At 70.1% G+C, this 51,256-nt stretch carries 47 protein-coding genes, 1 pseudogene and 1 riboswitch; of the genes and pseudogenes, 21 read left to right on the top strand and 27 right to left on the bottom strand.

The genetic code is table 11. The annotated features are described in order from the left end of the window. Positions 1-548: 548 nt before the first annotated feature. Positions 549-1,889 carry a peptidoglycan DD-metalloendopeptidase family protein gene (locus DXK32_RS21290; RefSeq protein ID WP_114860337.1) on the top strand — a complete coding sequence of 447 codons (1,341 nt, stop codon included), beginning with the start codon at positions 549-551 and terminating at the stop codon, positions 1,887-1,889. 12 nt (positions 1,890-1,901) lie between these two features. Here DXK32_RS21290 and DXK32_RS32745 read toward each other — a convergent pair whose 3' ends face one another. The 5 genes and pseudogenes from DXK32_RS32745 to DXK32_RS21270 all read right to left on the bottom strand — a co-directional run bounded on the left by DXK32_RS32745 (position 1,902) and on the right by DXK32_RS21270 (position 7,249). Then, positions 1,902-2,075 carry a hypothetical protein gene (locus tag DXK32_RS32745; RefSeq protein ID WP_205215787.1) on the bottom strand — a complete coding sequence of 58 codons (174 nt, stop codon included), beginning with the start codon at positions 2,073-2,075 and terminating at the stop codon, positions 1,902-1,904. A 64-nt stretch (positions 2,076-2,139) separates the two neighbouring features. Continuing rightward, positions 2,140-3,132 (bottom strand): GNAT family N-acetyltransferase, encoded by a 993-nt coding sequence (locus DXK32_RS21285; protein WP_114860330.1) that lies wholly within the window; start codon positions 3,130-3,132, stop codon positions 2,140-2,142. A 14-nt stretch (positions 3,133-3,146) separates the two neighbouring features. After that, a complete protein-coding gene (gene motA, locus DXK32_RS21280; RefSeq protein ID WP_035682389.1) occupies positions 3,147-4,007 on the bottom strand; it encodes a flagellar motor stator protein MotA in 861 nt (286 codons plus the stop codon). Positions 4,008-4,286: 279 nt separating this feature from the next. Further along, positions 4,287-6,119, bottom strand: a pseudogene (locus DXK32_RS21275) (phosphoenolpyruvate carboxykinase (GTP)); the annotation flags it as partial. Positions 6,120-6,445: 326 nt separating this feature from the next. Then, on the bottom strand, positions 6,446-7,249 hold the full coding sequence (locus DXK32_RS21270) for a HugZ family protein (protein ID WP_114860328.1): 804 nt from the start codon (positions 7,247-7,249) through the stop codon (positions 6,446-6,448). A 397-nt stretch (positions 7,250-7,646) separates the two neighbouring features. Here DXK32_RS21270 and DXK32_RS21260 point away from each other — a divergent pair, with 397 nt between their 5' ends. The 8 genes from DXK32_RS21260 (at position 7,647) to ptsP (ending at position 14,892) form a co-directional block, all read left to right on the top strand. Next, positions 7,647-8,342: a response regulator transcription factor gene (locus tag DXK32_RS21260; protein WP_109071470.1), complete on the top strand. Its 696-nt coding sequence runs from the start codon at positions 7,647-7,649 to the stop codon at positions 8,340-8,342. Continuing rightward, entirely contained in the window at positions 8,314-10,074 is a 1,761-nt protein-coding gene (locus DXK32_RS21255) for a stimulus-sensing domain-containing protein (protein WP_114860327.1), read from the top strand. The genes DXK32_RS21260 and DXK32_RS21255 overlap by 29 nt, the downstream gene beginning before the upstream one ends. A 166-nt stretch (positions 10,075-10,240) precedes the next feature. Beyond that, complete coding sequence (locus DXK32_RS21250) at positions 10,241-10,726, top strand: hypothetical protein (RefSeq protein WP_114860326.1); 486 nt, start codon at positions 10,241-10,243, stop codon at positions 10,724-10,726. A 130-nt stretch (positions 10,727-10,856) separates the two neighbouring features. After that, a complete protein-coding gene (locus DXK32_RS21245; protein ID WP_114860325.1) occupies positions 10,857-11,348 on the top strand; it encodes an HPr kinase/phosphorylase in 492 nt (163 codons plus the stop codon). Continuing rightward, positions 11,345-12,280, top strand: coding sequence for an RNase adapter RapZ (gene rapZ, locus DXK32_RS21240; RefSeq protein ID WP_114860324.1), 936 nt, complete (start codon positions 11,345-11,347; stop codon positions 12,278-12,280). The genes DXK32_RS21245 and rapZ overlap by 4 nt, the downstream gene beginning before the upstream one ends. A gap of 102 nt (positions 12,281-12,382) precedes the next feature. Continuing rightward, complete coding sequence (locus tag DXK32_RS21235; protein ID WP_114860323.1) at positions 12,383-12,784, top strand: PTS sugar transporter subunit IIA; 402 nt, start codon at positions 12,383-12,385, stop codon at positions 12,782-12,784. 4 nt (positions 12,785-12,788) lie between these two features. Beyond that, on the top strand, positions 12,789-13,130 hold the full coding sequence (locus tag DXK32_RS21230) for an HPr family phosphocarrier protein (RefSeq protein ID WP_114860322.1): 342 nt from the start codon (positions 12,789-12,791) through the stop codon (positions 13,128-13,130). Next, on the top strand, positions 13,120-14,892 hold the full coding sequence (gene ptsP, locus DXK32_RS21225) for a phosphoenolpyruvate--protein phosphotransferase (RefSeq protein ID WP_114860321.1): 1,773 nt from the start codon (positions 13,120-13,122) through the stop codon (positions 14,890-14,892). The genes DXK32_RS21230 and ptsP overlap by 11 nt, the downstream gene beginning before the upstream one ends. A gap of 63 nt (positions 14,893-14,955) precedes the next feature. Here ptsP and DXK32_RS21220 read toward each other — a convergent pair whose 3' ends face one another. Together DXK32_RS21220 and DXK32_RS21215 are read right to left on the bottom strand one after the other, a co-directional pair. Next, positions 14,956-15,861 carry an MBL fold metallo-hydrolase gene (locus DXK32_RS21220; RefSeq protein ID WP_114860320.1) on the bottom strand — a complete coding sequence of 302 codons (906 nt, stop codon included), beginning with the start codon at positions 15,859-15,861 and terminating at the stop codon, positions 14,956-14,958. Positions 15,862-15,964: 103 nt separating this feature from the next. After that, positions 15,965-16,606 (bottom strand): DsbA family protein, encoded by a 642-nt coding sequence (locus DXK32_RS21215; protein ID WP_114860319.1) that lies wholly within the window; start codon positions 16,604-16,606, stop codon positions 15,965-15,967. A gap of 117 nt (positions 16,607-16,723) precedes the next feature. On the opposite strand from DXK32_RS21215, the gene DXK32_RS21210 reads away from it, so the two are divergent. Continuing rightward, entirely contained in the window at positions 16,724-17,683 is a 960-nt protein-coding gene (locus DXK32_RS21210) for a LysR family transcriptional regulator (RefSeq protein ID WP_114860318.1), read from the top strand. Between the two features lie 41 nt (positions 17,684-17,724). Here DXK32_RS21210 and DXK32_RS21205 read toward each other — a convergent pair whose 3' ends face one another. After that, positions 17,725-18,771, bottom strand: coding sequence for a TerC family protein (locus DXK32_RS21205; RefSeq protein ID WP_114860317.1), 1,047 nt, complete (start codon positions 18,769-18,771; stop codon positions 17,725-17,727). A gap of 657 nt (positions 18,772-19,428) precedes the next feature. Here DXK32_RS21205 and DXK32_RS21200 point away from each other — a divergent pair. From DXK32_RS21200 to DXK32_RS21175, 6 genes are all read left to right on the top strand, one after another. Further along, entirely contained in the window at positions 19,429-19,887 is a 459-nt protein-coding gene (locus DXK32_RS21200; RefSeq protein ID WP_114860316.1) for a hypothetical protein, read from the top strand. Positions 19,888-19,941: 54 nt separating this feature from the next. Further along, positions 19,942-20,161: riboswitch (cobalamin riboswitch) on the top strand. 116 nt (positions 20,162-20,277) lie between these two features. Further along, positions 20,278-22,203, top strand: a complete 1,926-nt coding sequence (locus DXK32_RS21195; protein WP_114860315.1) for a TonB-dependent receptor plug domain-containing protein — start codon at positions 20,278-20,280, stop codon at positions 22,201-22,203. Further along, positions 22,200-23,060 carry an ABC transporter substrate-binding protein gene (locus DXK32_RS21190; RefSeq protein ID WP_114860314.1) on the top strand — a complete coding sequence of 287 codons (861 nt, stop codon included), beginning with the start codon at positions 22,200-22,202 and terminating at the stop codon, positions 23,058-23,060. The genes DXK32_RS21195 and DXK32_RS21190 overlap by 4 nt, the downstream gene beginning before the upstream one ends. After that, a complete protein-coding gene (locus tag DXK32_RS21185) occupies positions 23,057-24,076 on the top strand; it encodes a FecCD family ABC transporter permease (protein WP_114860313.1) in 1,020 nt (339 codons plus the stop codon). The genes DXK32_RS21190 and DXK32_RS21185 overlap by 4 nt, the downstream gene beginning before the upstream one ends. Then, the gene (locus DXK32_RS21180) at positions 24,076-24,879 is read left to right on the top strand and encodes an ABC transporter ATP-binding protein (RefSeq protein ID WP_114860312.1); all 804 of its coding nucleotides are present in this window, start codon (positions 24,076-24,078) and stop codon (positions 24,877-24,879) included. Before DXK32_RS21185 ends, DXK32_RS21180 begins: the two co-directional genes overlap by 1 nt. Beyond that, a complete protein-coding gene (locus tag DXK32_RS21175) occupies positions 24,876-25,589 on the top strand; it encodes a DUF6925 family protein (protein WP_114860311.1) in 714 nt (237 codons plus the stop codon). The genes DXK32_RS21180 and DXK32_RS21175 overlap by 4 nt, the downstream gene beginning before the upstream one ends. 79 nt (positions 25,590-25,668) lie before the next feature. Here the strand turns inward: DXK32_RS21175 and DXK32_RS21170 are convergent, their stop codons facing one another. The 11 genes from DXK32_RS21170 to DXK32_RS21120 form a co-directional block, all read right to left on the bottom strand. Further along, complete coding sequence (locus DXK32_RS21170; protein WP_114860310.1) at positions 25,669-27,774, bottom strand: heavy metal translocating P-type ATPase; 2,106 nt, start codon at positions 27,772-27,774, stop codon at positions 25,669-25,671. Further along, positions 27,771-28,133: a YtxH domain-containing protein gene (locus DXK32_RS21165; protein WP_114860309.1), complete on the bottom strand. Its 363-nt coding sequence runs from the start codon at positions 28,131-28,133 to the stop codon at positions 27,771-27,773. The genes DXK32_RS21170 and DXK32_RS21165 overlap by 4 nt, the downstream gene beginning before the upstream one ends. Next, positions 28,126-28,470: a hypothetical protein gene (locus tag DXK32_RS21160; RefSeq protein ID WP_114860308.1), complete on the bottom strand. Its 345-nt coding sequence runs from the start codon at positions 28,468-28,470 to the stop codon at positions 28,126-28,128. The genes DXK32_RS21165 and DXK32_RS21160 overlap by 8 nt, the downstream gene beginning before the upstream one ends. Further along, the gene (locus DXK32_RS21155) at positions 28,467-28,832 is read right to left on the bottom strand and encodes a hypothetical protein (RefSeq protein ID WP_114860307.1); all 366 of its coding nucleotides are present in this window, start codon (positions 28,830-28,832) and stop codon (positions 28,467-28,469) included. The genes DXK32_RS21160 and DXK32_RS21155 overlap by 4 nt, the downstream gene beginning before the upstream one ends. Beyond that, positions 28,829-29,170 carry a cation transporter gene (locus tag DXK32_RS21150; RefSeq protein ID WP_114860336.1) on the bottom strand — a complete coding sequence of 114 codons (342 nt, stop codon included), beginning with the start codon at positions 29,168-29,170 and terminating at the stop codon, positions 28,829-28,831. Before DXK32_RS21150 ends, DXK32_RS21155 begins: the two co-directional genes overlap by 4 nt. Positions 29,171-29,187: 17 nt before the next feature. After that, on the bottom strand, positions 29,188-29,667 hold the full coding sequence (locus DXK32_RS21145) for a hypothetical protein (protein WP_114860306.1): 480 nt from the start codon (positions 29,665-29,667) through the stop codon (positions 29,188-29,190). A gap of 188 nt (positions 29,668-29,855) precedes the next feature. Further along, entirely contained in the window at positions 29,856-31,055 is a 1,200-nt protein-coding gene (locus DXK32_RS21140) for a sensor histidine kinase (RefSeq protein ID WP_162801292.1), read from the bottom strand. Further along, positions 31,052-34,105: an ATP-binding protein gene (locus DXK32_RS21135; RefSeq protein WP_247877267.1), complete on the bottom strand. Its 3,054-nt coding sequence runs from the start codon at positions 34,103-34,105 to the stop codon at positions 31,052-31,054. Before DXK32_RS21135 ends, DXK32_RS21140 begins: the two co-directional genes overlap by 4 nt. Further along, complete coding sequence (locus DXK32_RS21130; protein ID WP_114860303.1) at positions 34,105-35,616, bottom strand: bifunctional metallophosphatase/5'-nucleotidase; 1,512 nt, start codon at positions 35,614-35,616, stop codon at positions 34,105-34,107. Before DXK32_RS21130 ends, DXK32_RS21135 begins: the two co-directional genes overlap by 1 nt. A gap of 146 nt (positions 35,617-35,762) precedes the next feature. Beyond that, the gene (locus tag DXK32_RS21125; protein ID WP_114860302.1) at positions 35,763-36,089 is read right to left on the bottom strand and encodes a DUF2218 domain-containing protein; all 327 of its coding nucleotides are present in this window, start codon (positions 36,087-36,089) and stop codon (positions 35,763-35,765) included. A gap of 55 nt (positions 36,090-36,144) precedes the next feature. After that, complete coding sequence (locus tag DXK32_RS21120) at positions 36,145-36,774, bottom strand: PadR family transcriptional regulator (RefSeq protein WP_247877266.1); 630 nt, start codon at positions 36,772-36,774, stop codon at positions 36,145-36,147. Positions 36,775-37,015: 241 nt separating this feature from the next. Here DXK32_RS21120 and DXK32_RS21115 point away from each other — a divergent pair, with 241 nt between their 5' ends. The 4 genes from DXK32_RS21115 to DXK32_RS21100 are packed head-to-tail and all read left to right on the top strand — an operon-like array spanning position 37,016 to position 40,654. Next, entirely contained in the window at positions 37,016-37,945 is a 930-nt protein-coding gene (locus DXK32_RS21115; RefSeq protein ID WP_114860301.1) for a siderophore ABC transporter substrate-binding protein, read from the top strand. Positions 37,946-37,948: 3 nt separating this feature from the next. Then, positions 37,949-38,926: an ABC transporter permease gene (locus DXK32_RS21110; protein ID WP_205215785.1), complete on the top strand. Its 978-nt coding sequence runs from the start codon at positions 37,949-37,951 to the stop codon at positions 38,924-38,926. After that, complete coding sequence (locus tag DXK32_RS21105; protein ID WP_114860300.1) at positions 38,916-39,899, top strand: iron chelate uptake ABC transporter family permease subunit; 984 nt, start codon at positions 38,916-38,918, stop codon at positions 39,897-39,899. Before DXK32_RS21110 ends, DXK32_RS21105 begins: the two co-directional genes overlap by 11 nt. Then, positions 39,896-40,654 carry an iron ABC transporter ATP-binding protein gene (locus tag DXK32_RS21100; RefSeq protein WP_114860299.1) on the top strand — a complete coding sequence of 253 codons (759 nt, stop codon included), beginning with the start codon at positions 39,896-39,898 and terminating at the stop codon, positions 40,652-40,654. Before DXK32_RS21105 ends, DXK32_RS21100 begins: the two co-directional genes overlap by 4 nt. Positions 40,655-40,660: 6 nt before the next feature. Here DXK32_RS21100 and DXK32_RS21095 read toward each other — a convergent pair whose 3' ends face one another. From DXK32_RS21095 to DXK32_RS21060, 8 genes are all read right to left on the bottom strand, one after another. Continuing rightward, entirely contained in the window at positions 40,661-41,749 is a 1,089-nt protein-coding gene (locus DXK32_RS21095; RefSeq protein WP_114860298.1) for an alpha-hydroxy acid oxidase, read from the bottom strand. Between the two features lie 140 nt (positions 41,750-41,889). After that, a complete protein-coding gene (locus DXK32_RS21090; RefSeq protein WP_247877265.1) occupies positions 41,890-42,561 on the bottom strand; it encodes a tetratricopeptide repeat protein in 672 nt (223 codons plus the stop codon). Next, on the bottom strand, positions 42,561-43,247 hold the full coding sequence (locus DXK32_RS21085; RefSeq protein WP_114860297.1) for a Fe2+-dependent dioxygenase: 687 nt from the start codon (positions 43,245-43,247) through the stop codon (positions 42,561-42,563). Before DXK32_RS21085 ends, DXK32_RS21090 begins: the two co-directional genes overlap by 1 nt. A gap of 204 nt (positions 43,248-43,451) precedes the next feature. Further along, positions 43,452-45,755, bottom strand: a complete 2,304-nt coding sequence (locus tag DXK32_RS21080; RefSeq protein ID WP_114860296.1) for a TonB-dependent receptor — start codon at positions 45,753-45,755, stop codon at positions 43,452-43,454. Between the two features lie 370 nt (positions 45,756-46,125). Next, on the bottom strand, positions 46,126-47,673 hold the full coding sequence (locus DXK32_RS21075) for a glycosyl transferase family protein (protein ID WP_114860295.1): 1,548 nt from the start codon (positions 47,671-47,673) through the stop codon (positions 46,126-46,128). 119 nt (positions 47,674-47,792) lie between these two features. Next, positions 47,793-48,164 (bottom strand): hypothetical protein, encoded by a 372-nt coding sequence (locus tag DXK32_RS21070; RefSeq protein WP_114860294.1) that lies wholly within the window; start codon positions 48,162-48,164, stop codon positions 47,793-47,795. Between the two features lie 21 nt (positions 48,165-48,185). Then, positions 48,186-48,776, bottom strand: coding sequence for a hypothetical protein (locus DXK32_RS21065; RefSeq protein ID WP_247877264.1), 591 nt, complete (start codon positions 48,774-48,776; stop codon positions 48,186-48,188). Positions 48,777-48,829: 53 nt separating this feature from the next. Next, positions 48,830-49,588: a phosphatase PAP2 family protein gene (locus DXK32_RS21060; protein ID WP_205215784.1), complete on the bottom strand. Its 759-nt coding sequence runs from the start codon at positions 49,586-49,588 to the stop codon at positions 48,830-48,832. A gap of 219 nt (positions 49,589-49,807) precedes the next feature. Between DXK32_RS21060 and ahcY the strand changes: the two genes are divergently transcribed. Further along, positions 49,808-51,127, top strand: coding sequence for an adenosylhomocysteinase (ahcY, locus tag DXK32_RS21055; RefSeq protein ID WP_114860293.1), 1,320 nt, complete (start codon positions 49,808-49,810; stop codon positions 51,125-51,127). The last annotated feature ends 129 nt before the right edge of the window (positions 51,128-51,256 follow it).

Below are 51,256 nucleotides of genomic sequence, written 5' to 3'. Positions count from 1 at the left end.
CGGTATCAACGATATCCAAGATCCCGCGGCCCTCAGGAGAACCGCAACACCCCGCACCCAACCCCATCAAGGAGTGGGCCGCCAGGGCCGAAACCGATGAACCAGAAATCCGGAGACGAAGCAAACAGCGCCGAGTGCTTGGCGCCGTTTTGTGGATCGTCATCCGCTTTTTGATCCGTCGCTGCCGCGTTTGTCAGCGGCGGTGCGTCGGTGGAGCGGTTTATAAGCGCACCCCATCGAACGACGCAAGCCCTTTTTGCATTTCCATGAAAAATTCTTCACGGAGCGACTTATCACCGTAGACCAAGCTGGAATCGGTGTATGTCCGTCCCTCCCCGGATCGAGCGTCCCGCCATGACGGTGCGCAGGGCCGGGGAAAAGGACGGCCCTGCGCACGCACAACCAATTGACGCAGATACCCCTATCGGGTTGACAGTGACAAAAAGGGTGCGCATGGTCGCCTATAGAAGGTGGTAGCTCCCTGGGCGGCCGAACAGCCCGCCACCACGACGGTCCGAAACGTGTGAGGAAGCAATAGGAGGATGACGGTGCGTTCGAGGCTCGGTGGCCTTCCCACGCTCGCCCTGGTTGCCGCTGGTCTGGCAGGGCTCCTCTCCTACACGGTCGCACCGCCTGCCTATGCGGCGGGCGGGCGCACGGCCCCGCCGGAGCGGGTCGCCAAGGAACCTGCAAAAGAAGCCAGTGACGACGACGAGCGACCCTCGTCCGCGCACCGTCACATCCTGTCCGTCGGGCGCGGCGATACGCTGATGGACATGCTGACCGGGGCCGACGTCCCGGCGGACGAGGCGACCAACGCGATCGCGGCGCTGCGCAAGATCTACGACCCGCGCAAGCTGCAGGTCGGCCAGCAGGTCACTGTCCTGTTCGAGCCGCGCCGCGGCGGCACCAAGCAATTCGTTGGGCTGGAATTCCTTCCGGACGTGGTGCGCTCCGTCTCGGTGTCCCGCAAGGGTGACGCCGGATTCACGTCGAGCGAATCGGAGAAGACCGTCACCCGCCAGCCGATCGCCGCGCAGACGGTGATCCGGTCGAGCCTGTTCGAAGCGGGCAACGCCGCCGGCGTGCCGGTGTCGGTGATGATGGCGCTGATCCGCGACTATTCCTATGACGTGGACTTCCAGCGCGACCTCCAGCCGGGCGACCAATTCGAGGTCCTGTATGAGCGGCTGGTCACCGCCGACGGCAAGAACGCCGGCGAAGGCGACGTGCTCTACGCCGCGCTGGTGCTGAGCGGCAAGGAATACCCGATCTACCGGCACAAGAGCCGGGACGGCCGCATCGACTACTACAACCGCGACGGCGAGAGCATCCGCCGCGCCCTGCTGCGCACGCCGATCGACGGGGCGCGGATCACCTCGGGCTTCGGCATGCGCCACCACCCGATCCTCGGCTTCAGCAAGATGCACAAGGGCATGGATTTCGGCGCGCCGACCGGCACGCCGATCTACGCCGCGGGCGGCGGCGTGGTCGAGGAGGTCGGGCCGAACGGCGCCTACGGCAACTACATCCGCATCCGCCACAACACCCAGATCGCCACGGCCTACGCCCATCTGAGCCGGATCGCCAAAAGCACACGCCGCGGCGCCCGCGTCGACCAGGGCGACGTCATCGGCTATGTCGGCACCACCGGCCGGTCCACCGGCCCGCACCTGCACTACGAGGTGCTGAAGGGCGGCCAGCAGATCAACCCGAAGAGCATCGACCTGCCCACCGGCGACAAGCTGGAGGGCCGCGAACTACAAGCCTTCGAACAGACGGTGCGGTCGCTGGAGAAAACCTTCGAGCAAGCGCGCAGCGGCCTGCAGCTCGCCCGCACCCCGGGCCCGCACGAGGACAAGGGTTGCACCAAGGCGACCACCTGCTGAGGCGGCGCCCTCCTACTCCTGATGAAGAAAGCGGCGGATGGCGCTGGCGAGGATCTGGGCGCCCTTCTCCTCATCGTCCGCCATCTTGCGCAGACGGTCGCGCATCGCCTGAACCTGCGGCTTCATCTGGGTCGCCTTGGCGATGGCCAGTTGCGCCTCTTCCGGTTTCATGTCGTCGTCGGCCATGGCGTGCTCCTTCTGCTCGCAACCAGGATGAGACAGTCGGCGCCGTCTTTCAACGGTCCGCTCACTAACGAAACAGGCCGGCGCTCTCCACCGCCTGGCCGCCGGTCCCCAGCTTGAACTCCGTGACGCCCGGCGCGCTGTCCGGGTTGATGCCGCCGAGGTCGAGCCAGCCCACGCCGCGCGCCTTCAGCGCCAGGGCCGCCCGCCACAGAACCAGCCGAATCGCGCCGCTCTTGCGCCCCGACTCGCTGGACCAGCCGATCTGATAGGTGGCCGAGCCGCCATGGATGTAGAAGAGCGCGCTCGCCGCCGGAGCGGCGGCCTTCGAACGATCCTCTAGGGCGGCGGCCATAAGCACCCCGTCGCCCTTCCCGCCGCCTTTCAGCAACCCGTTGCGGATGCGCACGGCCAGCGCGCCGGTCATCGGGCGGAACTGCTTGCTCAGGGCCTGCTCATGCTCCTGCTTCATCAGCCAGGGCAGGTTCTTGGCCTCCCAGTCCAGATCGATCACCAGACCGGCCTTCTCCGCGCCCTTCAGCCGCTGCCGCCAGTCGCGGGCCATCGCCGCGCGCAACGCCTCCTCGCCGAGCGACAGGTCGAGCCAGACCGTGCGGTAGCCGGGGCCGAAGCGGCGGAAGCCGCAGCGGCTCAGCATGGCCTCGGCCTCCGGGCCGGCGGCCAGTTCGGGAAGCAGGCTGGCGCGGTTCAGCGGGTTGTCGGGGCAGGCCCGGCGCAGCAGCCGGAAGACCGCTTCCTGGGTCGCCAGCTCCGGCTCGACCCCGTCGAGCCACAGCGGGCCGCGGTGGATCTGGCGCTGATGGAACAGGCGCAGCGCGCGCCGCTCCAGAAGTTGCACGATCCCGATGGGCGCACCGTCCCGCCGGATCAGGCCGAGCCGCGGCACGAAGCCGTGGGTGCGTCCCATGGCGCCGGCGTAGGCGAAGCACTGCGGCAGGGTGGAGCGGGGAACGCGGGCGAAGAGCGCCGCCCATTCGCCCACCGTCCCCTCGTTCCACAGGATGGTGACGGCGCCTTCGGAGCTGCTTGGAGACGGCATGGGCAGGTCCGACGTCAGGCGGGCGGCAGGGCCGAGGTGGCCTCTTCCAACTGCGCGAAGCTCGGCCGGTATTCCGGCTCCAGCACGTTTCGCGAATATTCCACCGAGATGGCCGGGGCGTAGCCGGACAAATGGGCGATCAGGCCGATCTTCATCGCCTGATAGTATTTCCCTTCGGCGTGGTAGATGTTTTTCAGGCCGCTGGCGATCGGCGCCAGGAAGCCGTAGGCGACGAGAATGCCGGTGAAGGTGCCGACCAGCGCGCCGCCGATCAGCTTGCCCAGAACCTCCGGCGGTTCCGTGATCGATCCCATGGTGTGAATCACGCCCAGCACCGCCGCCACGATGCCCAGCGCCGGCACGGCGTCGGCCACCGCCTGGATGGCGTCGGCGATCCGCTGGTGCTCGTGATGCATGGTCTCGATGTCCTCGTCCATCAGGTCGACCAGCTCGTGCGGGTTGTCGGCCCCGAGTGACATCAGGCGCAGATAGGTACAGAGGAAGGATATGGCGTGATGGTCGCCGTAGAATTTTGGAAACTGCTGGAAGAGTGGTGAGTCCTCGGGTTTCTCGATGTGCTGTTCGAGGGCGAGCAGCCCCTTGGTCTTCGCGATCTTGAAGACCTGATACATCATGGTGAGAAGTTCGAGGAAATCGTCTTTCTTGTATTTTGGCCCTTTGAAGAGGTGGCCGAGTTCCTTGCCTGTGTGTGTGACCACCGCTTTTGGGTTGCCGATCAGGAACGCGCCGGCGGCCGAGCCCAGGATGATCATGAACTCGAAGGGCATCCACAGCACGCCCAGGTGGCCGCCACCCAGGACGTAGCCCCCGAAGACGCTGAACACCACGACGCCGAAGCCGATCATCACGAACATGTCTTCCGTCCTCCAGCGTCATTTTCCGTGCCTTGGCCGGTCCGCTCCGCGGAAAGCCGGTCAGGCGGGGGTGCTTGCGTTCTGCCGGCCCAGTGACGCAGCAATCCCTTGAGTTTTTGTAAATCACCCGGCGTCGGACGCGATCCTAGCCGTGACAAAGGATCGTGTCACGAAAGGAGTACCCGAAAAGCACCCCGCCACAGCCACTCACGGAAACGAAAAGGGACCGCCCGTGGGCGGTCCCTCTTCACACGCTCGGACGAACCGGCGCCGGCCCGATCAGCCGATCCGCCAGGTGTCCGGAGCCTCCTCCAGACGCTTGAGGAGCGCCACGCGCTGCTGCTCGATCTCATCCGGCAGGTGGCTGCCGAAGCGGTTGAACAGCTCCTCCTGGTCCTTGGCCTCGGCCTCGGCTTCCTTCCGGTCGATGTCCATGATCTTGCGGAACTTGTCTTCGGCGAAGTCCAGGCCGGCCCAGTTCAGGTCCTGGTAGCGCGGCATGTAGCCGAACGGGCTCTCCGCCGCGTCCACCGCCCGGCCGCGCACGCGGTCGACGATCCAGCGCAGGACGCGCATGTTGTCGCCGAAGCCCGGCCAGACGAACTTGCCGTTCTCGTCCTTGCGGAACCAGTTGACGCGGTAGATGCGCGGCAGGTTCTCCACCTTGCCTTCCATCGCCAGCCAATGGTTCCAGTAGTCGGCCATGTTGTAGCCGCAGAAGGGCAGCATGGCGAAGGGGTCGCGGCGGATGGCGGCCTGGCCCACGGCGGCGGCGGTCGCCTCCGAGCCCATGGTCGCCGCCCAGTAGACGCCCTCGCGCCAGTTGTAGGCCTCGAACACCAGCGGGAAGGTCTTGGACAGGCGGCCGCCGAAGATGAAGGCGGAGATCGGAACGCCCGCCGGGTCCTCCCAGGCCGGATCGATCGACGGGCACTGCGCCGCCGGGGCGGTGAAGCGCGAGTTCGGGTGCGCGGCGGGACGGCCCGACGCCGGGGTCCAGTCGTTGCCCTGCCAGTCGATGAGGTGGGCCGGCGTCTCGTCGGTCAGCCCCTCCCACCACACGTCGCCGTCGTCGGTCAGCGCGACGTTGGTGAAGATGACGTTGGCGTTCAGCGTCTTCAGGGCGTTCGGGTTCGACTTGATGCTGGTGCCCGGCGCCACGCCGAAGAAACCGGCCTCCGGGTTGATGGCGCGCAGCGTGCCGTCCGGCTGCGGCTTCACCCAGGCGATGTCGTCACCGATGGTGCGGACCTTCCAACCTTCGAACTGGGCCGGGGGAACCAGCATGGCGAAGTTGGTCTTGCCGCAGGCCGACGGGAAGGCGGCGGCGACGTAGGTCTTCTCGCCCTCCGGGCTTTCCACGCCGAGGATCAGCATGTGCTCGGCCAGCCAGCCCTGCTCGCGGCCCATCGAGGAGGCGATGCGCAGCGCGAAGCACTTCTTGCCGAGCAGGGCGTTGCCGCCGTAGCCCGAGCCGAAGGAGACGATCGAGTGATCGGCCGGGAAATGGACGATGTACTTGTGATCGGCGTTGCACGGCCACGCCACGTCCGGCTGGCCGGGTTCCAGCGGCGCGCCGATGGAGTGCAGGCAGGGCACGAAGTCGCCGTCGCCCAGGATGTCCAGCACCTTCTGGCCCATGCGGGTCATCATGCGCATGTTCACCGCGACGTACGGGCTGTCGGAGATCTGCACGCCGATGTGGGCGATGTCGGAGCCCAGCGGCCCCATGCTGAAGGGCACCACATACATGGTGCGGCCCCGCATGCAGCCCTCGAACAGGCCGTCCAGCTTCGCCTTCATCTCCGCCGGGGCGACCCAGTTGTTGGTCGGGCCGGCATCCTCCTTGCGCTCGGAGCAGATGAAGGTCCGGTCCTCGACGCGGGCGACGTCGCCCGGATCGGAACGGCAGAGGTAGGAGTTCGGGCGCTTGGCCTCGTTCAGCTTGATGAAGGTGCCCGACTCCACCATCTCGGCGCACAGGCGGTCGTATTCCTCCTGCGATCCGTCACACCAGTGCACCCGCTCGGGCTTGCACTTGTTCGCGATCTCCTCGACCCAGGCCAGGAGCTTCTTGTTCCGCGTGCGCGTTGTTCCGGTCATCCTTTGCCTCTCAACTCGTCTCCGGGTTCGCCGCCCCCTTGGAAGTCGGGGACTGGCGCCCGGAGGTCCGGACGGCTGGCCTTTTCGGCCCTTATCGAAGCCGTCCTCGTTCGGTGGCGGTGTCGTTCCGCCGGCTCAAACCACCGCAGCCCGGCCCGCAGGCCGGACGGCGGTCATCCCGACGCGCCCCCCGGGCGCGCCCGATGTCCTGATTGGCAACAGAGGGGTGGCCCCAGGGCCACAAACCCAAAACGGCAACGGGTCGGTCCGTTATGGTCCACTGACGTTTTCTCCTGGTTGCTCTTTTTCGCGCGCCACTTGCCGCGGCGTCGTGGTCAGCCGTCACGATCCTTCGATTCCACCGGCGAATCCACCGGGTCATCCGCTGGGTCATCCGCCGCGCCGGGCGCACTGCCGGACGCGCTCTGGCGGGCCTGCCGGGCGAGCCCGGCGAGAGTGACCCTAGCGTCTTCGGGGTTTTCCACGCTGTGATCGAAATCAACCCGCGCCATTTCGCCGCTGCGGCGCAGGTCGCAACCGTCGGGGTCGATCCCGGTCATCGTCCACGGTTCGGCGCCATCGGCGGTTCGTCCGGCGAGAACCCTGGCGTAGAGGCGCAAGGCGTCGGCGTGGTCGGCGTTCATGTGGGCCAGGATGGCGCCCTCGGCCTCTGCCAGCGCCGCGGGGACGCCGGGCAGCAGCAGGTCGGCGCGGTCGAGCCAGCGCACCCGGCCGAAGCCGGCCACCAGATGGGCGCGCTCCACCGACACGGCGTAGACGCTGAAATCGGCGAAACCGGCGTAGAGCGCGGCGCCGGGATGGCGCGCCAGGAAGCGGGCGCGGTGGCGCGGCTCCTCCGAGCGCTCGGCCCGCCCGAGAACGGACAGCCGCGGCCCGGACAGCGGTTCCGCCAGCCCCGCCGTTCCGTCGAACAGCAGGCCGACGCGCGGGTCCCGCGCGATGTTCTTCGTGTGGTCGGCAAGGGTGGAGAGCAGGAGAAGAGGCGTGCCGTCGAGGTCGAAGGCCACCTGGACCAGCGAGGGATAGGGCCACCCACCCCGGCCAGTCTGCTGGTCGCCGGCCTGACCGTCGTCCCCGCGCAGGACGGTGGACAGCGCCGCGAGCCCGGCACCACGCATCAGGCGCCTTGCGGCGCCTCCCGTTCGGCCGCCAACGTCCGATGACGCCGCGGCGCCCGGCCCCGCTGGGGTCGGACGGATGGGGGACTCGTCGGAACTCATGCCCTGAAACGAATGCGTTCTCCCGCGCAGCACCGTTTCCCCGGCGCCGCATTGGTGCCATATTGGCCCAGACAAATAGCTTGGGAAAAGCGAAAAGTTGGCTTTTCATGCCTTTGCGCCGCCTCATGGGCATCGTGGAGCATAAGAAAAGCCCGCATTTCGAAATAAGACGAAACCATTCTTCCGTAGTAAGCGACCGTGACGGGCCGGTCATCCGCTGGAATTGGCCGCGGACGCCGGCCGCCGATACCCTCGGTTGCCGAAAGCGGGGCGTGCGATTGGGAACGCGAACGACATGTCTCACACCGTAGCGTTGGTGGACGACGACCGGAACATCCTGACCTCCGTTGCCATGGCGCTGGAAGCGGAGGGGTTCGAGGTGCGCACCTACACCGACGGCGCCGAAGCGCTGCGCGGCCTGACCCAGCGCCCACCCGATCTCGCCGTGCTGGACATCAAGATGCCGCGCATGGACGGGATGGAGCTGTTGCAGCGCCTGCGCCAGACCAGCCACCTGCCGGTCATCTTCCTGACCAGCAAGGACGACGAGGTGGACGAGCTGATGGGTCTGCGCATGGGCGCCGACGACTACATCAAGAAGCCCTTCTCGCAGCGCCTGCTGGTCGAGCGCATCCGCACCCTGCTGCGGCGCGAGGCGGCGACCCGCGACAAGACCGCGCCGGAACCCGGCGCGCTGCTCACCCGCGGCCCGCTGGTCATGGACGGCGCCCGCCATTCCTGCACCTGGAAGGGCCAGCCGATCGACCTGACGGTGACGGAGTTCCTGCTGGTCAAGGCGCTGGCCCAGCGACCCGGCCACGTGAAGAGCCGCGACCAGCTCATGGACGCCGCCTATGGCGAGAACGTCTATGTCGACGACCGCACCATCGACAGCCACATCAAACGGCTCCGCAAGAAGTTCAAGGCCATTGATTCCGACTTTGCGCAGATCGAAACGCTCTATGGCGTCGGTTACCGATACCGGGAGTGAGGTCCGCGCGCCGGACCACGCCCCTTCCCCACCCGTCAAGCCCGGCGCCGCGCCGCGCGCCGCGTCCCGGCGCCGGGTGCGCGGCGTGCCCTCGCCGCTGACCCTGCGGATTCTCGCCGTCAACGTGCTGGCGCTGCTGCTTCTGGTCGGCGCCCTGCTCTATCTCGGCCGCTACCAGGACCGGCTGGTCCAGGCGGAGCTGGACGCTCTGGAGACGGAGGCCCGCATCTTCGCATCGGCGCTCGGCGAGGGGGCCGTGCAGCGGGCCGCCGAGGAGCCGGAGCAGGGCCAGGAAAGCTACGAGCTATCGCCGGAGCTGGGGCGCCAGATGATCCGCCGGCTGGCCCTGGCGACGGAGACGCACACCCGGCTCTACGGCCCGGACGGGCGGCTGCTCTCGGACAGCCGCGTGCTGACCGGCTCCCCCGGCAAGATCGAGATCCAGGAGCTGCCGCTGCCGCCCGCCGGCGACCCGGCGTCCCGCGCGGTCAACGAGTTCTACGCCCGCTTCATCGACGTGGTGCCGAGCCGGGAGAACCTGCCGCTCTACCGCGAGCCGCCGGGCCACGCCGCCGAATCGGCCGCCCCGCCGCCCAACGTGGAGCGCGCGCTGGCCGGCGAGAACAGCGCGACGGTGTGGCGGCTGGCCTCGCCCATCGCCCGCTCCAACCTGCTGCTGACGGTCGCCGTCCCGGTCCAGCGCTACAAGGAGGTGCTGGGGGCGGTGCTGCTGTCGCGCAGCGGCACGGTGATCGACGAGGCCATCCGCTCGGTGCGCACCGACATCCTGCGCGTCTTCGCGGTGGCGCTTCTGGTCACGGTCCTGCTGTCGCTCTATCTGGCCGGCACCATCGCCCGGCCCATCCGCAAGCTGGCCCAGGCCGCCGACCGGCTGCGCACCGGCCATGGGCGCCACACCGAGATTCCCGACTTCACCCGCCGCGGCGACGAGATCGGGGAGCTGTCCGGCGTGCTGCGCGACATGACGGCGGCGCTGTGGGCGCGCATGGACGCCATCGAACGCTTCGCCGCCGACGTCGCCCACGAGATCAAGAATCCGCTGACCTCGCTGCGCAGCGCGGTGGAGACGGTCAGCCGCATCCAGGACCCGGCCCGCCGCGACAAGCTGATGGCGATCATCGCCGACGACGTGCAGCGGCTGGACCGGCTGATCAGCGACATCTCCAACGCCTCGCGCCTGGACGCCGAGCTGTCGCGCGCCGCGCTGGAGCCGGTGGACATCGGCGCCATGCTCCGCACGCTCGCCGACATCCACCGCACCACCGTCGAGGAGGACGAGGAGGACGGCGGCGGAACGGACGCCCCGCCGAGCGTCGTCATCGAGCCGCCGCGGGGCGGGTCGCTGACCGTCAAGGGGCTGGAGGGGCGGCTGACCCAGGTCTTCCAGAACCTGATCGCCAACGCCCTGTCCTTCTCGCCGCCCGGCGGGCAGGTCCGGCTGGCCGCCCGGCGCACCCCGGACGGCGCGGTCGAGGTGACGGTCAGCGACGACGGCCCCGGCATCCCGGAGGGCAAGGAGGAGGCGATCTTCGAGCGCTTCTACACCGAGCGGCCGGCCGGCGAGAAGTTCGGCACCCATTCCGGGCTCGGCCTGTCGATCTCCAAGCAGATCGTGGAGGCCCACGGCGGCGCCATCCGGGCCGACAACCGTCTCGGCCCGGACGGGGAGACGGTCGGCGCCGTCTTCACCGTGCGTCTGCCCCGCCTGTGACGGGTGTCCAGGACGGATTTCCACATGGTGGATGCGGCATAGTTGCAATTTGAGAAAAGACGTATGGACAAAGTCGTGGGTGCGGCGGATGCTCGATTCCGGTCATTCCCGCGCCTGCGACGGCTGGCCTGTCGACAACCGGACGTCACCAACCGGAAGAGGGGCCATGCCAGACGCCACGTCAGACGCAAAGTCAGACGCCAAGTCCGACCTCAAGCCGACCGCCCCCCGCCAGACCGACGAAGCCGCCCCGGCTTCGCTTCCCCCGGCACCGGTCAACGTCATCGATTTCCGCCGCTACCGGCTGGCCCGCCTGATCCGCGAGGCCAGCGACCAGCAGGGCGAGCTGGCCCGGATGATGCGGGAGTCGGCCGACGAGCGGACGCAACTGGCGCAGGCGCTCCAGGGCGCCCAGCGGCATCTGGCGACCATCGCCGACAGCTACAGCCATCTGCTGACCCGGCTGGCGCGCGAGAAGGATTTCCGCACCGCCTGCCAGGAGGCCGCGGAGCTGGAGGATCTGGACGAGATGATCCGGCGGCGCGACGCCCTGACCAGCGAGTTGCTGGACATCCGCCGCGCGGCCCGTCCCGGCGGTCCGTGCCTCGGTCCGGGCCTGGGCCTGACCGCGGGGTGCGACCGGCCGAATTGAGGGAGGCGGGGGCGCGGGCGGTGGGCCATGGCCGTCGCGTCGGCGCTTTCGAGGCGGACCGGGCGGGAAAAGGATGCATTTTCGGCATCCCATTGACAGAACCGGCGGCACGCCTCACCTTCGCGGGATCATGGCAACGATTCACGGCACCTGCGTCCTGGTCGGCCCATGGGATGGCGGGCAGAAAAAGGGCGGCAACCGGGGCGAAGCGCCCGTCGGCGTGCTGCTGCGGGGGCCGTCGGGCAGCGGCAAGTCCGATCTCGCCCTGAGGATGATCGACGCGGGGGCGCTGTTGGTTGCCGACGACCGTGTGGAGCTGCGCGTGGATGACGGCAGGGTGATGGCGACGGCGCCGGCGGCGCTGGCCGGACTGCTGGAGGTGCGGGGCGTCGGCATCATGCCCGTCCCCGCCGCCACCCAGGCGGAAATCGCCCTGGTCGTCGATCTCGTGCCGCGCGACGCCGTGGAGCGCCTGCCCGAAGAGGACACCATCGACCTTCTCGACCGCGCCGTGCCACGCCTCGCCCTCTGCCCCTTCGACGCCTCGGCACCGGCCAAGCTGAAACTGGCCGCCGCCGCCGCGCGGAGCGGTTCGCTGGGAAAGGTACCGAACCTGCCATGACCGACCGTCCGACCGTGCAAGACCAGCCGACGAACCAGCCCGCGGGCCAACCCGCCAGCCAGGGCGGACAGCTCGTGCTCGTCACCGGCATGTCCGGGGCCGGCATGTCCGTCGCCCTGAAGGCGCTGGAGGATCTGGGCTACGAGGCGGTGGACAACCTGCGCCTCTCGCTGGTCCCGGCGCTTCTGGAGCAGGCCGACCCGCGCCGTCGCCCGCTGGCCCTGGTCATCGACAGCCGCACCCGCGACTTCTCCGCCCACGCCATGCTGGAGGAGGTCGAGGCGCTGAAGGCCCATGCGGAGCTGAAGGTGCGGCTGGTCTTCCTCGACTGCGGGGACGAGACGTTGCAGCGCCGCTTCACCGAGACGCGCCGCCGCCACCCGCTGGCCATCGACCGCCCGGTGCCCGACGGCATCCAGCTGGAACGCGCCATGCTGCTGCCGCTCAAGCGGCAGGCCGACGTGACCATCGACACCACGCAACTGTCGATCCACGACCTGCGCCGCATCCTGGCCGGCAATTTCCAGATCGGCACCCAGGCGGCGCTCCAGGTCTTCGTCACCTCCTTTTCCTTCCGGATGGGGTTGCCTCGCGAGGCGGACCTCGTGTTCGACGTACGCTTCCTGACGAATCCCCATTATGATCCGGAACTGCGACCGCTGACCGGCCTGGACCCCCGCGTGGCGGCGCGGGTGGAGGACGACCCGGATTTCGCCGAATTCTTCCGTCATCTGACGGACCTGTTGCAGCCGCTTCTGCCGCGCTACAACCAGGAGGGCAAGAGCTACCTGACCATCGCGGTCGGCTGCACCGGCGGCAAGCACCGCTCCGTGTTCGTCGCGGAACGGCTGGCCGCGTGGCTGGGCGGGCTGGGGTTGAAGGTCGGGGTCAGCCACCGGGAGCTGGAACGCCAGGCCCCGCGGGCCGGCTGACAGCCGAAGGGATGGGGTGAATCGATCCGGATAAGGGATCGTTCATAAGTGCCGCAATAAGAATGTGGCTTCGGGGGAGGCTCCAGAATTGAAGGATGTCCCATGATCGGTATGGTTCTGGTAACCCACGGGCGCCTCGCGGCGGAGTTCATTGCCGCGCTGGAGCATGTGGTGGGTGAGCAGCAGCAGGTGCGGGCCGTGTGCATCGGCCCAGACGACGACATGGAGCAGCGCCGTCAGGACATTCTGAACTCCGTGGCCGACGTGGACGACGGGTCCGGCGTCGTCGTGCTGACCGACATGTTCGGCGGAACCCCGTCCAACCTCGCCATCTCCATCATGGACAAGGCAAAGGTCGAGGTGATCGCCGGGGTGAACCTGCCGATGCTGATCAAGCTGGCCAGCGTGCGCCGCCAGGAAACCCTGACCCACGCGGTGACCGCCGCGCGCGAGGCCGGTCAGAAATACATCAACGTCGCATCCTCGCTGCTGTCGGACGGGTGACCCGATGAGTTCTCCAGACGAGAAGGCGCCCGCGCAAGGCGCCCCTGGCATCGACGGACCGGCTCCGGAGAGGAATCCCGAAATCTGCCAGACCGTCACCATCAGCAACCAGCGCGGCCTGCACGCCCGCGCGGCGGCGAAGTTCGTCAAGCTGGTCGCCACCTTCGATGCCGAAATCGAGGTGCGGCGCGGCGAGACGCAGGTGTCGGGCGAATCCATCATGGGCCTGATGATGCTGGCCGCCGGCCCCGGCACCTCGGTGGAGCTGTACGCCTACGGCCGCGAGGCCGAGGAGGCCATGACCGCCCTCGTGGATCTGATCACCCGCAAGTTCGATGAAGACTGACGTTCCGGCCGCCGGCCAGGGGCGGTCGTTGCGCGGGCTGGGCGTTTCGCCCGGCATTGCCATCGGCCCGGCCCACGTGGTGGAGAGCGGCGCCGTCCGCGTTCCCGAATACACGCTCGCCGCCGACCAGGTGGAGGCCGAGGCCGCGCGTTTCGCCGACGCCTGCGGCAAGGCACGCCGCCAGATCCGCAAGCTGAAGGCCAAGGCGCTGACGCTGCCCGGTTCCGCGTCGGAGGAGATCGGCTTCCTTCTCGACGCCCATCTGGCGATGGTCACCAACTCGCGCCTGACGCGCGGCGTCGAGCGCCGCATCCAGCAGGAGCTGGTCAACGCCGAGGCCGCGGTCCAGGCGGAAATCGCCACCATCGCCCAGACCTTCGCGAGCATGGAGGACAGCTACCTCGCCGGCCGCATCGCCGACGTGCGCGAGGTGGGACGGCGGCTGATCCGCAACCTGATGCGGCACGAGTATCAGGCCTTCTCCATGCTGAATCCCGGCGCGGTGATCCTGGCCGAGGAGCTGACCCCGGCGGACACCGCCCTGCTCGACCCGCGCCGCGTCGCCGGCTTCGCCACCGTGCTCGGCGGCGCCGAGGGGCACACCGCCATCATGGCGCGCTCGCTGGGCATTCCGGCGGTGCTGGGCGTCGGCGGGCTGCTGGCCGGGCTGAAGAACGGGATCACGGTCATCGTGGACGGGGTGCAGGGGCGCGTCATCATCGACCCCAGCCCCGAGGTGCTGGAGGACTACCGGCAACGCCGCGCCGAGCGCGAGCGCGAGCGCGAGCAGTTGAAGGGCCTGCGCAAGCTGCCGGCGGTCACCCGCGACAACACCGCGGTGACGCTCCAGGCCAACCTGGAACTGCCGCGCGACCTCGACCACGCGCTGGAGAACGGGGCGCAGGGGATCGGGCTGCTGCGCACCGAGTTCCTGTTCATGAACCGCGACCAGCTCCCGGACGAGGACGAGCAGTACACCGTCCTGCGCTCCATCGTGGAAGGCATGGGCGGCCGCACCGTCACCGCCCGCACCATGGATGTCGGCGGGGAGAAGCTGGCCGGCTGGATGGCCGGCCGCTACGGCGAGCCGGCGAACCCGGCGCTCGGCCTGCGCGCCGTCCGGCTGGGCCTGCGCGAGCCGAAGCTGCTGGAGACGCAACTCGCCGCCATGCTGCGGGCCGGCGTCCACGGGCCGCTGCGCATCCTGCTGCCGATGATCTGCTCGGTCGCCGAGGTGCAGCGCGTGCGCGAGATGATGGGACAGGTGGCCCGCCGCCTGCGCCGCCGCGGCGTGCCCATCGCCGACCCGCTGCCGCCGGTGGGCGTGATGGTGGAGGTGCCGGGCGCGGCGCTGTCCGCCGACGCGCTGGCCTACGCCGCCGACTTCTTCTCCATCGGCACCAACGACCTGACCCAGTACACGCTGGCCATCGACCGCGGCGACGAGCAGGTCGCCTCGCTCTACGACCCGCTGCACCCGGCGGTGCTGCGCCTGATCCAGTTCACCATCGAGGCGGCGCTGCGCGCCCGCATTCCGGTGTCGATCTGCGGCGAGATCGCCGGCGATTCGCGCTACACGGCGCTTCTGCTCGGGCTCGGCGTGCGCGACCTGTCGATGGTGCCGCCGGCCATCCCCTTGGTGAAGCGGCGCATCCGCAAGCTCGACCTTCAGGAGGCGACCCGCCGCGCCCGCGTCATCATGGACCAGAGCGACAGCGGGCGCATCGCCGCCCTGCTCGACGACTTCAACGCCGTGGGCTGAGACGGACGGCCGAGGTTGACGGGTCCGAGGTGGCCGGCCGTCACGACGGCCGCCTCGGACCCGTCAACCCCATTTCATCTCGCCCTTGGCGACCTTGGCCCCGATGTCGAGCGCGACGCCCATGCCGAGGCCGGGGAAACGCGCCTCCATGGCCGCCTTCAGCGCCGCGGAATCGGCGGCCTTCGGCAGTTCCTCCTCGAAGGCGAGCAGATACCGCTTGGTGAAGGCGATGCCGGAGGAGTCGGTGGCGGCGTCCGGCGCCATGTGGCCGGGAACCACGATCGCCGGCTGCCGCGCCGCCATCCGGTCGAGGTTGGCGATCCAGGCCGCGCGGCTTTCCGCCGTCGGCGTGTCGGCGGTCCAGACATGGACGCCGGAGAACACCAGGACCCCGCCGACCACCGCGCCCAGCGACGGCACCCACAGGTAGCGCCGGTTGGCCAGCCCGTCGGCGGAGACGATCTCGACGCTCTGGCCGTCCACCGTCAGCGCCGGGCCGTCGAACACGTCCGGCAGGATGATGTCGGCCAGCGCCTGCGGCCCGTTCTCCTTCAGCCGCGGCCCCCAGACCTCCAGCTTCTTGGCGACGTTGCCCTTGATCGCCGCGATGGTCGCCGAGGCGGCGATCACCTTGGTATCGGGGAACGTCTCGCGCAGCGGCTTCAGGCTGAAATAATAGTCGGGATCGGACTGGCTGATGTAGATGGCCGTCAGCCGTTTTCCGCTCGCCCGGACGGTCTCGACCATGGCCCGCCCGTCCGCATAAGTGAAGCCGCCGTCGATCAGCAGCGCCTCCGACGGGCCGGTGAGGAGCAGCGGCGCCCGGAAGAAGCCGTTCGGCCCCGCCGGGACATGTTGCCAGTTCAGCGCGCCGCCACCGGCCGCGGCCGCGGCCGCGGCCGCGGGGGCGGCGAGCGTGGCCGCGCCAAGCGCCAGGGTGGTCGTCACGAAGGTCCGTCTGGTCAGCATGGGGATCGTTCCTCAGTGTTGGTGTGCAGGCATGGGCGTTCCCTCGCAGCGGGCCCATGGCCCGCCGCCGAACGGGACGTCGTGGAAAAGGACAGGCCGCTCGTCAGGCCGAGGCCGCGGCCTTGAGCGTACGGATGAGAAGCCCGGTGTCGCCGAACAGGGCATCCGAGCGGATGGACCGCCAACGTTCCCCGTTGCCGGCCAGCAGCGCGGGCACGCCGCGCAGCCCAAAACGCTGCATGTCGGCAGTGGCCGCCGCGATCCGCGCGCGGCAGGCCCCCGCCAGCGCCGTGCCCTGCCCGGCGAGCAACTCGGCGGCCTCTGCCAGCCCCTCGGAGGCGAGGATGGCGCCCACCGCCTCGACGTCGGACGTGTCGACGCCGTCGACATAGCGGGCGCGCTGGATGGCCTTGAGCGCGTCGATCTCGCGCTGCGGCTCGATCATCCGCACGGCGGTCAGCGCCAGCGTGGACGGACCGGAGTCGAACCGCGCGGCGCCGTCCAGCACGCGGGCGCGATAAGCCTCGGTGAAGGGAAGGCCGGTCAGCGCGGCGATCCGCTGGTCGTTGGCCCAGGCGTAGGCGGCGAAGCCGGGGTCCATGGCCCGCGCGCCGTCGCCGGCGAACAGGCCGGTCGGCATCAGGGTCAGGTCAATGCCGGGATCGGCGCGCAGCCGATCGAGCATCGGCGCGGCGCCATAGCACCAGCCGCAGAGCGGATCGAACAGATAGCGGACCTCGACCATCGCAACCCTCCGGAATCAGCGTCGGCTTCCGTTGTACAAAAACGCGATTGATCGAAAAACAGCGACAAACGATAAAGACCGTGCGTTTTCAGCAAACAATCGTGACCGCATCCGACCATGGCCGAACCCATCAATCTGAACCGGCTGGCCTATTTCGCCGCCGTCGTGGACACGGGATCCTTCACCCGCGCCGCCGAACGGCTGGGCGTGAGCAAAACCGTGGTCAGCCAGCAGGTAGCCCGGCTCGAAGCGGATGTCGGGGTGGGCCTGCTGACGCGCACCACCCGCAGCGTGCAGTTGACCGAAGCCGGCCGGGCTCTTCACACCCGCTGTCTGGCGATCCTGAAAGAGGCGGACGAAGCCTTCGCCGAACTGTCCGACGCGGCGCTGGAACCGCGCGGGACCCTGAGGATCACCGCGCCGAACGACTTCGGCTCCTTCATTGTGGCGCCGGTGGCCGCCGCCTTCACCCGCCGCCATCCGAAATGCCGCGTCGAACTGGTGATCACCGACGCGAAGCTCGATCTGATCGGCCAGCAGTTCGATCTGGCCATCCGCGTCGGCTGGCTCGACGATACCAGCGCTTTGGCGCGCCGCATCGACACGTTCCGGCAGCTCGCCGTCGCTGATCCGGCCCTTGCGGACCGGCATCCGTCCGCCGCTCCCGACGATCTCCTGGCTTGGCCGTTCATCGCCAACCTGTCGCTCAAGGACCCCGGCCTGTGGACGTTCCGGCGCGGCGAGGAGGAGCGGACCCTGCGGGTTCAGCCGACCGTGAGCGTCAATGCCACGCCGGCAGCTCTGGCCGCGGTGCAGGCGGGCGGCGGCTTTGCCGTCCTGCCCGAATTCCTGGTGGCCGAGGAGATCGCGGCGGGCCGCTTGATTCCGCTTCTGCCGGGCTGGAGCCTGCCGTCGGGGGGCATCCACGCCGTGTATCCGGCCACCCGGTTCCGCCCGCTGAAGGTCAAAGCCTTCGTCGACATGCTGAGCGACAAGCGCAACTGGCCGAGTCGCCAATCCATCGCGGCGCGGCGTCCGGCGGACCGACCGGAACCGGCCTCGTCCTCGACGGAATGAGCCCGATCCACCGGACCGGGCTCATCCTCACGCAGAGCGTTTTACTGACCCTTGCCGTCCGAGGGCACCGCGGCCGCATCGCCGGAGGAGGCCGCGGTGGAAGCGCCGGCACCCTTGGCCGGGCTGCCGGGCACCCACCAGCGGCGGGCCTCGCCGTCCGCGGCTTCCGGAGCCGCATCGGCGCGGGTCTTCAGCATCGAGAAGACGATGGAACCGCCGACCAGGACGGCCGTGATGCCCAGCGCCACCGCCGTCGGCATCTTGTAGATGTCGATCATCAGCATCTTGGCGCCGACCACCACCAGAACCAGCGACAGGCCGTATTTCAGGTAATGGAAGCGGTGGATGATCGAGGCCAGCGCGAAGTAGAGGGCGCGCAGACCCAGGATGGCGAAGACGTTGGAGGTCCAGACGATGAACGGGTCGGTGGTCACCGAGAAGACCGCCGGGATGGAGTCCACGGCGAAGACCAGATCGGTGAACTCGATCAGGATCAGCACAAGGAACAGCGGCGTCATCATCCGCACGCCATCGCGCATCACGAAGAACTTCTGCCCCTCGTAGCCGTCGGTCATGCGGAAGCGGGAGCGGACGAACTTGACGATCCGGTTGTTCTCCATGTCCGGCTCGTCGTCCACCGACATCAGCATCTTGATGCCGCTGAAGATCAGGAAGGCGCCGAAGATGTAGATGATCCAGTGGAATTCCTGGATCAGCGCCGTGCCCGCCACGATCAGCACGCCGCGCATCACCAGCGCGCCCAGGATGCCCCAGAACAGCACCCGGTGCTGGTACTGCGGCGGCACCGCGAAATGCGTGAAGATCAGCGCGATGACAAAGATGTTGTCGACGCTCAGGCTGTATTCGATCAGGTAGCCGGTCAGGAACTCCAGCCCCTTCTGCGAGCCTTGAAAATGAAAGACGCCAGCCGCGAAAATCATCGCCAGCGTGGAATAGGCCGCGCAGCGCAACAGCGCCTCGCGGCCGGAGATCACATGGGATTTCTTGGAGAATAGGCCAAGATCAAAGGCCAGAAGCACGCCGACGAAAGCGGCGAAGCCGGCCCACATTAAAACGATCTGATCCATGGAACTGTCCCTTGCTTCATGCACTCCGCTCCCGCAAGCGGAGACGTCGATCGTCACATGAGCAGTCCGACATCACCGAGGCGCCACGGCGGGACGCATCGGCCAGAGGGGCCCGGACTGGAAACGCGGCCGCGGGTTTGCGGCCAACGCAAAGACGCGCGCGGCGGCACAGCCGCGGCGCGTCGGAACACCCGCCCCCATCCTTCGTCGTGGAGGCGTGGCGGTCGGTCAGGATGTTGGTTCGCTGCGGTCCATGCCGGTATCTCCCAAAGGCCCGTCGGGGACCGTCGTCCGGCGGTGGACCTTGTAGAGAGCGGGACCCAGGGGGAAAAACAGGGCCAGCTTCCGCAAGGCCGCGCCAAGGCGACGGCTCTATGGGAAGTCCGACATCACAGCGCCGGGCGACGCTGCCAGAGGGGCCCGGACCTCACCCGTCATGTAGTCAGGCCCCCGCGCGGCGACAAGAGGGGGGCGCGTCCTTTCCGGACCATGATCGGCGCGATGATCGCAAGCAATCGCGCCAACCAGTTGATCGCCCCTGGGTTGCCAGCGCTCCAGCTGCGAGCCGCCTTTGCGAATTCCGCATCGCCCATGGATGATTCCGCACCGGTGGGTTGTTCGTAGCGATTGACGGTAATTCACGGCAGGACACCCACAATGATGCGGCGTTCCATTTTGCTCGGCTGCCTTCTGGCGGCCGGATTGGCCGGTTGCGGCCCGCGTTTCGAGACAGTCGCAAGCTATTTTCCACCCGTCAGCGAGGCGGGAAAGCTCTGTGTCGCCCAGTGTAAGCAGGCGCAGACAATCTGCCAATCCGCAAAGGAGCTGGCCGTTCAGACCTGCCGGGCCGAGGCAACGACCCGCGCCCAGGGCGAATATCAGGCCTATCTCCGTTCCTTGCCCAAGGATGCGGACAAGAAGAAGATCAAGACGTTCAGCGATTTCGACCGGAACCCCAGCTGCTACAGCGAGCTCACCTGCTCCTCCGATTACAACGATTGCTACAAATCCTGCGGCGGCCGGATCGAAGCGCAGACCTATTGCGTCGGTAATTGCAAGGAGATGGTGCCGCCCATGCCGGATGGGTCCGCGGTCGGGCCGAGAACCACGCTCTGACACCGGTCGGGCGAGGACGGGCGGATTGCGGCTTGACCGCAGCCGTTCCGCCCGCGTAGCTTCGCACCCGACGGTTGCCCGAAAGGGCTGAAAATGGGAACACGGTGCGGACCCCGCGGCGATTGACCGTGCGAAGGGTTCTACGCCGGGGCTGCCCCCGCAACTGTAAGCGGCGAGTCGTCCATCGGAATGCCACTGGGATCGCGATCCTGGGAAGGCGATGGGCCGACGATAACCCGCGAGCCAGGAGACCTGCCGTCAGTCGTGGTCACACGCGAACACGTTCGGGCGGGGTGCACCGAAGGTCGTCGAACCGGGAGTCCGTTCGCGGAACGTCCGGTGGGGCTTCGTTCGCGGTGACGTGCCACCGGCGTCCCGCCCGAGGTCTCAATGAGTGTCCGCGTTCCCCGCCTTCACCGGACGGCGTCCTTCGCCGCCCTTCTGGGAAGCCTTGCCCTTCCCGTGTCGGCCCTCCCCACGTCGGCCTTCGCCGACACCACCATCACGACGCTTCCGCCGGTCTCGGTGACCGCCAACCGCGTCCCCACCGCCGCCGAGGAAACCGGCAGCGCCCTGACCGTCATCACCCGCGAGGAACTGGAGCAGCGCCAGACCCAGCTGCTGTCCGACGCGCTCCGCACGGTGCCCGGCGTCGCGGTCAACCGCACCGGCCCGATGGGCACCCTGACCCAGCTCCGCATCCGCGGGTCGGAGGGCAACCAGACGCTGGTCCTGATCGACGGGATTGAGGTCAACGACCCGGCGTCCGGCTCCGAGTACGATTTCGCCAACCTGCTGGCCGGCGACGTGGAGCGCGTCGAGGTGCTGCGCGGCCCGCAGAGCGCGCTTTACGGCTCCGACGCGGTCGGCGGCGTCGTCAACATCGTGACCCGCCGCGGCGCCGGCGCCCCCCGGTTCCACGCCGCCGTCGAGGGCGGGTCCTTCGGCACCGCCGCCGGGCGGGCCTCCTTCGGCACCGGGACCGACCGTTACGACCTGTTCCTCAGCGGCCAGGGCGTCACCAGCGACGGGGTGTCGGTCGCCGACAAGCGGCTCGGCAACCCGGAGAAGGACGGCTACCGCAACGGCACGCTGACCGGAAACGCCGCCGTCCGCCCGACCGAGCGCAGCGAGATCGCGGTGACCGGCCGCTACACCCGCTTCCGCACCGACACCGACGGCTTCGTCGGCGGGCGCGGCGCCGTCGATGACGGGACCAGCACCGCCGGGGAGCAGTATTTCGGGCGCCTCCAGGGCAAGATCACCCTTCTCGACGGACAGTGGGAGCACATCGCCGGCCTGACCCATGGCCGCCAGCAGCGCGACTACCGCGACACCGCCAAGACGGTGACCAGCCGCTACGACGGGCGCAAGACCAAGGCCGACTACCAGACCAACCTGACGCTGAAGAGCGGTCCCGCCGACCATGTGCTGACCGCCGCCGTGGAGCATGAGGAGGACAAGGCGATCAGCCGCAGCGCCTTCTCCAACTTCGACCGCTCCATCGGTTCCACCGGGCTGGTGGGTCAGTACAAGCTGGGGCTGTTCGACCGGCTGACCCTGACCGGCAGCGTCCGCCACGACGCGAACGACCTGTTCCGCGACGCCACCACATGGCGCACCACGGCGGCCTACCTCATCGAAGAGAGCGGGACGAAGCTGCGCGCCTCCTACGGCACCGGCGTCAAGAATCCGACCCTGTTCGAGCTGTACGGCTACACCGCCACCTACGCCGGCAACCCGAACCTGAAGCCGGAACGGGCGCGCGGCTGGGACGCCGGCTTCGATCAGGCGCTGTGGGGCACGCGGGCCTTCGTGGACGGCACATGGTTCGACCAGCGCATCCGCGACCTCATCACCGGCACCGGGCGGACCTCCGTCAACATGCCGGGCGAGTCCCACATCCGCGGCTTCGAGCTTGGCCTGTCGGTGGAGCCCATCGACCGGCTGACCGTCCGCGGCTCCTACACCTGGACCGACGGCGAGGATTCCACGGGGGCGGAGCTGGTGCGCCGGCCCAAGCAGCTCGCCAGCCTGACCGCCAATTACCGCTTCCTGGAGGACCGGGCGAACGCCAACCTCGGCGTCGTCTACAACGGGCGGTCCAGCGACTGGGCCTACGACCCCTTCTACAACCGGCAGGTCGTGAATCTCGCCCCTTACACGCTGGTCAACATGGCCGGGTCCTACGCGCTGTCCGAGGGGGTCGAACTCTTCGGGCGCGTGGAAAACCTGTTCGACCGCCGGTACCAGGAGGTTTGGACCTACGGCGCGCCGGGCCGGGCCGGGTATCTCGGGCTGCGGCTGTCGCTGTGAGGCCCACCTGTCTCGGGCTGGCTGCCGCCCTCCTGCTGATCGCGGGGGGGCCGGCGGCGGCGTGGGAGGCGCCGCCCGCCACGCCCCCCGGCAAACCGCAGCGCATCGTCTCCCTGAATCTCTGCGCCGACGAGCTGCTGTTGCGGCTCGTCGGGCCGGAGCGCCTCGCCGCGGTGACGTGGCTGGCGCGCGATCCCCGCGCTTCCACCGTCGCGGCGCCGGCGGCGCGGGTGCCGATCAATTACGGGACGGCGGAGGAGATCCTGCCGCTCAACCCCGACCTGATCGTCGCCGGGCGCTACACCACGCGGGTCGCGGTCGGGCTGCTGACGCGGCTGGACGCGCCGCTGCTGGAGCTGGACGTCCCGCAGAGCGTGGCGGGGGTGGCGGAGCAGATCCGCGGCCTCGCCCGCGCCGTCGGCGAGCCGGACCGGGGGGAGGAACTGGTCGCCGACCTGCTCTCCCGCCTCGACGCCCTGCCCCCTGCGGCGCCGGGTCCGCGCCCGACCGCGGTGGTGCTGCGCCCCAACGGTTTCGTCGCCGGGTCCGGGTCGCTGGTCGACGACCTCCTGAGCCGCGCCGGTTTGGAGAACATGGCCGACCGCCTGCCGCTGGGCAGCCAGGGCGCCCTGCCGCTGGAGGCCATCATTCTGGGCGGCGCGGACCTGCTGATCGTCGACGCCGCACCCGACGCGCCGCCGTCGCTGGCCGGCGCCCTGCTGCTGCATCCGGCCCTGAAGGCCTTAAAACGTCAGGTCCGCACCGTGTCGCTGCCCTCCCGCCTGTGGACCTGCCCCGGCCCGCAGATCGCCGAGGCCGCGGAACGGCTGGCCGCCGCGCGGGAGGCCGCGCCATGACGGCTGCCGCGACTTGGGAGTCCCGCATTCCCTACTCCGCCCTGGTCGCCGGGCTGACCCTTCTGGCGCTGGCGCTCTGCGCGGTGTCGGCGGCGGTCGGCTATGTGCCGTTCGACCTGGGCGCCGCCCTGTCCGATTGGCTCGCCGGGCGCCCCACCCTGGGCGCGCTGGTGCTGGCCGAGCTGCGCCTGCCGCGCGCCCTGCTCGGCCTGCTGGTCGGCTTCAGCCTGGGGCTGACCGGGGCGGCGATGCAGGGCTGGCTGCGCAACCCGCTGGCCGAGCCGGGGCTGGTCGGCGTGTCGAGCGCCGCGGCGCTGGGCGCGGTGATCGTCTTCTACAGCGGCCTGTCCGCCGCGCTGTCGCTGGCCCTGCCGCTGGGCGGCATGGCCGGGGCCGCCGTTGCGGCGGTGCTGCTGAACCTGATGGCGGCGCGGGGGGCCGGAACGGCCACGCTGGTCATCGGCGGCATCGCCATCAACAGCCTCGCCGGGTCGCTGACCGCGCTGGCCCTCAACCTCGCCCCCAACCCCTACGCGGCGCTGGAGATCGTGTTCTGGCTGATGGGGTCGCTGGCCGACCGCGGCACCGACCAGCTCTGGCTCGTCCTGCCGCCGATGCTGGCGGGCTGGGCGCTCTGCCTGTCCGGCGCCCGCGCGCTCGACGCGCTGACCCTGGGGGAGGACGCGGCGCGCAGCCTGGGCTTCGACCTCACCGGGCTGCGCGTCCGGCTGATCGCCGGGGCGGCGCTGGCGGTGGGCAGCGCGGTGTCGGTCACCGGCGCCGTGGGGTTCGTCGGGCTGGTGGCGCCGCACCTGATGCGCCCGCTGGCCGGGGCGCGGCCCGGACGGCTGCTGCTGCTGGCGGGCCTCGCCGGAGCGTGCCTGACCCTGACCGCCGACATCGCCGTCCGGCTGCTGCCGACGCGGCCGGAACTGAAGCTGGGGGTGGTCACCGCCCTGATCGGGGCGCCCTTCCTGATCGTCCTGATCGCCCGGCTGCGGCGGGAGGAGGCGTGATGCGCATCGAAACCCACGCCCTGTCTGCCAAAGCCGGCGGGCGCACCATCCTGACGGGTATCAATCTCACCATCGAGCCCGGCGCCTTCACCGGGCTGATCGGCCCGAACGGCGCCGGCAAGACCACCCTGCTGCGCCTCCTCGCCGGCCTCGCCGAGCCGGCGGCGGGCCGCGTCACCTTCGACGGACAAACCGCCGCGCAGACCGGGCGGCGGGCGCTCGCCCGCGCCGTCGCCTACCTGCCGCAGAGCGGCCCGGTGCATTGGCCGTTGCGCGCCGAGGCGCTGGTGATGCTGGGCCGCCTGCCCCACCGCGGCCCGCTCGGCGGGATCACCGCGGCGGACCGCGCGGCGGTGGAGCGGGCGCTCGCCACCGCCGACGCCGCCCATCTGCGCGGGCGGATCGTCGGCACCCTGTCGGGGGGCGAGCGGATGCGCGTCCTGCTCGCCCGCGCCCTGGCGACCGAGGCGCCCGTCCTGCTGGCCGACGAGCCGGTCGCCGCGCTCGACCCCGGCCACCAGCTCGCCTGCATGGCGCTGCTGCGCGACACCGCCCGCCGGGGCAGCGGCGTGGTGGCGGTGCTGCACGACCTGACCCTGGCCGCCCGCTTCTGCGACCGGCTGATCCTGCTGTCGGACGGCGGTGTGCTGGCCGACGGGCCGCCCGGCCAAGTGCTGACTGATGAGAATCTGCGCGCCGCCTACGGCATCGCCGTCCACCGCGGCGCGGCCGGCGGCGAGCCCTTCCTGCTTCCCTGGCACGCCCTGCCATCCCCGAGTTCCGACACGGAGACCATCCGATGAGCGACCTGACGTCCCTGCTGCGCGACGCGCTGAACGACCCGGCCACCGGCTGGAGCCTCGGCGCCTTCGGCGCCATCGCGGAGTTCATCCGCGACCCGGACGAACCCGTCACCCTGCGCGACGACGGCGCGGAGCTGGAGGCGCGGACCGCCCGCGGCGGGTTGCGCCTGCGCCCCACGCCGGCCATCCGCCCGGTGCCTTACCGGACGCGCAGCGGCGCCCTCGCCGTTGCCCTCTGCCTGCCCCGCCACGTCGGCGCCATGAACCGCCGCCGCGTGGTGACCGAGCTGGGTCCCGACCGCGAGGCCATCGCCGGGGCGGACCGCGACGCCCTGTTGTTCGACCTCGGGCTCGGCGTCTTCCAGACCGACGTCTGCGTGCGCAGCGCCGACCCCGCCACCATCGCCCGCCTGCGCGCGGTGGTCGGGACGGAACTTCTGGCGCCGGGCAACCCCTTGCCGCCCGACCTGCCGGCGCTCAGCCCCGACCGCGTCTTCATCGGCCCCTTCGGCCGGATCGAGGTCAGCCAGCCGATCCCGCCGCCCGACGGCCGCAGCCCGGAGGGTCCGCACACCCATGTCCTGCCGAAGCTGCTGGCCCACAACCGGACCCACGCGGCGACCGTGCCGATTCCGGACGGCTGGGTGCCCAGCCTGTACCTGTCGCCGCCGGCGGAGTCCTTCGCCGCGTGGGAAGGGTTGGGGCACTGAGGCCCTGCCCCCCTCCCAACCTCCCCCCGCTCTCGCAGGGGGAGGAGCCGATTCCCTCCCCTGCGGCAGCGGGGGAGGGTCAGGGTGGGGGCAATGCCGCCGCCGGCGCGCGGCGCAGCGCGTTCAACAAAATCCCGATCGTCGTCCCGTTGTGCAGCACCGCGGTGCCCACCGGGGACAGCAGCCCCAGCGCGGCGGCGCCGAGGATCGCGCTGTTCAGCCCGACGGTCAGGCGGTAGTTGCGGGCGATCAGCGCCATGGCGGCATTCGCCGTCTCCTTGGCGTCGGCCACCCGCTCGATCCGGTCCTCCAGAAGCGCCACGTCGGCGGTCAGCCGCGCGATGTCGGCCCCCTTCTGCATGGCGATGCCGACATGGGCGCCGGCCAGCGCCGGAGCGTCGTTGATGCCGTCGCCGACGAAGGCGATGCGCGCGCCGTCGCGGCTGAGATCCTCGATGATGCGGGCCTTGTCGGTGGGCAGCAGGTCGGCGTGGAAGCCGTCGAGACGCAGTTCCGCGGCCAGCTCGGCGGCGCGGTCGTGGTGGTCGCCGGTCAGCATCAGCACCCGCGTCACCCCGGCCCGCCGCAGCCGCGCGATGGTCGCCGCACTGGCCGCGCGCAGGCTGTCCTTCAGCGCCAGCACGCCGGCCAGCACCCCGCCGAAGCCGATGAACAGCAGCGTCTTGCCGTCGCGGTGCAGCGCGTCGATGGCCGCGCGGTGGGCCGTGGTGTCGATGCCCTCGTCGTCCTCGATGAAGTGGCGGGAACCGACGACGATGCGCTTGCCGTCGATCACGCTGGCCACCCCGTGGGCGACGATGAACTTCACCTCCTGATGGTCGAAGTGGCGGTTGTGCGTCTCCTTGGCGGCGTTGACCACGGCCATCGCCAGCGGGTGGAAGTAATGCTCCTCCACCGAGGCGGCGAGGCAGATCAGGTCGTCGGGGCTGAAGGTCGGGTCGAAAGCGATGGAGTCCGTCACCTGAAGGTCGCCGGTGGTCAGCGTGCCGGTCTTGTCGAAGATGACCGTGTCGGCCTGGGCCAGCCGTTCCAGCGCGTTGGCGCCCTTGATCAGGATGCCCGCCTGCCCCGCCCCATACATGGCCGACTTGAAGGCCACCGGGGTCGCCAGCTTCAGCGCGCAGGAATAGTCGGCCTGGAGCACCGAGGCGGCGCTGCGCCAGTCGCCGGTCATCAGGAAGGAGCCGCCGGCCAGCTTCAGCACCGTGGGCACCAGCCGGTCGGCCAGCCGCGCCGCGTCGAGCTGCGCCTCGCTCTTGGCGGTCAGCGACTGTTCGACGTAATCGGCGATGCGGGCGGCGGCGGTGTGGCTGCCGACATGCTCGGCGTAGACGACCAGCCGTCCCTCCTCCATCAGCGTGCCGGAGAGGACGGCGGAGCCGCGCTGCTTGACCACCGGGGCGCTCTCGCCGGTCATGGCGGCCTCGTTGACGGTCGCCTCCCCGCCCAGCACCGTGCCGTCCACCGGGATCACCGTCCCGGCGCCGATGACCACGCTGTCGCCGACCAGGACGGTGTCGGCGGGCACCTGGATCTCGACCCCGTCGCGCAGCAGCCACACCTGATCGCTCGACGGGCGCAGCAGCCGCTTCAGCAGCGCGTCCGACCGGCGGGCGATGGACTCCTCCATGTATTCGCCAAGCGCCAGCATGAAGACGGTGGTGTTGGCCGCGGTGACGTCCCGCCGCGCCAGGGAGATCGCCACCGCCGCCGCTTCCAGCACGTGCGAGTTGACGCCCTCCCGCCCGTAGATGGCCACGCCCTCGCGCAGCATCGGCAGGGCGACGGCCAGCGACAGCGGCAGGCGCAGCGGCATGGGCAACAGGAAGCCACCGGCCAGCGTGGCGAGGCTGCGGACCAGCGTCGCGCCGTGATTCTCCCCGCCCTCCGCCATCGGCGCCGACGGCGCCGGTTCGGGAATCGGCAGGGCGGCCAGCGCGCGGCACAGCGCCGGGACGTCGGTCACCGCCGGATCGTAGCGGACGGCCAGCGACCGTGCGGCGCGGCTCGCCCGCACCGACGTCACTCCGGGGACCGCTTCCACCACCCGGTGCAGGGTCGCCTCGTCGGTTGGAGTGCTGGGACGGCAGGCGTAGCGCAGCCGGACGCGCCCTGGAACCCGATGGACCGGCTCCAGCCGCAGGAACCAGGGCGGGCCGCTCATAACGGTCCGGCCTGTTCCGCCTCCAGCTCGGCCTGGAGGTCGGCCATCTGCTCCTTCATCTCGGCGAGGCCGCCGGCGAGGTTGCCGTAGAGCTTCAGGCCGGACTTCACGATCTTGCCGCGCAGCTCCTCGTCGGACAGCACATAGGCCGCCGCCGCCCCGACCAGCAGCCCGACCAGGAACTGCTCGGACCGGCGCGACGGCAGAAGGCCGGTCAGCCCGCCGAGAAGCCCCTGCCCCCGCGCCGCGTTGGCCCCCATGCCACCTCCGATGGGCGTGCCGCCGGCCGCCATGGCGGCTTCGTACCGGCGCTGCTGCTTCTTCAGCTTCTTGAGCGCCTTCTTGATCTTCTTAGCCATGGGGGTCCTCGTTTTTCGGCCGTTCTTGCGGCGGTTCGTCCGCCGGATTCAGCAGATGTTCGATCATGACCACGCCCGCCGCCCCGGCGGCGACCGCCAGGGCGAGGCGCGCGTAGTCGCGGGTGCGCAGGGCGTCGGCGGCGACGCTGGCGGCGGCCAGCGCCGCACCGCCCTGCAGGCCGTGGCGCAGGATGGTGCGCGGCGCGGGGGGTTCGGCGCCCGTCACCCAGCGGTTCTGGACGGCGGTCAGCAGGCCGGTCGCCACCATGCCGCGCGTGAAGTCGGCGGCCAGCGTGCCGGAGCCCCGCGCCTTGCCGCGCCGTTTCCCGCGTTTCACGCGGCCCCCGACGGGCTGGCGGGCGGCGTCTCGTCCTTTGCCGGCTCCGCCGCATCATCCTTTGGCGGCTCCGCTTCGGCGAGCGCCGCCTCAGCAGGGGCTTCCTCCGCCGGCGTGGCGAGGCGGGAGCGCAGACCGGCGGAGGTCCGTTCGATGGCCAGCAAGCCGCTGACCGCGGCCTCGCGCACCGCGGTCTGGGCCTTGCCGGCGCCCTCGCGGGCGGCGGCCTTCACATCGGCAGCCTTGAGGTCGGCAGCCTTGAGGTCGGCGATCATCGGATCGGCCTTGGCCTTTTTCACCATCCGGACGCCGATGGCCCCGGCGATCACGCCGGACGCGAATGTCAGAAGCGGCAGCATCATGGTCTCCTTTCCGGCGCACCGCCCGCGAGGCCGGCGGTGGCGATTCGCAGCAGCGTCCCGGCCGCCGCGCTGGCTTCCCCGCGCAGCAGATCCGGCCACGCCGAGGGCGGGATCACCGTGGGGTCGTATTCGATGGTGCAGGAGCGGGCGAGCGGATTCAGCGCGACGGAGCGGATGCCCTCCGCCCCGGTCAGCGCCCGGTGAAGCGCTTTGGCGTCGTCCACCAGCGTCGCCAGACCGCGCTCCGCGGCGCCGTCGAGCTTCAGTCGCACCCGGCCCGGAATGTGGTGCGCGATGGTCAGGGCGGCGGCCAGCCGGCTCAGAAATTCGTCGGGCATGCTCGCGTCGTGGTCGGTCATTGGAAGAGGCGTTTGCGCTGCACGGTCATGTGGACGAGCATGAAGGCGACGAACAGCGTGCCGAAACCGGCATGAACGCGCTTGCCCACCCCCAGCGCCGCCAGGGTCGCCGCCATGCTGCCCATCATTCCGATCTTGGCCGCGCGGTTGATCCGCCATTTCCGCTCGGGCGCGGCCGGCTTGACCTCCGCGGCGGAAACGGGATCGTCCGGCACCGGGGAAGCCGCCGCGGGATGCAGGACCGCCGACAGCAGCGCCTCCACCTGGGACCGGGCGTCATCCGGCGTCACCGCGGCGGGGTCGTAGCTCAGCAGGACGCTGCCCACCGCCGGGTTGCTGCCGCTCACCCGGATGGCGTCCAAAGCCTCCAGCCGGCCCAGCGCCTCCTGGAAGCGGTCCGTCCGGCGCAGCAGCGGGTGGCGCACGCGGATGCGCCCGGGCACCGCCGATGCGATGGGTGAGGTCCGTCCGGTCATTGCCCGCTCTCCTGCGTCAGCCGCGATCCGCCCACGCGGCCAAGGGTCTTCATGGTTGCGCAGAATATCCATAATTTCACAATGGCGAAACATGTCCGCGGCGTCTCGCGCAGGCGCCGGACGCAAGGCCGCGTTGCGGAAAAACCGCGTCCTCACCCAGGAAGTGTGGGGAACGGGGCGGGGTTCGCCTACAAATCCGGCGGGGTGCGGGCCGGCAGATGCAGGGTCGCCAGGGTGCCGCCGCCGCAGCGCGAGGCGATGGTGAAGGACCCGCCCAGCCGGTCCGACGCCAGATTGTCCACGATGTTCAGGCCCAGCCCGACCGAGCCGGTGCCGCGGCGGGTGGTGAAGAAGGGCTCCAGGATGCGCCCGGCGGTCCCCTCTGCGATGCCGGCGCCGTCGTCGGCGACGGAGAGCAGGACCGTGTCCGGCCCCGACGCCGCGGCCGCCACCGTCACCAGCCCGTGCCGCCCCGCCGGAAAGGCGTGCTCCAGCGCGTTGCGGACGAGCTGCTCCAGGACTGCCGACAGGATCGCCGGGTTGCTGACCATGCGCAGGTCGGCGGGGCAGTCCACGGCCATGCGGTGCCCCGGCGGCTCCCACTGCGGGCGCAGGCTCTCCGTCACCTGCTCCAGGAAGGGGCGCAGCGCGATGCTCTGGCGCAGCCCGCCATGATCCGCCGCCACCCCCTTGAAGCAGCGCACGATCTCCCCGGCGCGGGCGATGGTGCTCGACAGCAGGGCGGCCAGTTCGCCCGCGCTCGCCAGGAAGCGCTCCAGCTCGGCGCGGCGGAGCTGGTTGGCGGACAGCCGCTCCGTCATCGCGGCGACCCGGTCGCCGAGGTGGGACGCGCTGCCCAGCGCCACGCCGATGGGCGTGTTGATCTCGTGGGCCACGCCGGCGACCATCTGGCGCAGCGCCGCCATCTTCTCGCGCTGGGCCTGGGCCAGCTTGCGCGTGCGCTCGCGGACCAGCGCCTCCAGATGCTCGTTCTCGTCCTTCAGGCTGCGGTTGGCCCGGCGCAGCGACAGGTGGGTGGCGACGCGGGCGCGCACGATGGCCGGGCTGAAGGGCTTGGTCACGTAATCGACCGCCCCGGTCTCCAGCCCGAAGGCCTCCTCCTCCGGGCTGGACAGCGAGGTGATGAAGATCACCGGGACGTCGGCGGTGGCCGGGTCGGTCTTCAGCAGCCGGCACACCGCGTAGCCGTCCAGCCCCGGCATCATCACGTCGAGCAGCACCAGCTCCGGCGGGTCGGCGGAGGCCAGCTCCAGCGCGCGGCGGCCGGAGGTCGCGAAACGCACCTCGTGCCGGTCCTCCAGCACGCTGGCGAGCGCCCGGATGTTGGCCGTGTCGTCATCGACGATCAGTATGTGACCACCGCTCACGGCGTCGTCTCCCGGTCCCGTTCCCTGGCCCATGCGGCGGTGAGCCGTTCCAGCGCCGCGCGGGCCGCGGCGAAATCCAACGCTTCCACGGCCCGCCCCACCTTGTCCACCGCCTCGTCATGGCCACTCCGGGCCAGCAGGCCACGCAAGGCGTCGAAACGGGCCGCCGCCGACAGGCTGCCGCTGCGCAACGCCTCGTCCAGCAACCGCAACGCCTCGTCCAACAGGTCCGGGTCGAGGAGAGGAACCGCCGGAAGGTCCGGCGCGACCTCCACGGGCACCTCCACGCTGCGCAGCGTTTCCGCCGAGGCCAGCGCGGGACCGAGGGCGGCGGACAGGTCGGCCACGAGCCCCGGCACCGCGTCCCACCGCTCCCCGCCCGCCGCCCGCTCCAGCGCGGCGGCGGCGGCACTGGCGGCCATCGCGCCGACCGTTCCGGCGCTGCCGCGCAGCCCATGGGCGTAACGCTCCAGCGCCGGGCCGTCTCCCGCGCGGCGCAGATGCTCCAGCCGGACCGGCGCGTCGCCGTAGCGGTCGAGAAAGTCCAGGATCGCCCGGCGCAGCGTGCCCGCCCGCCCGTTCATCCGCGCCAGCGCCGGGGCGAGGTCGAACCCCTCCAGCCCGACGGGAAGCCCGTCATCCACCGCCGCGCCCTTGATCTCCACGCCCTTCGCAACCGGCGAGGCCTCCCGCCGCCCGAACGGCCTCAGCCGGCGGTTCAGCACGGCGACGAGGCGGTGCGGTTCCACCGGCTTGGCGATGTGGTCGTCCATGCCCGCCTCCAGGCAGCGCCGCCGCTCCTCCTCCAGGGCGTGGGCGGTCATGGCGATGATCGGCAGGCGGTCGGGACCCGCATGACGGCGGATCGCCCGCGCCACCGCGTAGCCGTCCATGTCCGGCATCTGAACGTCGGTCAGCAGCGCGGCGTAGCCCGCCCCCGGCTCCAGCGCCAGCCGCACCGCCTCTCCGCCGCTTCCGACCGCGGTGACGGCCAGCCCGGCGTCCTCCAGCAACTCGCGCGCGACCATGCGGTTCACGGCGTTGTCGTCGGCGACCAGCACGCGCAGGCCGCGCAGCGGCTCGTCCACCTGCAAGCCCGCAAGCTCCGGATCGGCCAAGGCGGCGGGCAGCGCCGTCGCGGCGCCGTCCTGCACGCCGACCGTGACCGTGAAGCGGAAGGTGCTGCCCAGACCGGGGGCGCTGTCCACAACGATGCCGCCGCCCATCATGACGGCCAGCCGTCGGCTGATCGCCAGCCCCAGCCCGGTCCCGCCGTAGCGCCGGGTGGTCGAGCTGTCGGCCTGGGCGAAGGGCTGGAACAGGCGGGCCACCTGCTCCGCCGTCATGCCGATGCCGGTGTCGCGCACGGCGAAGCGCAACTCGGTCTCCCCATTCTCCGCCCCTCGCTCCGCGGCGCTCACGCCGAGAACCACGCTGCCGCTCTCGGTGAACTTCACCGCGTTGTTGACGAGGTTGAGGAGCACCTGCCCCAGCCGCAGCGGGTCGCCCAGCAGGGCGGTGGGCACGTCCGGGGCGATCTCCAGCCGCAAGGCCAGCCCCTTCTCCTCGGCGGAGAGGGCGGCGGTGCCGGCCACCATGTCGAGCACGGCGGACAGGTCGAAGGGCACGCGCTCCAGAGTCAGCATGCCGGCCTCGATCTTCGAGACGTCGAGGATGTCGTTGATGATCCCCAGCAGCGCCGTGGCCGAGGCGCGGATGCGGGTCAGGTAGCCGCGCTGGCGCGGCGGCGGCCCGGCACGCAGGGCGAGGTGGCTGAGGCCGAGGATGGCGTTCATCGGCGTGCGGATCTCGTGGCTCATGTTCGCCAGGAAATCGCCCTTGGCGCGCGACGCCTCCTCGGCGCGGCGGCGGGCCTCCTCCACCTGCTGCTGGCGGCGCGCGATCTCGTCGAGGAAGTGGCGGATCGAACGGGAGATGGTGGCGATCTCGTCGGTGCCGCCGTCGGGCAGCGGCGTCTCCCTCCCCTCCACCCGGTCGAGCACCGCGTCGTTCAGCCGGACCAGACGCAGGGTCAGGAAGCGGCGCAGATACAGATACACGCCGAGCGCCACCAGGAAGCCCAGCGCGCCCAGCCCGACCAGGATGCGGTTCTGCGTCGCCGCCAGTTCGGACAGGCCGTCCGCCTCGTCCGCCGCCGCCGCGTTGATCCGTTCGAACAGCGCGTGGGCGATCTTCACGACCTCCTCGACCATCACCAGCACTTGGTTGGTCAGCGCCTTGCTGCGGGCGATGGCCGCCTGCCGCTCCATCAGACTGGGCAGCAGGCCGGTGGGGCCGAGCAGCGCCACCTCCAGCCGCCGGTGCAGGGCGGCGAAGCGCTCCGCCTGCTCCGGCGGCAGCCCGGCGTGAAGCGCCGGCAGGGCCGACAACGCCGCCGCCGCGTCCCGCTGGGCGCGGGCGATCTCGCGCTGGAAGCGGCTGTTGCCGGCGTGGGTGCTCTCGTTCAGCACGCGGTTGACGGTGTTGGTCCAGGCGGTCAGCGGCCCCAGCCGGTCCGCCGGCAGGGTCGGCAGCACGGCGGCAACCAGCGCGCCGGCCTCCGCCGACAGGCGGCGGGTCTCGTCCAGCGCGTCGTCGCTGCGCGCCGCGGCGTCGATGCGCTCGGCGACCAGCCGGTCGAGGTCCGCCAGCGTCGGGACGAGGGTCCCCAGGACGCCGGCCAGCGTGGCGCCGCCCTCGATGTCGGACAGGGCCTGGGCCGACCGGGTGACCGCCGTCAGGTTGGCGGTCAGCTCGGCCAGGGTGACCCGCCGCTCGGGGTGGCTGGTCGCCCCGCCCAGCCGGGTCGCCTGCGACAACACCTGCTGCAGGCCGCCGTTCAGCACCGCCCCGGTGGTGATGCGCGGCAGCGCCCCGTTGGACAGGTCCGACAGGGCGTGGCGGAACTGCGCGAGGTCGTAGAGCGCCGCACCCGACACGCCCAGCAGCACCCCCACCATCACCAGCAGGCCCAGCCCGACGCGCCGCCCGACGCCGCCCCGGAAGGGCGCGCGCGGGATCGGCGCGGTCGGGGCTGGCTCCGTCGTCATCAACGCTCGGTGATGCGGCCGTCGATGCGGGGCGACACCGTCCCGCGGTCGGACAGGTGCTGGGCCATGATCTCCCACAGCAGCTTGCCGCCGCTCCCGGGGGAGGCGCCGGGCGACTTGAGCATGCCGTAGCCGTCGCCGCCCTGGGCCAGATAGTTGGGCAGGGCCACCGAATAGCGGGCGTCCGGGTCGAGCGGCTTGCCGCCCACCGTGACGGAGACGACGCGGCTGCCCGCCGGCTGCTTCAGGTCGTAGACCACCGCCATGTTGGACGGGTGGAGGAAGCTGCCCTTCTGGTTGTCCACCCCGGCGGCGCTGACCTCCAGAGCCTCGCGCAGCGCCTTGCCGGGCAGGGTCACGGCGATGATGGTGTCGCGGAAGGGCAGTTCGCGCTGGATGTCGCGGCGGGTCAGCACGGTCCCCGCCTCGTACTGGCGGTTGCCGCGGATGTTGCCGCCGTTGATGAAGGCGACGTCGGTGTTGAAATGGCCGCGCATGGCGTCGGCGATCAGCGAGGCGAAGGCGTTCTCGCCGGTGCGCACCGCGGCGCGGCGGGTGTCGAGCGCGGTCGCCGTCGTCCCGATGTTGATGTCCAGCAACTCCGACAGCCGGGCCAGATAGACGCCGACCCGCTTTTCCATCGCCGGGTCCGCCGGCAGCCCGGCGAGCGGCACGATGTCGGCGCCGGCCAGCGCGGGCGGCGCCTTGCCGTCGCCGTCCAGCCGCAGGACGAAGGCCGATCCCTTCACGTTGACGTGGACGCCGAAGAGCTTGCCCTTATCGGTCTCCAGCACATCCTTGCCGGTGGCGGAGAGCTGGAGCAGCGCGTCGATGGCGGGTTCACCGCGCAACGCGTCCACGGCCTCCGGGGCGTTGTCCAGAATGGCGACCACATAGTTCGCTCCCTGGGCGCGCAGGGCGCGGGCCTCCGCCGCGATGGTGGCCGGCGGGCGCACCTCAATGTCCGGCACGATGTACTGCACCGTCAGTTCCGGCGAGATCGCCGAGACCACGCCGATCCTGCCCACCGGCGTGTCGAGCAGCGCCGACGGCTCCAGCCCCTCCATCACCTTGCCGGTGTTGCGGTCGATGGTGGTGGCGCTGACGAAGGGAAAGCGCGCCTCGTAGCTGCGCAGGGTCAGCTCGTCCTTGCCGAATCCGAGGTCGCGCTTGGTCACCGCCATCATGTCGGGCTGAAGCTCGTTCAGCAGGTCGATCATGTGGGCGCCGCGGTCGAAGGTGGACAGGACGCCCGCGGTCAGCGACGCACCGCCGTGCAGGAACAGCGTGTTGCCCTCCGCCCGCTTGGTGCGCAGCAGCGTGGCGAGGTTGGCAAGGCCGCCCTCGCCCTCCACCGGCTCGATGTCGGCCATCGTCGAGGTGAAGACGATCGACAGTTCCGCCGCCGACGCGGCCGGCGCGACGGCGCCGAGCGCCGCGACGGCGCAGGCGGCCAGGACGGCCCGCCAGCCGGAAAAACGCCCCACCCCACCACTGCCGCGCTTCGGCATGGTTGCCCCCTCCTGCCATCCCTGTTTCTTCAGGATGGTTCTTCCCGTATTCCGGCGGGGGAGTTCAAGGCATATCCATGCAGGCCGCTCAACATTGCGGTGACAAAAAATCTCCTGTTGCAACAAGGGACAAAGGAACAACCGGATCAGGCCGCCCCGTCCTGCCAGGGATAGGCCAGCGGCACCTCGCGGAAGGCGAAGCGGTCGAGATGGCGTTCCAGCGCGCCCTTGAGCGCGGCCAGATGCTCGGCGGAGCTGGCGTCCAGCCGACAGTCCAGCCCGTCCGGCCGGGCCTGGAGCGTCAGGGTGGCGTCGCCCGGCCAATCGGCGCCGCGGGCGTTGTGCGGGAAGACGACGCTCCCCGCCTCCGGCGTGTACTCCACCGTCAGATTGTGCGCCCAGTGCTTGCAGAGCTGCTGGAGGTAGCGGCTGCCGTTCGGGGTCGGGACGCGGACGCTGCTGGCGTGTCTCATGACGATCCTTCTGTGCGGTGATGGTGTTTTCAGGCCGGTGATTCAGGCCGGTGATTCAGGGAAGCCGTTCGATGCGCTGGGCCGCCTCGTCGAGGATCGAGACCGCGGCGTGCACCGTGTCCGCGTCAACGCCCTCGCGCCCCAGCCGGTGCATCAGCACGGCCTTGAGATTCTCCATGGCGCGGCGGATCGGAGCGCCGTCGGTGTGGGCCCGCCGGGTGGCCAGGGCGGCGAGGCGGGCGAACAGCGCCTCGACGGTGGCCGCGTCCTGGGCGAGCTGGGCGGTGCCCTCCGGGGTCACGGCGAAGGGCTTGCGCGCGCCCTCGGCGTCGGCCTTGGCGATGTGGCCCATCTCCTCCAGCAGCGACAGCGTCGGGTAGATCACGCCGGGGCTGGGCACGTAGCCGCCGCCGGTCAGCTCCTCGACGGCGCGGATCAGGTCATAGCCGTGCCGCGGCTCGTCGGCGATCAGCCGCAGCAGGACCAGCCGCAGTTCCGACGCCTCGAAGACGCCGCGCCGGCCGCCGCGCCCACCGCGCCGCTCGTGATGCTCATGGCCCCAGCCGCCCTCCGCGGCGTGACGCCCGCCGCCATGACGGGGACCGCCTCCGTGGGGGCCATCGCCGTGCGGGCCGGGGTGATGGCGGCGCATCCGGCCGCAGAAGGGATTCGGGAAAAATTTCATGACGGGTGCTCCCCTGTATCTCGATAGGTCAAAGATATATCGTGACATGTCGCGATACAAGTCCCCAAGACGCTTATTTCCTCTCCCCGGACGGAAGAGGGACCGCAGCCGTCCTCAGCCACGCCCAGCCAACATACTGCGAATGCGAGGAATTCGCATTGACGTTCCGCAGGAATCCGGACCACAGTGCGCCCGCCCTTCCGGCATAGGCCGTCCCGGCAAAGTTGAAGGAGAGTCAAGGATGAAGCTGACCCGTCGCCACGCCCTCGCCATGACCGCCGCCATGGTCGGCCTCGCCGCCCTGGCTCCCGTCCCGGGTCACGCCCAGGACATGACGGTGCGGCACGCGCAGGGCGAGACGCGGCTTCCCGCCAAGCTCGACCCCGTCCTGGTCTTCGACATGACCTCGCTGGACACGCTGGACGCGCTGGGCGTGGCGATCGCCGGGGTGCCCACGGGGCTGAAGCCGCCGCACCTCGCCAAGTATGACGGGCCGTCCTACGCGAAGATCGGCACGCTGTTCGAGCCCGACTACGAGGCGGTGAACGCCGCCGAGCCCGGCCTGATCATCGCCGGCGGCCGCTCCGCCCCGAAATACGCCGAGCTGTCGCGCATCGCGCCGACGCTCGACATGACGACCGACCAGACCGACTTCCTGAACAGCGCCATCGCCAACGCCGAGACGCTGGGCCGCATCTTCGGCAAGACCGCCGAGGTCAAGCGGAGGCTGGACCGGCTGCGCGCCTCCATCGCCGAGTTGAAAACGGTGGCGGGCAACGCCGGCAAGGGCCTGCTGGTGCTGACCACCGGCGGCAAGATGAGCGCCTACGGACCGGGATCGCGCTTCGGCATCCTGCACTCGGAGTTCGGCATCCAGCCAGCCGCACCCGACCTGAAGGTCGCCAACCATGGGCAGGCCATCTCCTTCGAATTCATCCTGGAAACCAACCCGGACTGGCTGTTCGTGATCGACCGCGACGCCGCCATCGGGCAGGACGGCACCCCGGCCCGGCAGTTCCTCGACAACGACATCGTCCGCCGCACCATCGCCTGGCGGAAGAACCAGGTCGTCTATCTGAACGGCGGCAACTGGTACCTCGTCGGCGGCGGGCTGCAGGCGCTCCAGCAGGACGTGGACCACCTCCTCGCGGCGCTGTCCCGAAAGTCCTGACCCGTGAAGACCCTGCCAATCGCCACGCTGCCGCTGGCGACCGTGGGCATCGGCCTGCTGGCCGTGTGGAGCCTGTTCGTCGGCGTCAGCGACGTGAGCTTGGCGACGTTGTTCGGTGGCGGGGCCGCGGACCAGGCCACCCAGGTGCTGCTGGTCAGCCGCCTGCCCCGGACGCTGGCGCTGATCCTGGCCGGCGCCGCCATGGCGGTGTCGGGCCTGCTCCTCCAGATGCTGGTGCGCAACCGCTTCGTCGAGCCCTCCACCGCCGGCACCGCGGAATCGGCCATCTTCGGCATGATGATGGTCTCGCTGCTGGCGCCGGAGATGCCGGTGTTCGGGCGCATGGCCGTCGCCAGCCTGTGCGCGCTGGCCGGGACGGGTCTGTTCCTGGCGATCCTGCGGCAGGTGCCGCTGCGCTCGCCGCTGGTGGTGCCGCTGGTCGGCATCATGCTGGGCGGGGTCATCACGGCGATGACCGAATTCATCGCCTACCGCCAGGACCTGATCCAGTCGGTGCGCGGCTGGGAGACCGGGGACTTCTCCGCCATCCTGCTCGGCCGCTACGAGCTGCTGTGGCTGAGCGCCGCCCTGACCGGCGTCGCCTATCTGGCGGCGGACCGCTTCACCGTCGCCGGGATGGGGCGGGACGTCGCCACCAACCTGGGCATCGACCACCGCAAGGTGATGGCGCTGGGGCTGGTCATCGTGTCGATGACCACCGCGGCGGTGATCGCCACCTGCGGCATGATCCCTTTCCTCGGGCTGATCGTTCCCAACGTCGTCAGTCTCGTCCGCGGCGACAACATGCGCGGGTCCCTGCCCTGGGTCGCGCTGATGGGGGCCGGGCTGGTGCTGGCCTGCGACATCGCCGGGCGGCTGGTGATCCACCCCTACGAGATCCCGATCGGGACGATGATGGGAGTGATCGGCAGCGCCCTGTTCCTCTATCTCCTGCTGCGGAGGAACGGCCATGCCGGCTGACCGCCGCATCCTCTCGCCGACGATCGTGCTGGGCGGCCTGTCGGCGCTGACCCTGCTGGCGATCGCGCTGTTCATGACTTTGGGCGCGCGCGGCAAGTGGGACTTCATCCTGGCCTTCCGCGGCACCAAGATCGCCGCCATGGTGCTGGTCGGCTACGCCGTCGCCGTGTCGACCGTCCTGTTCCAGACGATCACCAACAACCGCATCCTCACCCCCTCGGTGATGGGATTCGACCATCTCTACCGGATGATCCAGACGCTGCTGGTCTTCCAGTTCGGCAGCGGTCTGGTGGCGTCGCTCGACCCGCGGCTGCGCTTCGGGGTGGAGGTGGCGTCGATGGTCGTCTTCTCCGGCCTGCTCTACTGGTGGCTGTTCAACGGCGCGGGGCGGGGCGACAACCGGCGCAGCCTACATCTGCTGCTCCTCGTCGGCATCGTCTTCGGCGTGCTGTTCCGCAGCCTGACCAGCTTCCTTCAGCGCATCATCGACCCCAACGAGTTCCTGACGGTGCAGGACCGGCTGTTCGCCAACTTCAACCGGGTGGACGTCGAGCTGCTGACGGTGTCGGCGCTGGTCGTTCTGGCGGTGTCGCTGGTCGGCTGGCGGTGGCGGCGCACCTTCGACGTGCTGGCGCTGGGGCGCGACGCCGCGATCAACCTCGGCGTGGAGCACCGGCGCGCGGTGATGGCGGTGCTGGTGATGGTGTCCATCCTGGTGTCGGTGTCCACGGCGCTGGTCGGGCCGATCACCTTCTTCGGGCTGCTGGTCGCCAACCTCGCCTATCTGGTGGTCCGCTCGCACCGGCACGCGCTGATCCTGCCGGCCGCGGTGCTGCTCGCCGTGCTGACGCTGGTCGCCGGCCAGCTCGTGCTGGAGCGGGTGTTCGGCTACAACGCCGCGCTCAGCATCGTCATCGAGTTCGTGGGCGGTCTCGCCTTCCTGTTCATCCTGGTGCGGGGGTCGGCCCGATGATCGACGTCAAGAACATCACGAAGCGCTACAACGGCACCGTCGTCGTCGACGGGGTGTCCCTGTCCCTGCCGGCGGGCGGGGTGATCTCGCTGATCGGGGCGAACGGGGCCGGCAAATCGACGCTGCTCTCGATCATCAGCCGCCTGCTGCCGATGTCCTCGGGCACGGTGGAAATCGACGGGCTGGACGTGACCACCACGCCGGGGGAGGTGCTGGCCCGCCGCCTGTCCATCCTGCGCCAGGACAACCAGATCATGTCGCGCCTGACGGTGGAGGACCTCGTCGCCTTCGGCCGCTACCCGCACAGCAAGGGCCGCCTGACCGAGGACGACCGCGGGCACATCCGCAACGCGCTGCGCTACCTGGACCTGGAGCCGCTGGCCGGCCGCTTCCTGGACGAGTTGTCGGGCGGCCAGCGCCAGCGCGCCTTCATCGCCATGGTGCTGTGCCAGGACACCGAATACATCCTGCTCGACGAGCCGCTGAACAACCTCGACGTCAAGCACGCCGTGGCGATGATGAAGCTGTTCCGCCGCACCGCCGACGCGTTCGGCAAGACCGTCGTGCTGGTGCTGCACGACATCAACTTCGCCTCCTGCTACTCCGACCGCATCGTCGCGATGCGCGACGGCCGGGTGGTGCACCAGGGGCCGCCGGAGGTCATCATCACCCCCGAGGTCATCCGCGACGTTTACGGCGTCGAGGCCCAGGTGATGGAGAACGCCGGCCAGCGCATCGCGCTGTATTATCAATAGAGTCTTTTAGAAGCGCGGCGGGTCGAAGATCACCGAACGGTCGATGTCGGCCAGCCGCGCCCGCCCGCTCAACGCCATGGCAACCTCCAGCTCGGTCTGCAGGATGGTCAGCATGTGCGCCACCCCCGCCATGCCGCCGACCGCCAGGGCGTGCAGCACCGGCTGGCCCACCAGCACCGCGTCGGCGCCCAGCGCCAGCGCCTTCAGGACGTCGGTGCCGCGCCGGATGCCGCCGTCCGCCAGGATGGGCAGGCGGCCCGCCGCGCGGGCGGCGACCAGCGGCAGCACCTCCGCCACCGCGGGCAGCGTGTCGAGCGTCCGCCCGCCATGGTTCGACACGATGATCCCCGCCGCCCCGGCCGCGATGGCGGGGTCGACGTCGTCGGGGTTCATGATCCCTTTCAGCAGCACCGGCAGCCGCGTCCCGGCGCACAGCCAGCGCACCGTGTCCCAGGTGGCCGCGGCGTGCAGCATGCCCTGGAAGACCGGGCTGCCGGGCCGCGACGGGGTGAAAGGGTCCGGCGCCAGCCCGGCCAGATTGACCGGCGCGATGCCGTCGGGCAGGCGGAAACCGGCGCGCTGTTCGATGTTGCGCAAGCCGCTGACCGGCGCGTCCACCGTCAGCACCAGCGCGCGGTAGCCCGCGGCCTCCGCCCGCCGCACCAGGGCCAGCGTGTCCTCCGGCCGGGGTTGGGTGTAGAGCTGGAACCACAGCGGCCCGCCGGCCGCCGCCGCGACCTCCTCCAGCGTCACGCTGGACTGGGTGCTGACGGTCATCCAGGTGCCGGTGAGGCCCGCCGCCTGCGCGGTCGCCCGCTCCCCGTCGCGATGGACCAGCCGGTGGAAGGCCATCGGCGCGATCAGGATGGGATAGGGCATGGCTTGCCCGAACAGGGTCGTCGAGGCGCTGGCCTGCGACAGGTCGCGCAACGCCCGCGGCATCAGGCGCATCCGGTCGTAGGCGTCGCGGTTGGCCTGCCGGGTGATGCCGTCCGCCCCGGTCCCGGCGATGTAGGCGCGGGTCGCCGCATCGACGCGGGCGGTGAAGTGGCGCTCGTAGTCGTGGAGCGAGACGGTGTCGGCGGGAACGCTCATTTCAAGAATCCTTAAGCAACATTCCCTCTCCCCTCTGGGGAGAGGGTTAGGGTGAGGGGGTTGCGCTTTTGCCGGACGTCCCACCACGCGCATCCCCCTCACCGGCCCTACGGGCCACCCTCTCCCCGGAGGGGAGAGGGCTATGAAGAACGGCCCTCCGCCAACGCGCCCGCCCGTCGCGCCAACGCGCGCAGGCGCGGGTCGGGCTGGTCGGCCAGGGCGGCGGCCATGCCACGGTAAAAGTCGGGGAAGCCGGTTTCCAGCGCCCGCGCGAACCACGCCAGCGCCTCCTCCGTCCGCCCGTCCTGGAGCAGCAGCCGGGCATGGTTGAAGCGGCCCCAGCAATCCCCGCCCTCGGCGGCGGCCTGGAAGAGTTGACGGGCGCCCGCCCCGTCCTCGGCCACCGCACGCCCGGCCTCGTGGAGCAAGCCCAGCATGTTCAGCGCCTTCACGTTGCCCCGGCGGGCCGCGGCGGCGTAGAGCCGGTAAGCTTCGGCGTCGTCCGCCGGAACGCCGACACCGCGGCAATGCAGATCGGCCAGATTGAACAGCGCCCAGGCGTCGCCCAACTCGGCGGCCCGGCGGTAATGGGCGGCGGCCAGGGCGGGGTCGGCGGGCACGCCCCAACCGTGCTCGTGGCAGCGGCCCAGCATGTTGACGGCGCGGGCGTCGCCGCTGCGGGCGGCGATGCGGAACCACTCCACCGCCCGCGCCCGCTCAGCCCCGCCGCGGTCGAGGCACCGCTGACCCAGGGCGAGCTGCACGTCGATGATGCCCAGCCCTTCCGTGGAACAGGCAGTGATCCCGTCCATCACACCTCCGCCCAGCGCCGCAGCAGGTTGTGATAGTGGTTGACCAGGGCCAGCACGGACGGGTGTTGATCGCTCAGTTCCCGGCGCAGGTCGATGATCGCGACGTCGAGGTCGTAGAGCATCGCCCGCAGCCCGTCGTCCTTGACCAGCGACTGCGTGAAGAAGAAGGAGGCCCAGCGCGAGCCGCGCGTCACCGGGGTCACCCGGTGCAGGCTGCTGGACGGGTAGACCACGGCGTGCCCCGCCGGCAGCTTCACGCCCTTGGTGCCGTAGGTGTCCTCGACGACCAGATCGCCACCGTCATACTCGCCGGGATCGCTGAGGAAGATCGTGGTGGAGACGTCGGCCCGCAGGCGCAGGCCGCCGGTGCCCGGAATGGCCCGGATGGCGTTGTCCACATGGTTGCCGTAGGTCATGTCCAAATCGTAGCGGTTGAACATGGGCGGCAAGACGCGCAGCGGCAGGGCCGCGGAGTTGAAGGCCGGGTTGCGCCCCAGCGCCTTCAGGATGACCACGCCCAGCTCGCGGGCGGTGTCGCTCTCCTCCGGGATCTGCAGGTTGTTCTTGGCCAGCACCGCCTGGGAGCCCGCGGTGACGCGGCCATCGACCCAGGGCGACGCCTCCAGCACGGCGCGGCAGTGGGCGACCTCGTCGGCGGTCAGAACGTCGGGGATTTGCAGAAGCACGGGGAGGAATCCTTTTGCAGAAGAAGACAGGGCGATCCCACCGCTTGTCCCCTCTCCCCTCTGGGGAGAGGGTTAGGGTGAGGGGGTTGCGCGTGGCGGAACGTCCGGCAAAAGCGCAACCCCCTCACCGGCCCTTCGGGCCACCCTCTCCCCAGAGGGGAGAGGGCTAGGCGGAAAAGCCCTATACATAGAAGAAGGCTGGGATCAGAAGGTGACGCCGGCGGTCAGCATGAAGGTGCGGCCCGAGGCCGGAACCGCGCGCGAGGCGTTGAAGGCCGAGGCGTAGTTGCGGTGGTCGGTCAGGTTGTAGGCGTTGAGCGCCAGGGACAGGTTGTTGATCTCGTAGGACACCACGCTGTCCAGCGAGACCGTCTCCGGCACGCGGCCCGTGTTGGCGCTGTCGGCCCAATATTCCGAGGCGTACTGGATGCCGCCACCGACCATGACCTTGCCGGGCACGACGCCGGGGGCGAACTCGTAGGTCGACCACAGGCTGGCGTTGTGCTTCGGAACGTTCGGGGCCTCGTTGCCGACGACCGCGGCGTTGGTCCGCGACTCCTTGATCTCACCGTCGAGGTAGGCGTAGCTGGCGTAGACGCTCCAGCCCTCGACCAGCTTGCCGCTCACCCCGGCCTCGAAGCCGCGGATGCGGGTGCCGAGACCGGCCTCGGAGAAGCCGTCGGTGACCGTGCCGGTGGCCGGATCGACCGAGTAGGTGTTGCTCTTCTCGATCTGGAACAGGGCGCCGTTCAGGCCCAGCCGCCCGCCGAAGAAGTCGGCCTTGCCGCCGATCTCGTAGAGGTCGGTCTTCTCCGGGTCGAAGTCACGCCCGTCGCGCGGGGTCTCCGCCGTGCCGTTGGTGAGCTGCGCGGCGATGTCCACGCCGATCGGCTTGTTGGAGCGCGCGTAGGAGACATACAGCGACGCGTCCTTGGTCGGCTCGTAGATCAGGCTGGCCGACGGGCTGAGCGTCCGGGTGCTGGCGCTGCCGCCCGCCACCGTCGGGTCGGAGGCGCGGAAGGTGCTGCGGAAGTAATCCCAGCGCAGGCCGCCCTGCACCGAAAGCTGGTCGAACAGCCACACCCGGTCGGTGACGAACAGGCCGGTGTTGGCGACGCTCGATTCACGCACGCCGGTCGCCGGGTAGGTGAGGAAGGCGTTGGCCGGGTAGCTGTGGCCGGGGTTGCGGATGGTCTGGGTGTTGGCGCGGTTGACCCAGCTGCCGCCGCGCCGCTCGTCCTTCTGGTAGCTGAGGTCCAGCCCGCCGTTGACCTTGTGGTAGAGGCCGAGGAAGGTGCCCTCCGCCTTGGCGCCCGCGACGTTCTGGACGCCCCAGCCCTTCTGCTTGAAGGCGAGGCCGCCGCCGGCGCCGTAGGCGATCACCGGGTTGCCGCCGTTCAGGAAGAGGGTGCTGCTGGCCGCGGTCAGCGCCGCCGGGGCGGTGGAGACGAAGTCGCGCTCGTAATGGCTGTAGCGGCTGTCGTTGTAGAAGGACAGGGTCTTGCCGACCTCGTGGGACAGGGTCGAGGTCACCACGTGGTTCTTGGTGTCGTCGCGGTCCTGGTTGCGCACATAGGACGTGGACCGGTCGAGCCCGAACTCGGGCGCCGGACGGAAGGTGCCGTCGCGGCCGCGGATCATCGGCACGCCCATGTCCGGGATCTTGTCGCCGTCGAGGTAGGAGTAGTTCAGGTGCCAGGTCGTCGGGGTGCCCAGCCCGACGCCGAGGTCGGCGGCGATGCCCTTGCGCTTGGCCTCGACCTCGTCACGGTCGGCGACGTCCTGGTCGTGGTACAGGCCGTTGACGCGCAGCGCCGTCGTCTCGTTGATCGGCTGGTTCACGTCCACCGTGGTGCGGTAGGTGGGGCCGGAGCCGACCGACTGCTCGACCTTGTAGCGCTTGTCCAGCCCGGCCTTCTTGGTGCCCTGGTTGATGACGCCGCCGGAGTTGCCGACACCGAAGCCGTTGCCCGACGGGCCCTTGAAGACCTGCACCGTCTCGGTGTTGAAGACGTCGTGGGTGTAGACGCCGAAGTCCTTCAGGCCGTCGGTGTAGATGTCGCCGCGGGCGGTCAGGCCGCGGATGCGGAACTGGTCGCCGTTCTGGCCGCCGTTGCCCTCGCCGGTCGAGATGGTGATGCCGGGGACGTTGCGCAGGACCTGCTCCAGGGTCGTGGCGCGCTGCTGCTCGATGATCTCTTCCGGGACGACGTTGACGACGCGGGGCGTGTCCTTGACCGTGTCGGGCAGGCGGGAGATGCCGGTGGGCTTGGCGTTCACGTTCCCGCTGTCGGCCGGACGGTCGGCGCCCACCCGCACCGGGTCGAGGACGGTGGCGTCACCGGCCGCGGTGCCCGGCGTGGTGCCCGCGCCGGACCCGGCCCCCGATCCGGCCGTCTGAGCCTCGGCCACCGTCGCCAGGGTGGAGAAGGACATCGCCAGCCCCGCCGTCGCGGCGGCGCCGGCGATGATGGGTCGGAGGCGGTCGGGGACATTCGATTGCAACATGGGGCTCTCCCGAAAAATCGTCGTGGCGGATGCGCCGATCAGCGGCGGCTATCTACCAAGCGGGGTGGCGGCCCCTTCAACGACGATCATTCAGAATAATTCTAAATTGCAAAATCACCGTTGTTCAGCCCCAGCGCATGCAGGGATATGTTCTTCGCCGGCCCCCCATGACGGTCTCTCCGGCGGCGCGCCCGGCACCCCGGAGAAAGCTCTTTTTCATTGGTGTTCCAATGATTTAAAACGCCTGTTCAAGGGCTTTCGAAGGCCCCTGGCGGGATGGGCGGGACCGGACTGTTGCAGAACAGCAACGCAGATAATAAGAATTATTCTCAATATGCAGATCGGGTGCGGCTCGAACGTCTTTTGTACGTCAGCCTGGAATCCGCGCGGCCGGCGCCGTCTGGCCGAGGCGGGCCTTCCAGAGCTGCTCGGCCAGCCGCAGGGCGTCGGCGAAGGCCGGTCCGGTGGCGCCGGGAAGGGCGAACAGGGCGAAGGCCGCGGTGCCGATGATGATCCGCTCGGCCCGCGCGTCGCGCACCGCTCCGGTCCATACCCCCTGCCAGTATTCCAGGCTGGTGCCGCGCGGGCGCGGCGTCGGCGGCGGTTCGTCCATGCAGGCGGGCAGGATGAGGTCCTCCGCCTCGCCGTTGACCAGCCGGTGGATGGAGGAGGAGCGGAAGGGGGTGAACTGGGCGACGTCGCGCACGCTGCCCAGCACGGCCATGTGCTTCCAGCCGAGGATACGGGCGGCGTCGCGGTGCAGTTCGCGGTAGGTCGGCTTGGCCGCGCCCAGCAGGGAGGTCTTGGCCTTGGACGGCTTCAGCAGATGCACCGCCTCGAACACGGCGGAGCGGGTCTGGGTCAGCCGGTGCAGCCCGATCAGCCGGTAGATCTGCGGCGACAGGGCGGCCAGCGGCGCGTAGGCGATCCGCGGCCCCGCCAGCGCCGCCGCGATCTCCCGCGCGTTGCTGCAGACCGGGATGCCCACGGTGGGCGCGATGAACTCGTACCGGCCGGACGCCGCGCTGCAGCCCGTGCTGCCATGCAGCAGCACCCGGTGGCCGGCCTGCGCGACCAGCCGCGCCGCGTGGAAGAACCAGGGCGGGTTGTGGTAGTTGGGCGAGGTGAAGCAGGGCCAGTCGATGTCCGCCTGGATCGTCCGCCCCAGCCCGGCGGCGACGTGCGCCCGCATCGCCCGCACCATCCCGGCCAGTTCCGGCGCGGTCGAGCCGCGCATCCGCATCATGCCGAGAAGCGCGCCGACCTGGACCGGATCGGCCTCGCCCGCCAGGATGATGGTCATCGCCTCCTCCGCCTCCTCGGCGGTCAGCGGGCGCCCGTGGCCGCCGCCGGCGACGCCCAGCACGCCGATGTGACGGGCCAGACGGTCCTGCGCGGGAGCGTCCGGCGCGATCCCGTCCAGCTTGGCGTCGATCTGGGCCGGGGACGGCTGCCCCTCCAGCAGGCCGGCGGGCCGGACGCGGAGCGGCGGCGCGTCGATGGCGGTCGGCACGTTCCAGCGGGGATCGAAGGTTTCGTCGGGCGCCGGGCGTTCCATCGACGGTTCGAACAGGGCGTCGATCCCGCGGGCCAGCGCCTGCACGCGCGGACGCAGCGCTTCGGCGAAGGGCGTCGGCACCAGACCACGGCCCGAGCGGATGAACAGGGGATCGCCGAACTCCTCGCGCATCTGCGCCAGAAGCCGGCTGAGCGCCGAAGTCTGAAGCCCGAGGTCGCGGGCGGCCAGCGTGACGTTCCGTTTCGACAGCAGCGCGTCCAGCGCGGCGACCAGACGGCCGCGCGACAGCCGGCTCTCCTGCGCGGTGCCGAGGGCGGCCCGACCCGACCCGGATGCCTCGGGTGCCAACGCCGGCACCAACGCAGGATGGGATTCCCCGCCCTTCCTCTTGACCGTCATGTGTTTTCAGCCCGAATGCGAATGCCTGTCATGATATTGATACGCATTCGCATCGCAACGCAACACGCACGGCGCTCCCCCTCTTTCCCGCGAAGGAAGGGGGCGGACGCTTCGGAAACTCAGTCCTCGGACGCTTCGGGCTTGGGAGCCGCGGCCTGCTCGGCCTGGATCCGCTCGACGATGCGGGTCAGCGCCGCGGCGTCGAACGGGCTGTCCATGTTCAGGTCCTGGGCGAACTTGCGGATCACGCCGATGGCGCGGCGCCGGGTCACGATCTCGATGTCGCCGGGCCGCGTCCGCTCGACCACCGGCCCCTTGTAGTAGCCGCTGCCGACGCGCCATTGGCGCTGCCCGTCCGCCCGCCATTTGGTGCCGTCGGACAGCACCATGCAGCGGTTGCCCTCGGTGAAGGCGTCGACCGTGGCGATCCTCTCCGGGCCGGTCTGGCTGTTGTGGATCGTCACCTGATCCCCGACCCTGAACGCTGTCATTCTGTGCACACCCTCTGTCAATCAATCGCTGTCCGTCACCGGACCGCCGGACTGGAACCGCGCGCCCTGGTCGTTCTCGCGCCGCTCCTCCACCGCCGCCATCAGACGCGACTTCGCGGTGACGCGGCTGTCGGGCGTCCCATCCTCCGTCCGCTGGTCGGGCGGACGGCTCCGCGAGGCGGAGCGCACGCCGTTCAGCGCCGCGAGGAAGCCGGTGGCCGGACGCATCGTCCGGCCGCCGCGCAGGCCGGGCGGAGGCCCGGCCGGTGGCGCCGAAGGCGACGACGCCGGAGGTTGCGGCTTCGCCGCGGCGACGGAAGCGATCACGGCCTCCACCTCCTCATGCGGCGCCCGCCGTTCGGCGGCCTCGGCGTGGGCGAGGCTGGTGGCGCGCTCGACGACCAGCGTCCGGCATTCGCCGTCCAGCGTTTCGTAAACGCGCTTGGCCTCGTTCAGTTCATGCAGGTCTTCGGTTTCCAGCGTGCGGTCCAGCGCGCTGGACAGCAGCCGGAACTCCAGCACGCCCGGCACCCGCGCCTCGTCCACCGCGCGCTTCAGCACGCCGACGGCTTGCAGGGTTTCACGGTCCAAAGTGCCTTCGGGCATCGACATGCTGTGGGTTGATCGGCGGGATCACCCGAAATATCGGCTGAGGCCGGGCGGGGTCAAGTGCGATCCGGCACCGTTCCGGACTCATCCTCCGGTTCGACGGCACCGCGTCTTTGCAGCCACAGGGCGACGAGCCAGCACAGCGCGGCCCAGCCCGCCCCGACGCACCAGCCCGCCAGGACGTCGGTCGGCCAATGGACGCCCAGATAGACGCGGCTGCAACCGACCAGCAGGGTCACCGCCATCGCGACCACGAGCACATAGGCCTTCTGCCGCCGCCCCTCGACGAAGCGCGCCAGCATGGCGCCCAGCGTCAGGAAGACGACCGCCGACAGCAACGAATGGCCGCTGGGAAAGCTGGCGGTGAAGACGATGTCGCCATGGGGAACGACATCCGGACGCTCCCGCCCGATCTGATTCTTCAGCAGGCTGCTGATGGCCATGCCGCCGCCGACCGACAGCAGCACGAGCAGCGACGCCCCGCGCTTGCCGCGAAGCAGCAGGAACCCCACCGTCACCGCGGTGATCAGCGACAGCACGGTGATGCTGCCCAGCGCCGTGACGTCGCGCGCCGCGTTGTGAAGCCAGGGCGGCCCCAGCGGCGTCGCCGGATCGCCGGTCACCCGCAGCGCCAGCAGCACCGCGCGGTCGAAGGCCGCCGTCTCGCCCTCGATCACCTCGCCGGCCAGCAGGGCGAAGGCCAGGATCAGCCCGGCGCTGACCGCCATGCCGACAAGAAGCCGCAACTCGTGCCGGCCGAGCCTCGTCCAGAAGCCGGGTGCCCTCAATCCTGCCAACGCCATCGTCCGTCCCATGCCTCCCGTCGATCGCAGACCGGTTATGGGAACGCCGGCCTCCGGAGAAAAGGTCCGCCGGGACGGCGCAGGCGCCGCCGAACCACCGGCCCGCAAACATAAAGATATCTTTATGCTTGCGGGGTTCCGAATGCGCTGCTACACCAGCGCCACAGCGGGCCGGTGCGCCCGCCCCTTTTTCATTGCTGTCCCGCAAACAGCCGCGCAGGAGACCCCCCGATGGCCGCGCCCGCCAACTTCACCGACTTCAAGGTCAAGGACATCAGCCTCGCCGAGTGGGGCCGCAAGGAAATCACCATCGCCGAGACCGAGATGCCCGGCCTGATGGCGCTGCGCGCGGAGTTCGGCGAGACGAAGCCGCTGGCCGGCGCCCGCATCGTCGGCTGCCTGCACATGACCATCCAGACCGCCGTGCTGATCGAGACGCTGACCGCTCTCGGCGCGACCGTCCGCTGGTCGTCCTGCAACATCTTCTCGACCCAGGACCAGGCCGCCGCCGCCATCGCCGCCGCCGGCATCCCGGTCTTCGCCTGGAAGGGCGAGACGGAGGAGGAGTTCTGGTGGTGCATCGAGCAGACCCTGCGCGGTCCGGCCACCGGTGAGTATGCCGGCTGGGTGCCGAACATGATCCTGGACGACGGCGGCGACGTCACCCAGATCATGCACGACAAGTATCCGGAGATGCTGGCCGAGGTCCGCGGCCTGTCGGAGGAGACCACCACCGGCGTCCACCGTCTCTATGAGATGATGAAGAAGGGCACGCTGAAGGTTCCGGCCATCAACGTGAACGACAGCGTCACCAAGTCGAAGTTCGACAACCTCTACGGCTGCCGCGAGTCGCTGGTCGACGGCATCAAGCGCGCCACCGACGTGATGGTGGCCGGCAAGGTCGCCGTGGTCGCCGGCTACGGCGACGTGGGCAAGGGCTCGGCCGCCTCGCTGCGCTCGCAGGGCGCGCGCGTTCTGGTGACGGAGATCGACCCGATCACCGCGCTCCAGGCCGCCATGGAAGGCTATCAGGTCGTGACCATGGACGAGGCCGCGCCGCAGGGCGACATCTTCGTCACCGCGACCGGCAACGTCGATGTGATCACGCTGGACCACATGCGCGCCATGAAGGACCGCGCCATCGTCTGCAACATCGGCCACTTCGACAGCGAGATCCAGATCGAGGCCCTTCGCAACTACAAGTGGGAAGAGGTCAAGCCGCAGGTTGACGAGGTCGTCTTCCCCGACGGCAAGCGCCTGATCGTCCTGGCCCAGGGCCGTCTCGTGAACCTGGGCTGCGCCACCGGCCACCCGAGCTTCGTGATGAGCGCCAGCTTCACCAACCAGGTGCTGGCCCAGATCGAGCTGTGGACCAACGCCGCCAGCTACGAGAACAAGGTCTACGTCCTGCCGAAGCACCTGGACGAGAAGGTCGCCCGCCTGCATCTGGACAAGATCGGCGCCAAGCTGACCACGCTCTCCGCCAAGCAGGCCGAGTACATCGGCGTGAAGGTCGAAGGCCCGTTCAAGCCGGACCACTACCGCTACTAAGCGGGTCCGGACGGATCGGAACGGAAAGGGCCGCCCAATGGGCGGCCCTTTTTGTGTTTGGGGGTGCTGGAGGTGGTTGCCCCCACCCTTCCCACGGCTTCGCCGCGGGCCCCTTCCCTCCCCCGCTTC

Source organism: Azospirillum brasilense, assembly GCF_003349955.1.
Classification (GTDB): domain Bacteria; phylum Pseudomonadota; class Alphaproteobacteria; order Azospirillales; family Azospirillaceae; genus Azospirillum; species Azospirillum brasilense_B.
Note: the sequence above shows the minus strand (reverse complement) of the source record. Positions and strands in the feature narration are given on the sequence as shown.

Excerpts from the sequence above, each read along its gene's own strand:
- ptsP (WP_114860321.1), top strand. The coding sequence starts at position 13,120 with ATGAAGACTGACGTTCCGGCCGCCGGCCAGGGGCGGTCGTTGCGCGGG.
- DXK32_RS21145 (WP_114860306.1), bottom strand. The coding sequence starts at position 29,667 with ATGACCGGACGGACCTCACCCATCGCATCGGCGGTGCCCGGGCGCATC.
- DXK32_RS21095 (WP_114860298.1), bottom strand. The coding sequence starts at position 41,749 with ATGAGCGTTCCCGCCGACACCGTCTCGCTCCACGACTACGAGCGCCAC.
- DXK32_RS21105 (WP_114860300.1), top strand. The coding sequence starts at position 38,916 with ATGCCGGCTGACCGCCGCATCCTCTCGCCGACGATCGTGCTGGGCGGC.
- DXK32_RS21215 (WP_114860319.1), bottom strand. The coding sequence starts at position 16,606 with ATGGTCGAGGTCCGCTATCTGTTCGATCCGCTCTGCGGCTGGTGCTAT.
- DXK32_RS21075 (WP_114860295.1), bottom strand. The coding sequence starts at position 47,673 with ATGACGGTCAAGAGGAAGGGCGGGGAATCCCATCCTGCGTTGGTGCCG.
- DXK32_RS21065 (WP_247877264.1), bottom strand. The coding sequence starts at position 48,776 with ATGTCGATGCCCGAAGGCACTTTGGACCGTGAAACCCTGCAAGCCGTC.
- DXK32_RS21090 (WP_247877265.1), bottom strand. The coding sequence starts at position 42,561 with ATGGACGGGATCACTGCCTGTTCCACGGAAGGGCTGGGCATCATCGAC.
- DXK32_RS21250 (WP_114860326.1), top strand. The coding sequence starts at position 10,241 with ATGCCAGACGCCACGTCAGACGCAAAGTCAGACGCCAAGTCCGACCTC.
- DXK32_RS21235 (WP_114860323.1), top strand. The coding sequence starts at position 12,383 with ATGATCGGTATGGTTCTGGTAACCCACGGGCGCCTCGCGGCGGAGTTC.
- DXK32_RS21100 (WP_114860299.1), top strand. The coding sequence starts at position 39,896 with ATGATCGACGTCAAGAACATCACGAAGCGCTACAACGGCACCGTCGTC.
- DXK32_RS21180 (WP_114860312.1), top strand. The coding sequence starts at position 24,076 with ATGCGCATCGAAACCCACGCCCTGTCTGCCAAAGCCGGCGGGCGCACC.
- rapZ (WP_114860324.1), top strand. The coding sequence starts at position 11,345 with ATGACCGACCGTCCGACCGTGCAAGACCAGCCGACGAACCAGCCCGCG.
- DXK32_RS21155 (WP_114860307.1), bottom strand. The coding sequence starts at position 28,832 with ATGATGCTGCCGCTTCTGACATTCGCGTCCGGCGTGATCGCCGGGGCC.
- DXK32_RS21070 (WP_114860294.1), bottom strand. The coding sequence starts at position 48,164 with ATGACAGCGTTCAGGGTCGGGGATCAGGTGACGATCCACAACAGCCAG.
- DXK32_RS21080 (WP_114860296.1), bottom strand. The coding sequence starts at position 45,755 with ATGTTGCAATCGAATGTCCCCGACCGCCTCCGACCCATCATCGCCGGC.
- motA (WP_035682389.1), bottom strand. The coding sequence starts at position 4,007 with ATGTTCGTGATGATCGGCTTCGGCGTCGTGGTGTTCAGCGTCTTCGGG.
- DXK32_RS21230 (WP_114860322.1), top strand. The coding sequence starts at position 12,789 with ATGAGTTCTCCAGACGAGAAGGCGCCCGCGCAAGGCGCCCCTGGCATC.
- DXK32_RS21165 (WP_114860309.1), bottom strand. The coding sequence starts at position 28,133 with ATGGCTAAGAAGATCAAGAAGGCGCTCAAGAAGCTGAAGAAGCAGCAG.
- DXK32_RS21130 (WP_114860303.1), bottom strand. The coding sequence starts at position 35,616 with ATGCCGAAGCGCGGCAGTGGTGGGGTGGGGCGTTTTTCCGGCTGGCGG.
- DXK32_RS21205 (WP_114860317.1), bottom strand. The coding sequence starts at position 18,771 with ATGGATCAGATCGTTTTAATGTGGGCCGGCTTCGCCGCTTTCGTCGGC.
- DXK32_RS21120 (WP_247877266.1), bottom strand. The coding sequence starts at position 36,774 with ATGAAATTTTTCCCGAATCCCTTCTGCGGCCGGATGCGCCGCCATCAC.
- DXK32_RS21150 (WP_114860336.1), bottom strand. The coding sequence starts at position 29,170 with ATGCCCGACGAATTTCTGAGCCGGCTGGCCGCCGCCCTGACCATCGCG.
- DXK32_RS21175 (WP_114860311.1), top strand. The coding sequence starts at position 24,876 with ATGAGCGACCTGACGTCCCTGCTGCGCGACGCGCTGAACGACCCGGCC.
- DXK32_RS21185 (WP_114860313.1), top strand. The coding sequence starts at position 23,057 with ATGACGGCTGCCGCGACTTGGGAGTCCCGCATTCCCTACTCCGCCCTG.
- DXK32_RS21270 (WP_114860328.1), bottom strand. The coding sequence starts at position 7,249 with ATGCGTGGTGCCGGGCTCGCGGCGCTGTCCACCGTCCTGCGCGGGGAC.
- DXK32_RS21245 (WP_114860325.1), top strand. The coding sequence starts at position 10,857 with ATGGCAACGATTCACGGCACCTGCGTCCTGGTCGGCCCATGGGATGGC.
- DXK32_RS21285 (WP_114860330.1), bottom strand. The coding sequence starts at position 3,132 with ATGCCGTCTCCAAGCAGCTCCGAAGGCGCCGTCACCATCCTGTGGAAC.
- DXK32_RS21170 (WP_114860310.1), bottom strand. The coding sequence starts at position 27,774 with ATGAGCGGCCCGCCCTGGTTCCTGCGGCTGGAGCCGGTCCATCGGGTT.
- DXK32_RS21220 (WP_114860320.1), bottom strand. The coding sequence starts at position 15,861 with ATGCTGACCAGACGGACCTTCGTGACGACCACCCTGGCGCTTGGCGCG.
- DXK32_RS21115 (WP_114860301.1), top strand. The coding sequence starts at position 37,016 with ATGAAGCTGACCCGTCGCCACGCCCTCGCCATGACCGCCGCCATGGTC.
- DXK32_RS21255 (WP_114860327.1), top strand. The coding sequence starts at position 8,314 with ATGGCGTCGGTTACCGATACCGGGAGTGAGGTCCGCGCGCCGGACCAC.
- DXK32_RS21200 (WP_114860316.1), top strand. The coding sequence starts at position 19,429 with ATGATGCGGCGTTCCATTTTGCTCGGCTGCCTTCTGGCGGCCGGATTG.
- DXK32_RS21060 (WP_205215784.1), bottom strand. The coding sequence starts at position 49,588 with ATGGGACGGACGATGGCGTTGGCAGGATTGAGGGCACCCGGCTTCTGG.
- DXK32_RS21125 (WP_114860302.1), bottom strand. The coding sequence starts at position 36,089 with ATGAGACACGCCAGCAGCGTCCGCGTCCCGACCCCGAACGGCAGCCGC.
- DXK32_RS21210 (WP_114860318.1), top strand. The coding sequence starts at position 16,724 with ATGGCCGAACCCATCAATCTGAACCGGCTGGCCTATTTCGCCGCCGTC.
- DXK32_RS21135 (WP_247877267.1), bottom strand. The coding sequence starts at position 34,105 with ATGACGACGGAGCCAGCCCCGACCGCGCCGATCCCGCGCGCGCCCTTC.
- DXK32_RS21195 (WP_114860315.1), top strand. The coding sequence starts at position 20,278 with ATGAGTGTCCGCGTTCCCCGCCTTCACCGGACGGCGTCCTTCGCCGCC.
- DXK32_RS21260 (WP_109071470.1), top strand. The coding sequence starts at position 7,647 with ATGTCTCACACCGTAGCGTTGGTGGACGACGACCGGAACATCCTGACC.
- DXK32_RS32745 (WP_205215787.1), bottom strand. The coding sequence starts at position 2,075 with ATGGCCGACGACGACATGAAACCGGAAGAGGCGCAACTGGCCATCGCC.
- ahcY (WP_114860293.1), top strand. The coding sequence starts at position 49,808 with ATGGCCGCGCCCGCCAACTTCACCGACTTCAAGGTCAAGGACATCAGC.